Source organism: Pseudomonas sp. LAMO17WK12:I1, from assembly GCF_900177315.1.
Classification (GTDB): Bacteria; Pseudomonadota; Gammaproteobacteria; order Pseudomonadales; family Pseudomonadaceae; genus Aquipseudomonas; species Aquipseudomonas marginalis.
The window spans coordinates 115,343-172,508 of record NZ_FWZV01000015.1 but is presented as its reverse complement, the minus strand read 5'-3'; the positions used below and the strand labels follow the sequence as shown (position 1 = coordinate 172,508).

General features: G+C 57.2%; 54 protein-coding genes (1 of these 54 only partly in view). 34 read left to right on the top strand and 20 right to left on the bottom strand.

All coding sequences use genetic code 11. The features are described 5' to 3' along the window. Together B9N88_RS26255 and B9N88_RS26250 are read right to left on the bottom strand one after the other, a co-directional pair. Positions 1 to 819: the 5' portion of an MFS transporter gene (locus B9N88_RS26255; RefSeq protein WP_043293739.1), read on the bottom strand. Its footprint begins 480 nt before the window's first position; only the first 819 of its 1,299 coding nucleotides appear in the window; the start codon lies at positions 817 to 819; the stop codon falls past the left edge of the window. Positions 820 to 919: 100 nt separating this feature from the next. Then, positions 920 to 1,669: an SDR family NAD(P)-dependent oxidoreductase gene (locus B9N88_RS26250; protein ID WP_027607347.1), complete on the bottom strand. Its 750-nt coding sequence runs from the start codon at positions 1,667 to 1,669 to the stop codon at positions 920 to 922. Between the two features lie 195 nt (positions 1,670 to 1,864). Between B9N88_RS26250 and B9N88_RS26245 the strand changes: the two genes are divergently transcribed. Next, positions 1,865 to 2,782 carry a LysR substrate-binding domain-containing protein gene (locus B9N88_RS26245; protein WP_027607348.1) on the top strand — a complete coding sequence of 306 codons (918 nt, stop codon included), beginning with the start codon at positions 1,865 to 1,867 and terminating at the stop codon, positions 2,780 to 2,782. A 704-nt stretch (positions 2,783 to 3,486) separates the two neighbouring features. On the opposite strand, the gene B9N88_RS26240 is transcribed toward B9N88_RS26245, so the two are convergent. Next, entirely contained in the window at positions 3,487 to 3,828 is a 342-nt protein-coding gene (locus B9N88_RS26240; RefSeq protein WP_027607349.1) for a helix-turn-helix domain-containing protein, read from the bottom strand. Positions 3,829 to 4,036: 208 nt separating this feature from the next. On the opposite strand from B9N88_RS26240, the gene B9N88_RS26235 reads away from it, so the two are divergent. Continuing rightward, complete coding sequence (locus B9N88_RS26235; RefSeq protein ID WP_027607350.1) at positions 4,037 to 4,291, top strand: hypothetical protein; 255 nt, start codon at positions 4,037 to 4,039, stop codon at positions 4,289 to 4,291. A gap of 40 nt (positions 4,292 to 4,331) precedes the next feature. On the opposite strand, the gene B9N88_RS26230 is transcribed toward B9N88_RS26235, so the two are convergent. From B9N88_RS26230 to B9N88_RS26180, 11 genes are all read right to left on the bottom strand, one after another. Next, positions 4,332 to 6,299 carry a DNA topoisomerase III gene (locus tag B9N88_RS26230; protein ID WP_027607351.1) on the bottom strand — a complete coding sequence of 656 codons (1,968 nt, stop codon included), beginning with the start codon at positions 6,297 to 6,299 and terminating at the stop codon, positions 4,332 to 4,334. Positions 6,300 to 6,525: 226 nt separating this feature from the next. Further along, entirely contained in the window at positions 6,526 to 6,981 is a 456-nt protein-coding gene (locus B9N88_RS26225) for a single-stranded DNA-binding protein (RefSeq protein WP_081744479.1), read from the bottom strand. Then, entirely contained in the window at positions 6,981 to 7,496 is a 516-nt protein-coding gene (locus tag B9N88_RS26220; RefSeq protein ID WP_027607353.1) for a DUF3158 family protein, read from the bottom strand. The genes B9N88_RS26225 and B9N88_RS26220 overlap by 1 nt, the downstream gene beginning before the upstream one ends. Beyond that, a complete protein-coding gene (locus B9N88_RS26215) occupies positions 7,493 to 8,248 on the bottom strand; it encodes a PFL_4669 family integrating conjugative element protein (RefSeq protein WP_027607354.1) in 756 nt (251 codons plus the stop codon). The genes B9N88_RS26220 and B9N88_RS26215 overlap by 4 nt, the downstream gene beginning before the upstream one ends. Before the next feature lie 215 nt (positions 8,249 to 8,463). Continuing rightward, positions 8,464 to 9,654, bottom strand: coding sequence for an STY4528 family pathogenicity island replication protein (locus B9N88_RS26210; protein WP_081744471.1), 1,191 nt, complete (start codon positions 9,652 to 9,654; stop codon positions 8,464 to 8,466). After that, positions 9,651 to 10,199, bottom strand: a complete 549-nt coding sequence (locus tag B9N88_RS26205; RefSeq protein WP_027607356.1) for a DUF2857 domain-containing protein — start codon at positions 10,197 to 10,199, stop codon at positions 9,651 to 9,653. The genes B9N88_RS26210 and B9N88_RS26205 overlap by 4 nt, the downstream gene beginning before the upstream one ends. Further along, positions 10,196 to 11,782, bottom strand: coding sequence for a ParB family protein (locus B9N88_RS26200; protein ID WP_027607357.1), 1,587 nt, complete (start codon positions 11,780 to 11,782; stop codon positions 10,196 to 10,198). Before B9N88_RS26200 ends, B9N88_RS26205 begins: the two co-directional genes overlap by 4 nt. Positions 11,783 to 11,796: 14 nt before the next feature. After that, positions 11,797 to 12,006: a hypothetical protein gene (locus B9N88_RS33390; protein WP_027607358.1), complete on the bottom strand. Its 210-nt coding sequence runs from the start codon at positions 12,004 to 12,006 to the stop codon at positions 11,797 to 11,799. 85 nt (positions 12,007 to 12,091) lie between these two features. Further along, positions 12,092 to 12,934 (bottom strand): ParA family protein, encoded by an 843-nt coding sequence (locus B9N88_RS26190; protein WP_027607359.1) that lies wholly within the window; start codon positions 12,932 to 12,934, stop codon positions 12,092 to 12,094. 4 nt (positions 12,935 to 12,938) lie between these two features. Further along, complete coding sequence (locus B9N88_RS26185) at positions 12,939 to 13,169, bottom strand: AlpA family transcriptional regulator (protein WP_027607360.1); 231 nt, start codon at positions 13,167 to 13,169, stop codon at positions 12,939 to 12,941. A 115-nt stretch (positions 13,170 to 13,284) separates the two neighbouring features. Beyond that, the gene (locus B9N88_RS26180) at positions 13,285 to 14,034 is read right to left on the bottom strand and encodes a hypothetical protein (RefSeq protein ID WP_027607361.1); all 750 of its coding nucleotides are present in this window, start codon (positions 14,032 to 14,034) and stop codon (positions 13,285 to 13,287) included. 298 nt (positions 14,035 to 14,332) lie between these two features. On the opposite strand from B9N88_RS26180, the gene B9N88_RS32450 reads away from it, so the two are divergent. Beyond that, the gene (locus B9N88_RS32450; RefSeq protein WP_143491270.1) at positions 14,333 to 14,560 is read left to right on the top strand and encodes a hypothetical protein; all 228 of its coding nucleotides are present in this window, start codon (positions 14,333 to 14,335) and stop codon (positions 14,558 to 14,560) included. 40 nt (positions 14,561 to 14,600) lie between these two features. On the opposite strand, the gene B9N88_RS26175 is transcribed toward B9N88_RS32450, so the two are convergent. Then, positions 14,601 to 15,758: an alpha/beta hydrolase family protein gene (locus B9N88_RS26175; RefSeq protein WP_027607362.1), complete on the bottom strand. Its 1,158-nt coding sequence runs from the start codon at positions 15,756 to 15,758 to the stop codon at positions 14,601 to 14,603. 166 nt (positions 15,759 to 15,924) lie between these two features. Further along, positions 15,925 to 16,836 (bottom strand): LysR family transcriptional regulator, encoded by a 912-nt coding sequence (locus B9N88_RS26170; protein WP_027607363.1) that lies wholly within the window; start codon positions 16,834 to 16,836, stop codon positions 15,925 to 15,927. A 315-nt stretch (positions 16,837 to 17,151) separates the two neighbouring features. Here B9N88_RS26170 and B9N88_RS26165 point away from each other — a divergent pair, with 315 nt between their 5' ends. From B9N88_RS26165 to B9N88_RS26085, 17 genes are all read left to right on the top strand, one after another. Then, positions 17,152 to 18,102: a VOC family protein gene (locus B9N88_RS26165; protein WP_027607364.1), complete on the top strand. Its 951-nt coding sequence runs from the start codon at positions 17,152 to 17,154 to the stop codon at positions 18,100 to 18,102. Further along, entirely contained in the window at positions 18,102 to 18,446 is a 345-nt protein-coding gene (locus B9N88_RS26160) for a Rieske (2Fe-2S) protein (RefSeq protein WP_027607365.1), read from the top strand. The genes B9N88_RS26165 and B9N88_RS26160 overlap by 1 nt, the downstream gene beginning before the upstream one ends. Before the next feature lie 215 nt (positions 18,447 to 18,661). After that, positions 18,662 to 20,332: a DUF1302 domain-containing protein gene (locus tag B9N88_RS26155; RefSeq protein WP_027607366.1), complete on the top strand. Its 1,671-nt coding sequence runs from the start codon at positions 18,662 to 18,664 to the stop codon at positions 20,330 to 20,332. Positions 20,333 to 20,347: 15 nt separating this feature from the next. After that, positions 20,348 to 21,715, top strand: coding sequence for a DUF1329 domain-containing protein (locus B9N88_RS26150; RefSeq protein WP_027607367.1), 1,368 nt, complete (start codon positions 20,348 to 20,350; stop codon positions 21,713 to 21,715). Positions 21,716 to 21,764: 49 nt separating this feature from the next. Continuing rightward, a complete protein-coding gene (locus B9N88_RS26145) occupies positions 21,765 to 22,880 on the top strand; it encodes a WD40/YVTN/BNR-like repeat-containing protein (RefSeq protein WP_051429391.1) in 1,116 nt (371 codons plus the stop codon). Between the two features lie 3 nt (positions 22,881 to 22,883). Next, positions 22,884 to 25,373, top strand: a complete 2,490-nt coding sequence (locus B9N88_RS26140; RefSeq protein ID WP_027607368.1) for an efflux RND transporter permease subunit — start codon at positions 22,884 to 22,886, stop codon at positions 25,371 to 25,373. Beyond that, positions 25,363 to 26,547, top strand: a complete 1,185-nt coding sequence (locus B9N88_RS26135) for an MFS transporter (protein WP_027607369.1) — start codon at positions 25,363 to 25,365, stop codon at positions 26,545 to 26,547. Before B9N88_RS26140 ends, B9N88_RS26135 begins: the two co-directional genes overlap by 11 nt. A gap of 25 nt (positions 26,548 to 26,572) precedes the next feature. Next, positions 26,573 to 27,154, top strand: a complete 582-nt coding sequence (locus B9N88_RS26130; protein WP_027607370.1) for a cupin domain-containing protein — start codon at positions 26,573 to 26,575, stop codon at positions 27,152 to 27,154. Continuing rightward, the gene (locus tag B9N88_RS26125; protein WP_027607371.1) at positions 27,151 to 28,134 is read left to right on the top strand and encodes a fumarylacetoacetate hydrolase family protein; all 984 of its coding nucleotides are present in this window, start codon (positions 27,151 to 27,153) and stop codon (positions 28,132 to 28,134) included. Before B9N88_RS26130 ends, B9N88_RS26125 begins: the two co-directional genes overlap by 4 nt. Positions 28,135 to 28,145: 11 nt before the next feature. Further along, positions 28,146 to 29,156 (top strand): NAD-dependent epimerase/dehydratase family protein, encoded by a 1,011-nt coding sequence (locus tag B9N88_RS26120; RefSeq protein ID WP_027607372.1) that lies wholly within the window; start codon positions 28,146 to 28,148, stop codon positions 29,154 to 29,156. Continuing rightward, a complete protein-coding gene (locus tag B9N88_RS26115; protein WP_027607373.1) occupies positions 29,143 to 29,928 on the top strand; it encodes a cyclase family protein in 786 nt (261 codons plus the stop codon). The genes B9N88_RS26120 and B9N88_RS26115 overlap by 14 nt, the downstream gene beginning before the upstream one ends. Beyond that, a complete protein-coding gene (locus B9N88_RS26110) occupies positions 29,925 to 30,656 on the top strand; it encodes a FadR/GntR family transcriptional regulator (RefSeq protein ID WP_027607374.1) in 732 nt (243 codons plus the stop codon). Before B9N88_RS26115 ends, B9N88_RS26110 begins: the two co-directional genes overlap by 4 nt. Continuing rightward, positions 30,653 to 31,600 (top strand): LysR family transcriptional regulator, encoded by a 948-nt coding sequence (locus tag B9N88_RS26105; protein WP_051429392.1) that lies wholly within the window; start codon positions 30,653 to 30,655, stop codon positions 31,598 to 31,600. The genes B9N88_RS26110 and B9N88_RS26105 overlap by 4 nt, the downstream gene beginning before the upstream one ends. Positions 31,601 to 31,837: 237 nt before the next feature. Next, positions 31,838 to 32,710, top strand: coding sequence for an ornithine cyclodeaminase family protein (locus B9N88_RS26100; RefSeq protein ID WP_256579827.1), 873 nt, complete (start codon positions 31,838 to 31,840; stop codon positions 32,708 to 32,710). 28 nt (positions 32,711 to 32,738) lie between these two features. Further along, entirely contained in the window at positions 32,739 to 33,755 is a 1,017-nt protein-coding gene (locus tag B9N88_RS26095; protein ID WP_027607377.1) for a dihydrodipicolinate synthase family protein, read from the top strand. A gap of 16 nt (positions 33,756 to 33,771) precedes the next feature. Continuing rightward, on the top strand, positions 33,772 to 35,241 hold the full coding sequence (locus tag B9N88_RS26090; RefSeq protein WP_027607378.1) for an NAD-dependent succinate-semialdehyde dehydrogenase: 1,470 nt from the start codon (positions 33,772 to 33,774) through the stop codon (positions 35,239 to 35,241). Positions 35,242 to 35,555: 314 nt separating this feature from the next. Continuing rightward, positions 35,556 to 36,689: an FAD-dependent oxidoreductase gene (locus B9N88_RS26085; protein WP_081744472.1), complete on the top strand. Its 1,134-nt coding sequence runs from the start codon at positions 35,556 to 35,558 to the stop codon at positions 36,687 to 36,689. An 815-nt stretch (positions 36,690 to 37,504) separates the two neighbouring features. Here B9N88_RS26085 and B9N88_RS26080 read toward each other — a convergent pair. Next, a complete protein-coding gene (locus B9N88_RS26080) occupies positions 37,505 to 38,116 on the bottom strand; it encodes a TetR/AcrR family transcriptional regulator (protein ID WP_027607380.1) in 612 nt (203 codons plus the stop codon). Between the two features lie 187 nt (positions 38,117 to 38,303). Between B9N88_RS26080 and B9N88_RS26075 the strand changes: the two genes are divergently transcribed. The 9 genes from B9N88_RS26075 to B9N88_RS26035 all read left to right on the top strand — a co-directional run bounded on the left by B9N88_RS26075 (position 38,304) and on the right by B9N88_RS26035 (position 47,217). Continuing rightward, positions 38,304 to 39,500: an acyl-CoA dehydrogenase family protein gene (locus tag B9N88_RS26075; RefSeq protein ID WP_043293740.1), complete on the top strand. Its 1,197-nt coding sequence runs from the start codon at positions 38,304 to 38,306 to the stop codon at positions 39,498 to 39,500. 12 nt (positions 39,501 to 39,512) lie between these two features. Beyond that, the gene (locus B9N88_RS26070; protein WP_051429393.1) at positions 39,513 to 40,484 is read left to right on the top strand and encodes an NAD(P)H-dependent flavin oxidoreductase; all 972 of its coding nucleotides are present in this window, start codon (positions 39,513 to 39,515) and stop codon (positions 40,482 to 40,484) included. After that, the gene (locus tag B9N88_RS26065; RefSeq protein WP_043293742.1) at positions 40,481 to 41,050 is read left to right on the top strand and encodes an NADPH-dependent FMN reductase; all 570 of its coding nucleotides are present in this window, start codon (positions 40,481 to 40,483) and stop codon (positions 41,048 to 41,050) included. Before B9N88_RS26070 ends, B9N88_RS26065 begins: the two co-directional genes overlap by 4 nt. A gap of 33 nt (positions 41,051 to 41,083) precedes the next feature. Next, a complete protein-coding gene (locus B9N88_RS26060) occupies positions 41,084 to 42,703 on the top strand; it encodes an AMP-binding protein (RefSeq protein WP_027607383.1) in 1,620 nt (539 codons plus the stop codon). 46 nt (positions 42,704 to 42,749) lie between these two features. Then, positions 42,750 to 43,859: an alkene reductase gene (locus tag B9N88_RS26055; protein WP_051429395.1), complete on the top strand. Its 1,110-nt coding sequence runs from the start codon at positions 42,750 to 42,752 to the stop codon at positions 43,857 to 43,859. 241 nt (positions 43,860 to 44,100) lie between these two features. After that, positions 44,101 to 44,295 (top strand): NUDIX domain-containing protein, encoded by a 195-nt coding sequence (locus B9N88_RS26050; RefSeq protein ID WP_043293754.1) that lies wholly within the window; start codon positions 44,101 to 44,103, stop codon positions 44,293 to 44,295. A gap of 683 nt (positions 44,296 to 44,978) precedes the next feature. After that, on the top strand, positions 44,979 to 45,296 hold the full coding sequence (locus B9N88_RS26045) for an IS66-like element accessory protein TnpA (protein ID WP_081744473.1): 318 nt from the start codon (positions 44,979 to 44,981) through the stop codon (positions 45,294 to 45,296). After that, on the top strand, positions 45,293 to 45,628 hold the full coding sequence (gene tnpB / locus B9N88_RS33010; protein ID WP_027607385.1) for an IS66 family insertion sequence element accessory protein TnpB: 336 nt from the start codon (positions 45,293 to 45,295) through the stop codon (positions 45,626 to 45,628). The genes B9N88_RS26045 and tnpB overlap by 4 nt, the downstream gene beginning before the upstream one ends. A 62-nt stretch (positions 45,629 to 45,690) precedes the next feature. Next, positions 45,691 to 47,217: an IS66 family transposase gene (locus tag B9N88_RS26035; RefSeq protein WP_027607386.1), complete on the top strand. Its 1,527-nt coding sequence runs from the start codon at positions 45,691 to 45,693 to the stop codon at positions 47,215 to 47,217. Positions 47,218 to 47,257: 40 nt separating this feature from the next. Here the strand turns inward: B9N88_RS26035 and B9N88_RS26030 are convergent, their stop codons facing one another. Both B9N88_RS26030 and B9N88_RS26025 read right to left on the bottom strand, forming a co-directional pair. Further along, a complete protein-coding gene (locus tag B9N88_RS26030; RefSeq protein ID WP_027607387.1) occupies positions 47,258 to 47,977 on the bottom strand; it encodes an SDR family NAD(P)-dependent oxidoreductase in 720 nt (239 codons plus the stop codon). Between the two features lie 86 nt (positions 47,978 to 48,063). Continuing rightward, a complete protein-coding gene (locus B9N88_RS26025) occupies positions 48,064 to 48,837 on the bottom strand; it encodes an alpha/beta fold hydrolase (RefSeq protein WP_027607388.1) in 774 nt (257 codons plus the stop codon). 286 nt (positions 48,838 to 49,123) lie between these two features. On the opposite strand from B9N88_RS26025, the gene B9N88_RS26020 reads away from it, so the two are divergent. The 5 genes from B9N88_RS26020 (at position 49,124) to B9N88_RS26000 (ending at position 54,211) form a co-directional block, all read left to right on the top strand. Continuing rightward, complete coding sequence (locus B9N88_RS26020) at positions 49,124 to 50,035, top strand: LysR family transcriptional regulator (RefSeq protein ID WP_027607389.1); 912 nt, start codon at positions 49,124 to 49,126, stop codon at positions 50,033 to 50,035. A gap of 110 nt (positions 50,036 to 50,145) precedes the next feature. After that, positions 50,146 to 51,075 (top strand): hydroxymethylglutaryl-CoA lyase, encoded by a 930-nt coding sequence (locus B9N88_RS26015; RefSeq protein ID WP_027607390.1) that lies wholly within the window; start codon positions 50,146 to 50,148, stop codon positions 51,073 to 51,075. Between the two features lie 25 nt (positions 51,076 to 51,100). After that, positions 51,101 to 52,291, top strand: a complete 1,191-nt coding sequence (locus B9N88_RS26010) for a CaiB/BaiF CoA transferase family protein (RefSeq protein WP_027607391.1) — start codon at positions 51,101 to 51,103, stop codon at positions 52,289 to 52,291. 12 nt (positions 52,292 to 52,303) lie between these two features. Then, on the top strand, positions 52,304 to 52,828 hold the full coding sequence (locus tag B9N88_RS26005) for a gamma carbonic anhydrase family protein (protein ID WP_027607392.1): 525 nt from the start codon (positions 52,304 to 52,306) through the stop codon (positions 52,826 to 52,828). Between the two features lie 66 nt (positions 52,829 to 52,894). Further along, positions 52,895 to 54,211, top strand: coding sequence for an MFS transporter (locus tag B9N88_RS26000; protein ID WP_027607393.1), 1,317 nt, complete (start codon positions 52,895 to 52,897; stop codon positions 54,209 to 54,211). Between the two features lie 1,105 nt (positions 54,212 to 55,316). Here B9N88_RS26000 and B9N88_RS25990 read toward each other — a convergent pair. Then, positions 55,317 to 56,771: a tyrosine-type recombinase/integrase gene (locus B9N88_RS25990; RefSeq protein WP_027607394.1), complete on the bottom strand. Its 1,455-nt coding sequence runs from the start codon at positions 56,769 to 56,771 to the stop codon at positions 55,317 to 55,319. Positions 56,772 to 57,166 lie beyond the last annotated feature (395 nt).

The following is a 57,166-nucleotide window of genomic DNA, read 5'->3' as shown; positions in this document are numbered from 1 at the left end:
CAGTGTCGGCAGCCAGAAGGTGATGGCGTACTGACCCATGACCACACAGAAATAGATTCCCGCGAGCAGCCACAGACGGCGGTCACGGATGAACTCGCCTACCGAGGCATGGGTGACTTTTTGCTGGTTGTCCTCGGCCAGTTCACGGCTGACCAGTGCTTTCTCGTCGTCATCCAGCCAAGTGGCCTGATGGACGCCATCCTTGAGATAACTCAACACCAGCAGTCCGATAACGACGGTGGGAATGGCTTCGAGCACGAACATCCACTGCCACCCGGCCCAGCCATGCACGCCGGCGAAGTGGTTCATGATCCAGCCGGAGAGCGGGCCGCCGACCATGCCCGACAGCGGGATGGCAATGAACCAGAGCACCGTCATGCGAGCTCGCCGATAAGACGGGAACCAGTAAGTCAGATAGAGCAGCAGTCCGGGGGCCAGGCCCGCTTCGGCGACGCCGAGCAAAAAGCGCAGGGCGTAGAACTGCCAGGCGGTTTCGACGAAGGCGAACAGGGCGGAAATGATCCCCCAGGTGATCATGATCCGCGCGATCCAAACGCGAGCACCGACCTTGTGCAAGATGATGTTGCTGGGCACCTCGCAGAGGAAGTAGCCGATGAAGAACATGCCGGCGCCCAGCCCGTAGACGGTTTCGCTGAGCGCCAGGTCATTCATCATCTGCAGCTTGGCGAAGCCGACATTGACCCGATCCAGGTAGGCGCACAGATAGCACAGCATCAGGAAAGGCATCAGCCGCCAGGCTGTTTTCCGGTAGGCATTGGAGCGCACGGTCGAAACCGCTTCGAGCGACAAAGTTGTCATGATGGTCCGATCTCTTGTTTTTATTGACCGCCAGGCCCGAAGGCCTGGCTGGCGTCGTCGATCCAGAACCGCACGGGCCGCATTGGCCCGCCCAGGTGCATCAGTGAATCAGCATTCCGCCGTTTACATCCAGGGTGATGCCTGTCAGGTAAGAGGATAAGTCGCTGGCCAGGAAGAGCGCGGCGTTGGCGACATCCTGGGCTTCACCCAGGCGGCCCAACGGGATGCCATCGATGATCGCGTGGCGACGTTCGTCCTGCATCAGGCCGCCGGTGATATCGGTGTGGATCAGGCCCGGGGCAATGGAGTTGACCCGCACGTTGTCCGGGCCCAATTCGCGCGCCATCGCCTTGGCCAGCCCCAAGACGCCGGCCTTGGCCGCGCTGTAATGCGGCCCACCAAAAATGCCGCCACCGCGTTGGGCGGACACCGAAGACATGCAGACAATGCTGCCGCCTTGCTGCTCGCGCATCAGTGGGATTACCGCCTGCGACATCAGCAGGGTGCCGCGCAGGCTGACGTCCAGTACCTTGTCGTAATCGGACGGACGGATATCGAGGGTCTTGAGCGGTTGGGTGATACCGGCGTTGTTGACGAGAATGTCGATGCGGCCGAAATGCTCGATGATTTGAGCGACGGCCCGTTGGACCAGGGCTTGATCAGCGACGTTGGCCGCAAGACCCAGATGACCTTCGCCCAAGGCGTTGGCGGCATCGCGTGCGGCAGATTCATCCAGGTCCAGAATCACCACGCTGGCACCGTGCTGAGCGAATGTCGTCGCGGTGGCGCGGCCAATGCCACGGGCCGATGCGGCGCCAGTGATGATTGCGACTTTGCCTTGAAGAAGCATGGAGGATTCCCTCGAATTGTTTTTATTGGGTCGGTTCGGAAAAAACCGATGACTCAGCTTCTTCTCTGCTCCCTGGCTGAGCAATGGCCTAAAAATCATTCAGTGCTGAAAAAAATTCAGCTCTGGTCGCGTCGTGACTGGAAGCTCGGACGAAAAAGCTCAACAATCACGAGACTTGTTGCGGAGCGACCTGCCATGCGTACCGATGTCGATGCACCTGTGATCCTTCCACCGCTGAAAGCAATTCAGGCTTTCGAGCAAACGGCGCGCTTCAGCAACGTCGCCCGGGCAGCGGAAGTGTTGGACCTGACGCCCTCTGCGGTCAGTCATCAACTGGCGAAGCTTGAAGCCATGATTGGTCGGCAATTGTTCGTGCGTGCCGCACGGGGCGTAACCCTCACACCTGTGGGCGAGCAGTACCTCAAGGAAGTTTCCGGCCTGCTCCATAGCCTGGCCGTCGCCACCGAGCGCGCGGCCAGCGACGTAAGCCTCGATTGCCTGCGGTTGCACTCGGCGCCGAGCTTCGGTTTGTTGTGGTTGATGCCCCGGCTGGAAGCGTTCCGCGCAGCCAATCCGGATATCCAGATCAACCTGTCGTGCTCCTACGAGTCGCTGCATTTCAGCCGCGACAAGATCGACGTGGATATCCGCCACGGCACGGCGAACTGGCCCAGTTACGAAGTCCGCACCGTGCAGAACGAAACCTTCGCTGTGCTCGCTTCGCCGAAGCTGCTCGGGCAATGCCCGATCCGCCGGGCGTCCGATCTGTTGGATTGCGACCTGGTGCTGTCCGAGGCGACGTTGCTCAAATGGCCACAATGGTTCGCCCAGCATGGCCTGGCGCGCCCGGAAAAGCCTTACGCATTGAGCTTCGACCGGTCGTACATGTCGCTGGAAGCCGCCAGTCATGGGCTGGGATTTGCCCTGGAAAGCACCTTGCTGGCCAGGAAGTACCTCGCCTCCGGCAGCCTAGTCGAAGTGGCACCAGAGGCACTTAGCGCGCCCGTGGCCGCCCATCACCTGGTGTTTCCGAAAGCGCACTCCAGCTTCCCACGTGTCCGGCGTTTCCTGGAGTGGATGGAAAGTGAGCTGGGGCAGGGGTTTGCGTATTGAGTGAGGCGCGGCCAGCGTTTCTACCGTCGCATTTATGCACGCGACGCTTGAATTTCCTCAGGCGTCCGATAAGGATTTGCTCTGACTTCCGCCATTGGCCATGCTAGAAATCGAGCCCGACCGTCTGTGCTGCTTATCAGCATGATTTTCGATCGAAAGGGCTGCAGATAGAATACTTAGTCGCGGGCAACCACTTCCATCGTGTGGTGTTATTGCATTGGGATTACAAAGAACAGTAAGCCTGGCGGAATGCCAGGCAAAGAACAGAAAAAGCCACCTTAGGCGGACTTACGCAGCCGATAAGCTCCTCGCAAAACATGATTTAACTGCGCCATGATTCGCCAACCGACCCTTGTCGTGGCCTGGGTCGGAATCTGCTGGCACGCATCCGCGCACAAAGGGCGCCCAGTGTTTCCCCGGCGGGCTCCGGGATTGAATACGACCGCTGAGGCGGATGACCGCTACTGCCTGGCAGAGGCAACAGTGGTCATCCGCCCCCGTGATCAGATCGAGCACATATCAGGAATGAAATTCCACAGAAAAGAAGGCTCCGAACTCAAGGAGTCCGACCGAGCTACCCGGAGCGAATCGGTCTTGGGTCGCCATTGGCGATGATCCTGAGGCACTACAGCAGAGAGGGTGGGACGACGTCAAGCCCGTGAGCGTTCCCTCATAAGACGCTACGTTATCCGCAATGAAGGTGATTACTTACTGCCGAGATGAGCAGCTAACTGTTCAACGGTTGCCAAGATAAAAGCACGGTCGCTTTCTTTCAGTCCATTCAAAATACCCGCGATCATCTGGCCCTGGTCATTGGGACGATTACTCGATGCCGTCAGCAGTTCATCCATCCGGCAATCGAAAATGTCCGCTAATTGCATCAGCTTGACTACGGACAGCTCCACCACACCCCGCTCCAGGCGCGAGATGGCTTCGCTACCAATCCCCAAGCGTTCAGCCACCTCTTCCTGGGTAAGATTACGCTCGGTGCGGTGCTTCGCGATCATGCGCCCGATTTGGGCTTGGGTTGGATGTTTATGTGCCAAGTGATGAGATCTCCAGTTCAACCCGAATGGTTGAGCAAAGACTCGTTGACATGAACATCCTTAAAGGTTGAGTATCAACTTATTAGGTTGTTGTAGTGACTGAAATAGCTGTATATCGCGACGTGATTTCTATTCCACCAGGAATCAGCGTCCAAGGTGGTCGGTGAGAATGTAAGCCTGATAGGGCTAAGCTGAGAGATGATTGAGCATGGAAGACGAAAACAAGGACATGGATCTGATCTGGGATCGAACACTGGAGCTGTTCATCAAAATCCATGATTGTCCTGATAACCCTGAACACTTCGACAGCCTTGTTCATTGGCTCAACGAAAGTCCTGCTCACCTGAAAGCGTTCAACGAACTCGGGCAGATATGGATTTCTACTGGCATCGCCTTGGCCCGAGAAAACGGACAACCTTTGATCGATTTGGAGCGGGATCAGGCGCCGCTGATAATGCATTGAACAGTGCAACACCAACCTCATGACGAATTCAACTACACGGTCATTGACGCTGCGTCTCTTTTCCTATCGGCGTAGTGCCCGTGCAGTTCGGGTACTGCGAGCATGACCAGAACGGACCAGATTTTCCCTTACGCTTGATCATTGATGCATTGCAAATGGGGCAGGTCGGCCCGGATTCGATCGGTATCGACAAGGTGAGCGATCCACAGTGTTCGACCAATTGCGCAATCCAGTTCGCCTGCTTGGCGACGAACGCATCCAAGGTCAGGCGTCCGGCTTCGATCTCGTCCAGAGCTTGTTCCCAAACCGCGGTCATACCTGGATCTGCGACGGCGGCCGGTACTGCCTCGATCAGTGTATGGGCTGTAGCGGAGGCCATTAAGGCACGTTTTTTCTTCAGCAAATAACCGCGATCAATTAACCCCTTGATGATACCGGCTCGCGTGGCTTCGGTACCGATACCGGTGGTGTCCCGAAGTTTCTGTTTCAGTCGTGGGTCGGTGACCAGCTTGGCGACGTTTTTCATGGCCTTGATTAGATCACCCTCGGTGAAAGGTTTGGGAGCGGTGGTACGCATGGGCTTGAGTTCGACGTCGTCCACTGCGCACTTAGTACCTTGTTGTAGAACCGGTAAGACTTGGGACTTGTGACTGGGCTCATCTTCCTCGGTGTTTTCGCAGAGTAAGCCTTTCCAGCCCTGGACCAGGATCTGTTTGCCAACAGCGATCAAACGTTCTTCGCCACATTCCAGCTCGACCTGGGTTCGATCAAACTCATGATGCGGCAGAAATTGCACGAGGTAGTGGCTACGAATCAGTTCGTAGACTTGGCGTTCTTGTTCAGACATCCGCTCCAGGTTTGCCGGCTCGGTGGTGGGAATGATGCCGTGGTGCGCGGTGACCTTGGCATCGCTCCACACGCGGGAGCGCAATGATCGATCGAGGCTCCCGAACGCAGGTCTGAGTGCCGGATCCGTTTCGAGCAGGGCGTCGAGTACTGCGGGAGCCTCGTTGAACATACTCTCTGGCAAATAGCGGCAATCGCTGCGCGGGTAGGTGGTGGCCTTGTGGGTTTCATACAGGGCTTGTGCGATATTCAGGGTTTCCTGCACGCCGAGCCCCAGCTTACGCGAGCAGACTTCCTGCAACGTGCTCAGGTCGAAGGGCAGGGGTGGTGCTTCGCGGGAATGTTCAGTCTGCAACGAGCGCACCGTGGCGGACTTACCATTGGTGATGGTGTGGACCGCGTGATGGGCAAGCGCTTGTTGCAGGCAATGCCCCGCCTCGTCCCGCCCTAAGCGTGGCGGTAACCACGATGCGATGAATCGCTGGCCCATCGACGATAGGAGCACTTCAACGTTCCAGTAAGGTACCGGGACGAAGCCGGCAATCGCACGATCCCGATCAACCACCAGACGTAAGGTGGGTGTCTGGACGCGCCCTACTGACAAAACGCCGTCGTAGCCTGCCCGCCGACCAAGAAGGGTAAACAAACGACTGAGGTTCATGCCGATCAGCCAGTCTGCGCGGCTGCGGGCGAGGGCTGAGTGATAAAGCGGGAAGGTCTCCTGACCGGATTTCAGCGAGGACAAGGCTTTGCGGATCGACGCCTCGTTGAGTGCGGATAACCAGAGGCGCTCGATAGGGCCACGATAGTTGCAGAGCTCCAGTAACTCGCGGGCAATCATTTCACCTTCGCGATCGGCGTCGGTTGCGATGACGACGGTGGTAGCGTCACTGAGCAGGCGTTTGATGACTTTGAATTGTGCTGCGGTCTTGGATTTGACCTCGACCTGCCACTGCGCGGGAATGATCGGTAGATGATCCAACGACCAGGATTTGTACTGATCACCATAAGCTTCGGGTGATGCGGTCTCCAGCAGGTGGCCTATACACCATGTGACGGTTGAGTCGATGCCGATCAGGCAACCGTCACCACGCCGGTTGGCTCCGAGAACTTTGGCGATGTCACGACCCTGGGACGGTTTCTCGCAGAGGAAGAGACGCATAGAACTGCTCCGAATTGAGTTCAGAGCAGCGTTGTTGGAAATAGCAATGGCGAGATACGAGAAACTTGAATGGCAGGTTCCTCATATTTAGTCGGTGAGGGAGGGCTTGTATGATCCGAGGTTGCTGTCTGGTTGTTATCTGGATAACAGGATGAGGCCTCACGAGCAGCCAGTTATACCTGGCCAGCAACTTCACGCAAGAAGCAATTTTTATGCCGGAAGTCTTTCAGTCCGTAAGTGGTTGTCCTCTGCGTTTCTTGGATTTCGAGGCAGGTGAACTGGCTTGCTCTGTATTTTGAGAGGCCGCCGGTTCACTGGAGCGCTCGCGCATGACCACGCCGTGCACCCGGTGAGGCAGGATGCCGACTCGACGGGCCTCGATCTTGAAGGTGACTCGTGCGTTATCTTCGCTGTCCTCCCACTCGTCGCGTACCGTACGGCCCTCGACCAGTACCCGCATGCCTTTCTGGTAAAGCGTGCTCCAATGTTCAGCCTCGCGGTGCCAGAGCTCAACAGGGGCCCAATAGCCGCCTCGATCTTCATAGCTGCCCTCACGTGGCACAGGATTGTCGAAATACACATTTAGCCGTAGTAAGCGCCGTGGTTCGTCATTACCTGAGGCGAACTCCTGGAATTCTGGCGCACTGCCGATATTGCCTTCGCCGACGAAAAAAGTACTCATCATGATATCTCCACTGCGGGTGTGAACTGGCGCAGTAACCGTTCGGCACTGGCCATCTTGATTGCACAGGTCGAGGCCTGGCGGTAGAGCGAATGCACCACGCTCATCTGTAGGTTCAGTGCAATGCGATCGCATTCGAAACGGTGCAATTCCTCGCGTACGGCCTGCGCCAGGGCGTTGTTGCAGATATGGCGTTCCCAGACCGCAACCCCCATGCGGGCAAAATCACGGGTGCGCCAACGCAAAAAGGTGCTGCCCGCGCTGGTGTTCTGCAGCACCAACCGGATATCCAGCAGTGAGTAAGGAGGCTGTCCAGCCTGCTGCACCACAGCCTCCATCAAGCGACATAACTGCGCCTCGATTTCCCTCGCCAGCTGCGCCAAGTGCTCCAACTCCCCCTTACCCTTAAAAGGTTTTAAAAGGCCTTTTAGTGAGGCAGCGTGTTCGAGCTGCCGATAGGCATCGGATGTCAACGCTTCGAGGTTCATCGGTTGAGCCGGGTTCATGGTCTTCATGCGTCGTCCTCCGGCTTATCAACTGTCGCAGAGGGCTTTTTCGGATCCTCTTTCAACGCGTCAGCCTCATCTACTGCCACAGCACCACGACGAACGATTGGGGGCGCGAACTGGGAACGGCGATGGCCCTCAAGGATGTCCAAGGGCGGCATACCCAACTTATCGATGGCCGCCAGAGCGCGAGCGTTGTTCGCCGCCATGTCATCGCGTGTGACACCCGCATGCCGATAGCGCTGCGCCTGGCCGAACAGGCTGCGCAGCAGATGGGCGCCGTCATCGATCCAGGCTTCCATGTCCCTACGACCGATCAAAGCGGTGTGATGAGACAACAGGGTTCGGCGCACTAGAGTGTCGTAATCGGTCAGTAAGTAGACTGCTAGAAAACCCAGCTGGCTGCCGATGTACAGCGGCAAAGTGACAGGGTGGATGTTGAGATTGTCGCTCATATCGATCTGTGTCGGCAGGTCTTGTCTGATTCGATCCAGCTGTTGGGTCAATTCCAGCATCCCAGCTTTGGCCTGCATCAGCTTTTCTTCGAGTTGCACCATGGCCCAGTCGGCATAGGGGTCGTCTTGGGTCGCGGTTTGTTTGATCAGGTTGGTGACGCTTATGTAGCCGGCCATGCCCATGATCGAGTGGACGCCTTCACGTGCGGTCCGACCTTGCCAGATACGGGCGGCGTGGTGGGTGTGCAGGGTCAGGGTGATGCTGCTGCGCAGTGAACCCAGATTGAGTTGATAGTGATCGGCCACGGTGTTGTCCTCGCATTCGCTTGGACGGGAACGTTGCGGCAGATGAGGGGCAAGGGCAGCCAAAAAGCTGAATGCGGTCTGTTCGGTTTGGTTTAAGGGGCTAATTATGAAGACGTCAATGGGCGATGCCCCGGCTGTCCCCTAAGAGTTTCCTAGTTTGGTCCGACGTGTTCATAGAGTGGAACTCCATAGATTTGATGCCACTGGCATCAAATCTACTGACGTCCACCGCGTTTGCCGCGCAGTTGGCGCAGCTCATTCAGGCACGCTTGAGCAAGGGCAGACACGGGTTCGCCATGTTTTCGAATCGAGCGCGAGGGTGGTTGTGCAGGCGATTCTGCAATGGGGGGCGGTTCGGCCTGACCTGCCCAAGGACGAAAGTCGCCTTTCAGTGCACGCTGGATCAGACCCATCAGATACGCCGCTGGCTTGCGTATACCGCCAGCCGCACAGCGTGCCCCTGCTTCGTTAAGCACCGCCTGCTGATCCGCTGGGCTGAGCTTGTTCAGCGCCACGGCGACGGCCTGGCGTTCGCTTGGGTTCAGGTGCAGCGAAGTGGGCCAGTGCAGGTTATCCACCGCTGGGGTCGCGCGCGGTACTGTACATTTACTTTCTTTTAATACAGTACAGGCGGCGTTCGGATTCCGAACGGTACTGGAAACGTTAGCGTTCAAGCCTGATTCGGAATCCGAACGAGGGCCTGTACGATTCCGAACGCGGTGATCTTCCCCCCGTTCGGAATTCTGGAATGCATCATCGGGTGGCTGATCCAAGCCTTGCTGCGCCCACTGTTCGCCCCAGCTGTCGAGCCGCGTCGGTAACCGATTCTGATCAATATTCGTGTCCTGTCGGACCTCCTTCACAATGTGCTGAGCGACAATTCGCACGGCTTTCGTCGCATGACCGAGGGCATGTCCGACCAGTTCTAGATAATCCGGATCCAGCTCCATGGCTTCCGCGGGGGTTAACGGCTCATCGTGCAGAACGTACAAAGAACCTTGTAGCCGCCCGCTGACTTGATCGCGACCGCGGCTCACCAAACTGAGCCAACGAGTCAGCCTTAGCATCGTCAACACGCGAGCAATGGTTTCACGGGAGGCTGACGCACCGTAGGGTACGCTTGACAGGTAAGGCTGCAAATCCTCATAGCGCGGCGTGACCACGCCCTCGCCTTGTAGCATGAGTCGAAACACTTGCCAGGCATTGCGTTCCAACGGCGTCAACCGACAATCCAACAGCAGCCGACGTGGCACGACTTCGTGAGGTTGGCCGCTAAACAGAAAGCCAGCTTGCAGGGCCTGGTTGGAGGGTTGTTCAGTGGTAGGATGTACTGGCCAGCGTTCACTCAGCTGCTGGGTACATTGTTGTAGGACACGCTGCCAGCGACTGGAAGGGGCAGTATTCATATGTTGCTGCTGTACTGGTCAATCTGCTGCCACACGATGGTCAAGCTGATCTGTTGCTCCTCCGCCACCATCATCATGGCGTCGAGCTGATCCCCGGTACTGTCTTGAGCGCGCAGCTGGCACCATCGTTGCCAGAGTGAGTGTTCCTGGGCTTCGCTCAAATGCTGAGGGCGGCCCTTACGGGTTTCTATCTTGAGCAGGCGTCGACGCAGGGCGGTTTCCGAATGCGCCAGGCCGAAGCACTGATACATGATGGTGCTGCTGGCGCCGAGCTTGAGCGCCCGATTGATCAAGCGCTCGTTCTGCTCGTCGCGCTCGGCTTGTTCTATCAATCGATGCAGCACCGGCGAGTCGATCTTGACCTCTACCCAAGGTACGGTGGCATAAGCCAAACGCGACAGCGTGGTGGGTGGTAAAGATTGCAGCAGATAGATGTCGTCTTCACTCAGCCCGAGCGCCTTACAGCGTTGCAGGTTACCCAGGCGCAGCTCATGCAGTACCTGAGTCAGCATGGCCTGGTTGAGCACATTGAAGGACAGGTTCATGGCAGTTCCTTCGGTGAGTCATCTTCAGGGGTAAGTGTTAAGTCGATTAGGCGACGGGCCAGGCGGACCAGGCGATATAGTTTGATTAACAGACTATCGGGTAGTCGTTCGAGGCCTACGTCCATGACAGGACGGTCTGGTAGCGAAAGTTGATAGATCCCCAGCAACAACTGGCCGAATAGCGCTGACGGCAGTTGCTTACGATCTTCCCAGTTGACTTCGTCTTGAGCGCGCAGCAGGGCCAGCAGCAGCAGGTGAACGCCGGCCGCGCGAGGCGTGGCAAGATCAACCCGTTCGATGTCTAGAGCGAAGCCCAAGCCATGCGGCTGGTCAATGATGCTCTCGGGATGTCCGGCATAGACCGCCATTTCCCGCGCCAGTGTGGCAATGGCCGATCGCAGTTGTTCGGGGCTATCCAGTGCTGGTGAGATGGTCCAGATGCCGTCGATCGCATAGGTGTCGACAGAAGATACTGCGTCGGCGGCGGTCTTGCGATCGATCTGTTCACGGATCTGTTGAACGCGTGACGGAGGACTGACCGCTGATACGACTCTTGTTTCTGGCGGTGTGAGCGGCTCTTCTCGAGTTGATTCGGTCTGGGGCCTAGTCTCAGTTGATTTGGGATGGGACTCGGAGGAGGGAGGTCCTGCCGAGGCTTCATCAATGCTCGGCAGATGGATATTCTCCGAGGGCGCAGTGAGGGCAACGCCAGGCGTCGAGATGACCCGTTGGGTATCGCTCAGCTCCAGGGCCAACATACGGTAGGACTGTCCGAGCAAGCGGCTCATGCGTTCGAGCAGTTCATCCTGGATTTGCTCAAGATCGAATGACTCGGGTTCGGCATCAAAGTAACCCAGTGTATCGAGCCAAAAATCAGCGAACGCTATGGGGACGGTTGGATAGCGGTTCCAGGTCCGTTCTGCCTGGCTGCGTAGGCCGATTAAGCGTTCGATCTGGGGCTTACCCAATCCGGCATACAGGGTTTGCGGAATGGCGGGCAATAAGTGTTCGAGGGTGTCCAGCATTCGGCTGATGTGCGACTGCGAAATCGGATAGCCTCCAGCGGCAAGATGTCGTGCCAACTCACGTTGCGAGAGCATCGCACCCTCTGCCTCGAGCATGGTTTTGAGTTTGGCTACCGCCAGAGCCCGTTCGATGAACGTGAGTTGGCCGTGCAGATCGCTTTCAGCCAGATGGCCGAGTAGGGCGGTGATTTCATTGCTCCAAGGTCGGAACAGACAATGAATGCGAAAGAAGCGCTCGTCGCGAGTTTCCTGCCACAGCTCGCCGAGAATTGCCAAGCGCGTATTACCGCCGTTGCGGATGATGAAATAAGTTTCACCAGGGCGGCGGGTAATCGGTGGCGGTTGATCCAGCCCTCGTTCACGGATCGAAGCCTTGATATCGTCGTACAGCGGATTACGGATGAAGCGCGGGTTGTGTTCATAGGGCCGCAACTGCTCCAGAGTGACCAGCATAGGTGTATCAGTAAGTGGATCGGACAGCCGCTCCAGCTCCGGCCCTTGAGGGAAGTGGTCCTGGTACAGCTTGTCGGTGATCTCCTCCTGACTGAGCTTCTTCATTTGAACCGCCTCAGTTAACACCGATTACGCAAATGGTCACCCACTTCGAACTTGACGATCTCGGCAGTCCCCGAACCTTCGAAATGTTTAGAAAGTTCTGCAAGGAACCAACCCATTGCCGAGCGTCCGCCCTGCAGGCGAAAGACCGCGGTGCAGTACTCATCGCAAGGTGAGTGGTGTGGTCGAATGGGTGGCTGAACGATGATGGGAAACTGATCCGACATCAAAAGACTCCTTACCAAACAGAGTTGGCCTCAAGGTCGAACAAAAAAAATGACTTGGCGAGAAATGCGGGCTTATAGATTCGTCTCATCGAACCTCCGCATATCTATTCACCCTAGAAATCGCTTTGCGCCATTCCGGAAACAGCTCGATAGCCAACGCTTGCATAGTTTCCAGCGCTGATGGCGAGTGTTGGTTACGTGACCGGCGCGTCTCGACTCGGTGGACCGGTAGGCCAAGCGAGGCGGCGTTGAGATACGCCACTCGATCAGGAACTACGGTATCTAGAACCGAGATGTTGTTAGTCCCAGCGAGGGTCTCGCGCAGACCACGGATGATCATTCGCGTGTCCACTCGAATGGAATTCGCTTGGTTCAGTAGCAGTCGCAACGGTGGCGGTGTAATGCCCAGGTGGTGGAATGGCTCGAGTTCACACAGTAGCTTCAAGGTGCCGCGCTGCAGTTCGCGGGCGGCGAGCATTTCCGGGGTAATGGGAGATAGGGCAAGATCGGAGGCGAGGATGGCCATCTCCAGCAGCACGCTACGTGCGCCTTGGGTGTCGATCAAAAGCACGTCATAGTAGGGGCGGAATTTGTCGAGCAGATTGCGCAACCGTAATCGCCCGTCAGTAGCGTGCAGCAGCAAGATGCTCAGTTGGCCTTGATCATCGTTCGAGAGAATCAGGTGGAGTCTCGTGATGACAGTTCTGGAAACGATCTGTGCAGGAGCTGTCAGGTTGAGTGCCAGTAGTTCGTACGCACCGGCATTAGCCTGTTCGCTCAAGGCGTAATAGCCGGAGAGGGTGGGTTGGCTATCCAGGTCTAAAAGCAGGACGCGCAGGCCCGCATCTGCGAGAAGGCCGCCGAGGTTGGCGGCCACTGTGGTCTTGCCCACGCCCCCTTTAGTGGAAACCACCGATACCACACGCACGACATCAGCCCTGCTGCGCCAAACGTTCGCTGACCCACTGCTCGATCTCCAGCGAGTCCCAGCCAACTGCGCGCAATCCAATGCGTTTAGCCTGAGGGAATTTACCTTCCTTCATCAAGTTGTAGATGTGCGCACGTTTGAAGCCGGTTTTTCGTTCAACTTCTTCGCGCCGCATGATGTGGCGTTGAACCTGCGGTTGACGTACTTCGGCAAGATGTGTGGTTTGGCTGGACATGCTGGGCACTCCTAAGCGCCGATTGGCGCGTTGTGGGAAGTGACCTGAATTGAATATCACAATTGGGCGGGAGTCATTGCATTGCAATCTCAGGGATTGCAGCGCAATGAATCGATTACTTATGTTTCATGAGATTACGGTTGGCCGCAGCAAATTTTTCGTCCAGCGTTCGTTTGCTGAGACCGGGCACGTCTTTGTAGCGCGCGAGAATAGCGTCGACGATTGCGGCTTGGTTTTTGAAAACGGAAAGCGGATTTCCAGCTGGAGAATGGCCCAAGAGCAGGTTGACTAGAACGCCAATGATATTTTGATAGGTAGTTTCGCTACGCTCACTGATGTGGCGATGCGTTTTGACCAACGCACTGAGCTCGTCCCGCTCTAAACCAATCGCTTGAAGGTCTCTCAAAACGTCTTGATGGTACTGCTGCAGTGTATTGAGCTCTCGCAGGATCATGTCCCGATCGGCTTTAAGCGCAAGGAACGTCCCAAGACGGACTTTTTCACAAGCATCTTTGTTAGGTTCAAACAGAAAACTCGGCTTTTGATCGGGATAGTGAATCTGCATCCAGCGACGCAGGTCAGAGTGGCGTATGGTTAATTGATAGGGCTCCACGTAACTTCCTATAGGAACTGAAACGCCAAGACACCCGTAAGGCAACTCTCCATTACGCACTGCGTCGTGAATTGCTTCAATAGTCGCGCGCAGGCACGGCCATTGTGGGAAAACCTTTCCAAGGTTCTCAGGGCAGTGTTCACCCAACCGGGTTATTTCCGCTTCGTGACGAGTGAGGTTGCACCAACGTATTGCCGCGTCTATAGGTCTATAGAAGATTTTGGTATGAGGGTTAAATATATGATCAGGCATATAGGACGGGCCTCCATTCCTGTGGAGAGGGCCTCCTGCGAAATATCTCTATGTTCTCTGGATTCCCCGCTTGGTTAGGTCGTTCCACCTACTAATGATTCGCTTATTCTTGAAAGAAACTACCGATCAGAATAAAAAATTAATTAACGTAGTGATTTTGTCTTTGTTGACTGTTGATGGGCAGCAAAAAGACGATTGGTAGCGCACCGTTTTTCCGCCTGTTTGTTGTTGTCTGCTAAACTCTGCAGTAGAAAGTGGAAATGCGTAATTTTGTTAGCGACGATGAGTCGCCCTCTGCATGAGTTCGACAAATGCATTAAACGATAACATCTGCCTGGTGGTGTGTCAGTTCAGCAGTTCACAAAGTGCAGGCGCACCGCAAATCAGTCGACAGGTCCTTCATAGCCGTCCTCTTTCGCGGGCAATTAATTTGGTCTATCTGACGCTCTCCGTTATTACCGGGGCGTGGATCGACCTGATGCGCGATCACGACGTCCCCTATCATGACGTGCTTCTGGCTAATTAACCTCAGATGCCAAGCTGATCAATGGTCTGGTATCGCATACTTACCCGGTACGCCCATGCAACGTTTCAGCGATCCAGTCAGCAATGTAATGGCCGGCATTGATGCTGTTATCGAAACTGGAATGTTGGACACCGCCTTCACGCTCCGTGAATATTTTCAGCTCGCGCTTGGGGCTATTGACCAATTGCTCGTAGGTGCGGTGTGCCCACTTGAGTGGGATCTGCGAGTCTTTTTCACCATGGGTGACGAGGAATGGCACCTTGATGCGGTCCAATATGCCGTCCAGGTGGACGTTCTCGGCGATGCGCATAAACTCATCGGTGTCTTTCGCGCCCCATACCCAGGACACATGCGACCAATAATGCGGGACCGGGAAACTGCCTTCCTTTTCCATGCGCCGTTTCTGCACGTCACGCCAGTCATGGTTGGCCCCCCATACCACCCCGCACGCGAAGCGCGGCTCGAAGGCAACCGCACGAGGGCAGTAATAGCCGCCCAGTGATACGCCTTCAAGGCCGATGCGTTTGGCATCGACATCGCTGCGGGTTTCCAGCCAATCCACTACGCGACTGGCCCAATGCTCACTGTCAAAGCGCGCAGTCAGGTTATTCAGGCGCAGGGCTTCGCCGGTGCCGGGCTGGTCGATGATCAACGATGACACACCGCGCTTCGCCAGCCAGGCGGGCAGGCCGACCCGGTATTTCATTTCTTTGGTTGAATCCAGTCCGTTGACCTGTACCAGAATCGGTGCCGGGCCGGTCGTGCCTTCGGCGCGTACCAGCAGGCCGGCAATGTGTTGGCCCTCGTAAGGGATTTGCACCCGCTCGCAATTTTCCCGCGCCAGTTCGATACCGCGTTGGAAGGTGTGCAGAAAACGCTGGTACAGCTGTGTGCGGCCCGGCGCTCCGTGGGCCTGCAGACGTTCGCAGCTCAGGTAATAGGTCGCGGCGCGATTATATTTTTCGCCGGCCGACAACAGGCGACCCTGCGCTTCGTCTTCCTCGGCCAAGCCGCAAAGCTTGTCGGCCATTTTCGCCCATGTCTCGCGAAAGGCCTTGCTGCCGGCGGCATCCGGTTGCTTGGCGGCTTCCTGCAGCGGCGCGCACATCTCTTCTATTTCACCGATACGCGCGCCCATTTCAATGGCGAGGTCGACGGAAAGATTCCATACGTAGTTGGTTGGGAAGTAGCGGAACATGGTTTTTATTATCCTTGTGCAAGCACAGCCAGGCGGCCGAATACAGACCCGCGTGTCGGGGGGGACGGTTTGGCACAGGCTAGGGATTGCCCCATTATTTTGCCAATCGCAAGTCCGGATGGCTGGTATTGAGCCGTGCGATGGGTCGCAGGGCAAACGGCGTTCGCTACTGCTCCAGTTCATTGATGATCTGACTGATTTTCGCCCGCAGCCAACGGTGCATCGAATCGCCATCCATGGTGCGATGCCAGAGCATGAACTCACGCATTACCGGGATTTTTATCGGTGGTTGTACGATGCGCAGCGGCAGATAGTTGGCGTAAAGCCGCGCCATTCGCTGGAGCATGGTCGCGATACGCTGTGTGCCGACGATCAGCTGTGGCAGGGTGTTGAAATCGTGGGTGACCACTTCCATGCGCCGTGTCAGACCGTATTGGCTCATCAGCCATTCTTCCACGCTGAGCTGCCGGTTACGCCCGAAGATGACGGATACATGGCCCATTTCGATGTACTGATCGAGCGTGATGCTGTCACCCACTTGAGTATTACCCTGCCAGACCACGCACACGTGTTCTTCTTCGAAGAGCAACTGTGAAGGGTGGCCTTCGATCAGGTAGTGCTCGGGCACGATCATCAGGTCGGCCTCGCCGCGCATCAGCAGCTCGGTGGAGCTGTCACCTGGACCAAGCAATTCGAAGGTGATGTGCGGGGCTTCCTCGTGGATTCTTTGGATAACCCGCGCAAATAGCACGCTGATCAGGTAGTCCGAGGTGATCAGGCGAAAATGCCGCTTGCTGGTCGCGGGGTCGAATACCGGCTTGGCGGTGATTGATGACTTAATCGTCAGCAGTATTTCGCGCACCGGTCCCGCCAGCTCAAGGGCATAGGGCGTGGGCAGCATCTTGCGCCCAACCTGCGCCAGCAGTTCATCTTCGAAATAGAGGCGTAGCCTGCCCAACACACCGCTGGTGGCGGATTGGGTCATGTGCAGGCGTTCGGCGGCGCGGGTGATGTTCTGCTCTTCCAGCAACACATCCAGCGCCACCAGAAGGTTGAGATCCAGGTGGTTAAAACGCATGGCGGTCTCGATTTTTTTGTATTTATTTTCCAAATACCTTCCGGCGTTCCTATCGCGCCGTCAAGCCCCATGGCGGGGCGGGTGCAAACCGGTTTATTCGATTTTGCGCAGCCATTGGCGCCTTGCAGGCACGTATCGCGTTTGACGATAGGTCGCATTCCGACAAGCGATTAGTCAGTGAGTATTGGCCACTTCAGTATCGGGGCACAGTCGGTCGGCCGTGATGCCTTCTCGACTCCCAAGCCCCCATCAGCAGCGCACGCCAGCGGAGTGCCTGGCGCAGTGCTGAATAATAATTTTAATGGAGTGGTAACCATGAACATAATTGGTCTTGATGCCCTGATTTTTGGCGTCGACGACGTTCAAGCCTGTACCCATTGCCTGTGCGACTACGGCCTGCTTCCTGTAGACGCCGGCAGCGAGGGCGGTCGCTTTGAGGCCCTCGACGGTACGTCGGTGATTATCCGACGTGCTGACGACCCCGGTCTGCCACCTGCCATCGGGCCTGCCCCGTCGATTCGTGAAACCATTTACGGCGTGGCCGGCGCGGCGGACCTTGAGGCCATCGCCGATGAGTTGGGCCGTGATCGCCTGGTGACGCGCGGTGCCAATGGCTCGGTGCACAGCATTGACGATATGGGCTTTGCCATTGGTTTTCAGGTCAGTGTGCGACGCCCGTACAGTGCGCCGGCCGACCTGACCAATGCGCCGGGCCATGCCCCTCAGCGCGCGCTCAACCAACCCGGCATCACCCCCGATATGCAGGCGCTGCCGCGTACCCTTTCCCATGTGGTGTATTTCGTGCCGGATGCGGTCAAGGCCGAAGCCTTTTACAAGCGCCTGGGCTTCATCACGACTGACGCCTTTGTGGGCACTGGCCCGTTCATGCGGCCCGCCGGTTCCGATGACCACCATTGCCTGTTCATGATCCAGACACCGCCGCACATGAAGGGCTGCGAGCACTTCACCTTTCACATGGGCAGTGGCACGGAAGTGCTCTTGGCCGGGCGACGCTTCGAGCAGCAAGGCTGGACCAGTTTCTGGGGGCCTGGCCGTCACCTCTTCGGCTCCAACTGGTTCTGGTACTTCAACAGTCCGTTGGGTTGCCACATCGAATACGACGCGGACATGGATAAGTTCGACGACACCTGGGCCGCGCGCCAAGCGCCGTTGTCGGCTGACAATTCGCAGTTATTTCTGTTCACGTCCCGCGAGAAGTGGGCACCGGTCGGCGGCCCGCCGCCCAAAGCCCCCGTCACCGCGTGATGGACCCTGTTGCGCTGTGTCGCGTGGACACCCTGGTCGAAGGGCAAGCCTATGGTTTCGATCCGTTGCAACAGGGACGTGACCGTGTGTTCGCACTGCGTTATCGGGGCCGCGTGCGGGTTTATCTCAACAGTTGCCCACACCTTCATGTGCCCTTGCAGTACCGCAAGGATCGCTACCTCAGCGCGGACGGTGAGCGGATCGTGTGTTACGCCCACGGCGCGCAGTTTTTGCCCGACAGCGGGGAATGCGTCTATGGGCCGTGCCTTGGGCAAGCGTTGACCTCGCTGGCAGTACGCGAGCAAGACGGCTGGCTGCTGCTGCCGACTGAACAATTGGCCTGACGCGCCCGACGATCGAGGTATCGCGGCAGACGATAGATCGCATCCCGGGACTCGATTGGTCAAATCCCTGGTTTGACGAGAAGCTGTTTTTGAACGGGCCTGCGTGACTCACGCGTACCGGCTTGCATGCATCGCTAACGAGATAAAAGCGCCTTTCCGATCAAGGAAACGGCGTGATGAAACTAAAAAAATAAAAACAACAGCGAGGTTTCACCATGGCACGTATCCCTGCCGCCGTGTTACGCGGCGAGCGTCCTCCCTTTGCCCTGAGTCTGGCGGCGTTGATGCTTGGCATGCTGGGCTCTACCGCTAACGCATTCGAGCTCGATTCCGGCAACCCTGACGTGCGCATACGTTGGGACAACACTCTCAAATACAGCTCTGCCTGGCGGGTCGAGGGGCAATCCGACAAGCTGACCCAGGGCCAGACCTCCCTGAACCTGGACGACGGCGATCGCAATTTCGGCAAAGGGCTGATCTCCAGTCGGCTGGACCTGCTTTCGGAGTTTGATATCTCCTACCAGAACGTCGGTGCCCGCGTCAGCGGTGCCGCTTGGTATGACGATGTCTATAACAAAAAGACCGACAACACCGCGCCGGATCGCATCAACAGCCTGTCGGGTGATCATTTCGACAGCGAGACCCGGGACTTGCACGGGCGCAAGGCCGAGTTGCTGGACGCGTTCATCTTCGGCAAGGGCGAGGTTGCTGACAGAGCGATTTCCGGGCGCGTGGGTCAGTACGCCATGCAGTGGGGTGAAAGCCTGTTCTATGGCGCGAACGGTATTGCCGGCGGCATGGCGCCTATCGATGTGGTCAAGAACCTGTCGGTGCCCAATACGCAGTACAAAGAGTTGATCCGCCCGGTCAAGCAGATGTCCGGGCAGTTGCAGCTGACGCCCGAAGTATCCCTGGGCGCCTACTACCAGTTCGAATGGGAAGCCAACCGTCTGCCGGCATCCGGCAGTTATTTTTCGACCAGCGATAATTTCGGCGACGGTAACCAGCGTTTGTTCGTGGGCGGGCCGGTGATACCCGGTGGTGAGCCGCTGGCGTTTTATCACGGCCAGGACAAGGACGCGAAAAACTCGGGGCAGGGCGGTCTGCAACTGCGCATTCGTGGCGAGACCGTGGACTGGGGCCTGTATGCCATTCGATTCCACGACAAATCCCCGCAGCTCAATGTGCGTCCGGATTTTGCCAATCTCAATCCGCTCACCGGCAATGCCGGTGAGTACTACTGGGTCTATCCCGAAGGGATTGAAGCGGTGGGCGGCAGCTTTTCCCTGACGCGCGGCAACTACAACATCGCCGGTGAAGTTTCCACGCGGTGGCACCAACCTCTCGCATCCACTTCCCAGCGTTCGCTGCTGCCCGGCGAAGGCGTGAACAATGATAACGATCCGCTCTACGCCACCGGGCATACCTTGCACGCCAACCTCTCGTGGCTGGCCAGCCTTGAGCCTTCATTGGTTGCCCAGGAAGCCAGTTTCATGGGCGAGGTTGCCTGGAACCGCACCCTCAGCGTCACCCGCAGCCCGGATGCCGTCGACCCCAACGCCACCCGCGATGCCTGGAGCATGCGCACGGTGTATGAACCGATGTACCGGCAAGCCTTTGCCGGCATGGATATCAGCATTCCCATGGGGGCCAGCTACACCCATGGCAACTCGTTGGCGCTGGGCTCGGGTTTCGGCGTCAACAATGGCGGCGACCTCAACATCGGCATCAAGGGCAACTACCTCAACGCCTGGAACCTGGGCCTGACCTACACCCATTACTACGGGCCTGAGAGCACATTCGTCGACGCCAATAGCAACTACACCTACGGGCAAACCATGAAAGATCGCGATTTCGTGTCTTTTTCCGTCAGCCGTACCTTTTAAGGCAGGGACAATCCCATGAATACACTAAAACGCGTGGCATCCTTGCTGACGCTCGTTGCTTCCTCGCTGCTGCTTGCCCATACCGCCTCTGGCGCGGTTGCGCCCGAGGACGCGGCAAAACTGAAAACCACGCTGACCCCCTTGGGCGCCGAGCGCGCCGGCAACGCAGGCGGCACCATCCCTGCCTGGGACGGTGGCTACACAAAGGCGGATCCGAACTACAAGGATGGCGGTAAACGCGGCGACCCATTCGCCAACGAAAAGCCCCTTTACACGATCACGGCGCAAAACATGGGGCAGTACGCCAACCAATTGTCCGAGGGGGTCAAGGCGATGCTTAAAAAGTATCCGGACACCTACCACCTGGATGTCTACCCGACCCACCGTACAGCCGCCGCGCCGCAAGCGGTGTACGACGCCACGTTCAAAAACGCCACCCAGGCCAAGCTGGTCGACGGCAGCGGCGGGCCTGAGCCGCAGAATGCCGAGGGCGGGATTCCGTTCCCGATCCCCCAGAGCGGCACCGAAGCGATGTGGAACCACTTGGCCCGTTGGCGCGCGGCGTCCTGGCATGCGAGTTTTTTCCAGTACCTGATCACGACGGACGGCAAGCCCGTACTGACCAACGACTCGCGGGCCGACTATCAGATGCCATGGTATTTGCCCAAGGGTACGAACAGCGACAACGTTTACTGGACAACCCGCATGGTCAACGATGGGCCGCCGCTGCGTGCGGGTGAAGGCATCGTCGGGCGTGAAAATATCGATGCCGACAAATCCGTCATATGGACGTACCTGCCCGGCCAGCGTCGCGTTCGCCGCCTGCCCAACGGCTGCTGCGACACCCCGACACCGGCCAGTGCCGGCGTCATGAGCTTCGATGAACTGTATGTGTTCAACGGGCGTACCGACCGGTTTAACTGGAAGCTGGTGGGCAAGAAAGAGCTGTATATCCCCTACAACTCGAACAAGGTCTTCACCGCCCAGGCGCCCACCGATCTGCTGGGCCAACACCACCTCAATCCGGATTCGATCCGTTGGGAACTGCACCGCGTCTGGGTCGTGGAAGCGACGCTGGTCCCCGGCAAACGCCACGTCATGCCTAAAGGCACCTATTACCTGGATGAAGACACCTGGAGCGCGGTTCTGGCCGAGCGCTATGACAGCCAGGGCCAACTGGCAAAAATGCTCTGGACCACGCCCGTGGTGCTGCCTGACCTGCCCGGTGTCGTGACGGTCACGAATGGCTTTTACGACTTGGTTTCCGGCGCCTGGTTTACCGGCGACATCTTCGCCGGCAAGAACGAGCAGTACCGGATCATGCCGGCCTACAAGGACTCGGTGTTCACCGGTGACGCACTGGCCGGTGAAGGCGTTCGCTGATTCCACGACGCGCCCGTACACACGGGCGCTTCAAACGAGGAGAGGATCAATGATCCTTGGTTATCCCAATAAACGCGAGATGGCCTGCGCACTGCTCTGCGCGATGCTTGCGCTGAACGCCGAGGCTGCTGCGCTGCCCGACGTGGTGTTGCAGCCCAGCACCCTGACGCCACAGGCCGCGCGTGCGGTGTTGCTGGACGTTACCCGTGCCGGTTCACGCCTGGTGGCAGTGGGCGAGCGCGGCGTGGTGCTGCTGTCGGACGATAACGGCGCGAGTTGGCGCCAGGTGCAGGTGCCCGTCAGCGGCTCGCTCACGGCGGTGCAATTTGTCGATGGGCAAAACGGCTGGGCCATCGGCCATTCCGGGGTCGTACTGCACTCCTCGGATGGCGGGCAGAGCTGGACGCTGCAGTTGGATGGACGGCGGGCCGCGCAGTTGGAACTGGACGCGGCGCAACAGGCGGCGAACCAGATGCCCGACGACCCGCCGCACCGGCTGAGCGCGGCGCAGCGGCTGGTGGCCGACGGCGCCGATAAACCGTTTCTGGCCTTGAGCTTCAGTGATGCCCGGCACGGCGTCATCGTCGGTGCCTATGGCCTGGCGATGCGCACCGACGACGCCGGTGAGCATTGGTCCTCAATGATGGGCCAAATGCCTAATGATCAGGGCCTGCACCTTTACGCGGTGGCGCGTTCCGGCCAAACGTTGTACATGGCCGGCGAACAGGGTTTGCTGCTGCGCTCGGTAGACGGTGGGGCGCATTTCACGCGCCTGGCCAGCCCCTACGAAGGCAGCTATTTCAGCCTGGCCGTGCAGGCCGATGGCGCGGTGCTCGCAGGCGGGCTGCGTGGCAAGGTTTTTCGCTCGCGCGACCAGGGCGAAACCTTTGTGGCGTTGAGCAATCCCGCGCCGGTGTCCCTGGGTTCGGCGACTCACATCGGCACACAGACGATTTGGGTCAACCAGGCGGGCGAACTGCTGCGTGTGGAGGATGACGGCTCAGTGCTGCAGCCCTTGGTGACGCATGCCGGTCCGCCGTTGAACAAAGTGGTCGATGCGCCGGACGGCACATTGATTGGCGTGGGGTTTGCGGGCGTGTCGCGCTTGCCGTTGCCCGCCCTGGACCGCTCGCCGCTCCCCTCCGCAAACGCCGCACTGGAGTAATGGATGAACGTCAATACGCCTCATCTGGACCAACCACTTGTCAGTCGCCTGGCCGATTTCGATCAGCGTTCCGGCTCGCTGCTGGAACGGGCATTGTTCAACCATCGCCGTGTGGTGCTGCTGGTTTGCCTGGTGATTACCGCACTGTTGGGTTGGCAGACGACCCGTCTGGAACTCAATGCCAGCTTTGAAAAAATGATCCCGGTGGATCATCCCTACATCGTCAATTACCTGGAAAATCGCCAACAGTTGTCCGGCCTGGGCAATGCCGTGCGAATCGCCGTGGAGAACAAAACCGGCACGATCTACGACGCGCACTACATGGCGCAACTGCAAAAGTTCAACGACCAGGTGTACCTGCTGCCAGGCGTCGACAGGGCCTTCATGAAGTCGCTGTGGACACCGGCAACGCGCTGGGTCGGAGTGACCGAGGAGGGGTTGGAGGGCGGGCCGGTGGTGCCCGATGGCTACAACGGCGAAGACGCCAGCCTTGCTGCGCTCAAGCGCAATGTGGAACGTTCCAATGAGCTCGGCCAGCTGGTTGCTTTCGACCAACGCTCGAGCGTGATCTACGTGCCCTTGCTGGCCACCACCGCCGACGGCCAGCCGCTGGACTACACGCGCCTGTCGCAGCAGTTGGAGCAACTGCGCCAACAGTACCAAAGCGACACACTGGGCATTCACATCACCGGCTTCGCCAAGGTGATGGGGGACCTGATCGACGGGCTCAGGCAGATCCTGGTGTTCTTCGCCGCCGCGCTGATCGTTACCACCGCCGTGCTGTACTGGTTTACCCGCTGCCTGCGCAGCACGTCACTGGTGGTGTGCTGTTCGTTGATCGCGGTGGTGTGGCAACTGGGGCTGTTGCCACTGCTCGGTTATAAACTCGACCCGTATTCGGTGCTGGTGCCCTTTCTGGTGTTCGCCATCGGCATGAGCCACGGCGCGCAGAAGATGAACGGGATCATGCAAGACATCGGCCGGGGTGTGCACAGGCAGATCGCGGCGCGTTATACCTTTCGCCGCCTGTTCCTGGCCGGTTTAACGGCATTGTTGTGCGACGCCGTGGGCTTTGCCGTGCTGATGCTGATCAAGATCCAGGTGATCCAGGACCTGGCGATGATCGCCAGCATTGGTGTGGCCGTGCTGATCTTTACCAACCTTATTCTGCTGCCGATCCTGCTGTCGTTCATCGGCGTCAGCCCGGCTGCAGCGTTGCGCAGCCTCAAGAGCGAGCACGTGGCGCAGAGCGGTGGAGAAAAGCACGCGGTATGGCGCTTCCTGGATCTGTTCACACAACGCAAATGGGCCACGGTCGGGATTGCCGTGGCGGCGGTGTTAGCCATCGGCGGCTACAAGGTCAGTGAACACCTTAAAATCGGCGACCTTGATCCCGGTGCCCCCGAGTTGCGTGCCGACTCGCGCTACAACCAGGACAACGCGTTCATGACGGGGCACTACGGCGCCAGCAGCGATGTGTTCGCGATCATGGTCAAGACGCCGGTCGGTGCCTGTTCCGACTACGACACCTTGCGCCGGGTCGACAATCTGGACTGGCAACTGCGCGGGCTTGAAGGTGTCGATTCGACAAACTCGCTGGCCCTGCTGAACCGGCGCGTGCTGGTCGGCCTGAGCGAGGGCAATCCTAAGTGGTATGAGCTGCTGAACAATCAGGCCACGCTGAACATGGTGACGGCGGGGGCACCGCGGGGGTTATACAACGAAGACTGCAGCCAGCTGACCGTGTACGCCTATCTCTCCGATCACAAGGCCGACACCCTGGGCCGGGTGGTCGATACCGTGGAGCGCTTCGCCCGCGACAATGACAGCGACCAAGCGCGCTTCCTGCTCGCGGCGGGCAATGCCGGCATTGAAGCGGCCACCAATATTGTCGTCAAACAGGCGAGTCGCGAGATGCTCTGGTGGGTGTACGGCGCCGTCATCCTCTTGTGCCTGGCCACCTTTCGCTCGTGGCGCGCGGTGCTGTGCGCCGTGTTGCCCCTGATGCTCACCTCGGTCTTGTGCGAGGCCTTGATGGTCGCCCTGGGCATTGGCGTGAAGGTCGCCACATTGCCGGTGATTGCGCTGGGCGTGGGCATTGGCGTGGATTACGCGCTGTACATGATGAGTATCGTCCTGGCCCGTCTGCGCCTCGGTGAAAGCCTGTCTCAGGCGTATTACCACGCGCTGCTGTTCACCGGGAAAGTCGTGATGCTGACCGGGGTCACCCTGGCTATCGGTGTCGGTACCTGGGTGCTGTCGCCCATCAAGTTCCAGGCGGACATGGGCATTCTGCTGGCGTTCATGTTCGTGTTGAACATGGCCGGCGCGCTGATCCTGTTACCGGCGCTGGCTTACTTCCTACTGCCTATCAGGCACCAGGCACAAAGGCAACCGACCGTGCCGTTTTCCGGCGTCGAGGTGACGCTCGACACGTCGACGGTGCACCGCGTGATCTCCAACAACTACAAAGAGGTGGTCAATGAACGCTGAACGCAGCGCAGGTCTTGCGCAAACCTTATTGCTGCTGGCGGGCAGTTGTCTGCCGGTGCTGGGCGCCGTTCTGCTGGCGCCCGTGCTGCCGAGCATGCAGGCGCACTTTACCGATACGCCGGGTGCCGCCGTACTGGTGATCATCGCCCTGACGCTTCCGGCGCTGATGATTGCGCTGCTGGCGCCGGTCGCCGGGATCCTTGCCGATCGCATCGGACGCAGGCCACTGTTGTTGGGTGCGATGGTGCTCTACAGCGTGTGCGGGTTGTTGCCGATCTGGCTGGAATCGCTACCCGCGATCGTCGCCAGTCGGGCCGGCATCGGCTTGGCGGAAGCCGCCATCATGACCTGCTGTACCGCCCTGATGGGCGACTACTACAGCGGTGCGCGGCGTGAACGCCTGTTCGCCTTGCAAATGGTGGCGACGTCACTCTCGGCCACCATTTTCATCGCCCTGGGCGGTGTGCTCGGCGAGCACGGCTGGCGTGCGCCGTTCGGCCTGTACGCCGTCGGGCTGTTGATGCTGCCCTTGATGGCTTACTGGTTATGGGAACCGCAAACAGCGACCGCAGCGCAGGGCACCCCGTCGGTCACCCATGTGTTTCCCTGGGGCAAGCTGGCCCCGGCGTACTTCCTGGCGGCGATGGCAGGCATCAGCCTGTTCGTGGTGCCGGTCCAAAGCACCCATCTGCTCAACCTGCTGCATATCGACTCCCCGCAACAGATCGGCATGACCATGGGCGCCAATCAACTCGGTGTGCTGTTGGGCTCCCTCGCGTTTCCGTTGCTGGCGCGCCGACCCACTCAATACCTGATGGCGCTGGCTTTTATCCTCGCAGGCTTGGGCGGCTGGTTAATGGCGGTTGCCTCCACGCATGTGCAGTTGGTCATTGCCGTGACGATCAACGGCCTGGGCGTGGGCATGATGATCCCGACCCTGCTCACCTGGATCATGAACCAGGTGACGTTCAGCCAACGCGGGCATGCGGCGGGTGGTTTTACCTCGGCGTTTTTCGCCGGTGAATTCGCCAGCCCCCTGGTGGTGCTGGCCGTCGTTGGGGGCGCCAAGGTCGAGCTGACGACAGCGCTGCTGATACTGGCCACCGCGCAGGCCTTGATTGCGCTGGCATGTATCGCGGCGGGCGTCAGAGCGCGGCGAACCCTGGCGAATTGACCTTTGACTGATGGAGTCTAAACCGATGCAAGCACTTCCCGATTTCATACGCGTGGTCACCGGCCACGATAGCGATGGCCTGGCGCAAATAGCCTCCAAAGCAGCGCCGCCGAACAGCTTCCCGCTCAAGGCCGTCCCAGGCACGGTGTTCCATGAAGTGTGGAACAGCACCGACAGCCCGGCGCTGCTGGACAACGGCGATGATCCAACCGCCAAACCGTTGCAACTGAGCCCCTCGGCCCTGGGCAGCCTGATTCGCGTGGTGGATATCCCGCCCGACAGTGTGCAGAACCACGTCAGTGACGAGGCAGCCGCTGCGGCCTTCGCTGAAATCGGCGAGGCGAGGGCGGGCACGGCCAAAGCGGACTCGCGGCATAAATTGATGCACCGCACCGAGACCCTGGACTACGGGATCGTCACCGAGGGTGAAGTCTGGCTGGTGCTGGACACCGAAGAAGTGCGCCTTTGCCGTGGCGATATCGTCGTACAGCGCGGCACCAATCATGCCTGGAGCAACCGCACCGAGCAGATGGCACGCATGGTGTTCATCCTGCTCGATGGCCGCTACAGCGCAGAATTGGCCGCCGTTTCGGGACCTCAATCATGAAGCTGGCCACCCTCAAAAGCGCTGGGCGTGACGGTCGTCTGGTGGTGGTCTCGCGGGATCTGCGCCGCGCTGTCGACGTCGGCCCTGTCGCCGCCACGATGCAGCAGGCCATTGATCGATGGGATGCCGTCGAGCCCATCCTGCAGCGTCTGTATCACGACCTGAACGAGGGCCGGGTTGGCGCCGCGTTCGACTTTGATCCGCTACAGGCCGCCGCGCCCTTGCCGCGCACTTACCAATGGCTGGACGGTTCGTCTTTTCTCAGCCATGGCGAACTGATGCAGAAGGCGTTTCACCTTGACCCGATCGAAAATGTCGAGAGCATTGCGCTGATCTACCAGGGCGCAGGCGATGACTTTCTGGGTTCGCGGGACGACATTGCGCTCCCCAGCGAGCAGCACGGTATCGACTTCGAAGGTGAATTTGCGGTGCTGCTCGACGAAGTGCCCATGGGCTGCCAGTCCGCCGATGCGATGGCGCATATCAAGCTGATCCTGCAAGTCAACGATGTGAGCCTGAGGGCGTTGGCACCGCGCGAGATGCAAACCGGCTTCGGTTTTCTCCAGGCCAAGCCGTCGTCCAGTTTCGCCGCTGTCGCGGTCACGCCGGACGAGCTGGGTGACGCCTGGCATGACGGACGAGTGCACTTGCCGCTGCAGATTGAATGGAACGGTGAATGGTTCGGCAACCCCCACGGCAGCGCGATGCACTTCGGGTTTCACCAACTGATTGCCCATGCCGCGCTGACACGTCGCCTGGGCGCGGGCACGTTGTTGGGCTCCGGCACCGTCTCCAATGCCGACCGCAGCGTGGGCTCGGCGTGCATTTCCGAACGTCGCGCGATTGAAATGATCGAGCACGGCGCAGCGCGCACCGGCTTCATGCGCTTCGGTGACCGCGTGCGCATGGAGGTACTCGACGGTGACGGACAGTCGCTGTTCGGTGGGATCGACCAGTGCGTAGTGCCAGCCACCTGTTGAGGAGCGAGATCATGCGTGTGTTAGTGACAGGAGCCAACGGCTTCATCGGCCGCAGCCTGGTCCTGCGCCTGCTGGAGACAGGCTCGTTGCGCGGCAAGCCGATCAGTTCGATCATCCTCCTGGATAAAGTCTTGAACGACTTTCCCGAGGACCCCAGGCTGCGCTGCAGCAGCGGCAATATTGGTGACGCTGCGCTGCTTCGGCGGGTCATGGCCGACGGTATAGACGTGGTCTTTCATCTGGTCAGCATTGCGGGCGGTGCCGCCGAGGCCCATTACTCACTGGGCTATGACGTCAATCTGCTGGCCAGTCTCGAATTGCTTGACCAGTTGCGACAGCAGCCGGGAGCGCCGGTACTGGTGTACGCCAGCAGTGTGGCGGTCTATGGCGCAAGCGGGGTGAGGCGGATGGATGAGACCGCCGCCGCAACGCCGGAGCTGTCTTATGGCGCACACAAGCTGATGGTCGAGATCGCCCTGAATGACCTTGCGCGGCGTGGCGAGGTCGACGGTCGTGCCGTTCGCCTGCCTGGCATCGTTGCGCGCCCTCCGGCGCCCAATGGGTTGCGTTCGGCTTTCATGAGCGATTTGCTGCATGCCTATGCGGCGGGCGACGCTTATTGTTGCCCTGTGTCACCCCAGGCGCAGTGCTGGTGGATGTCGGCGCGCTGTTGCGTGGACAACCTCATGCACATGGCCGAGCTGCAGGAGGCCGCGCTGGGCGGCCAGCGCATCTGGCAACTGCCGCTGCTGCGCTTGTCCATCAGCCAGGTCATCGATGCCCTCGCAGCGCACTACGGCGAACACGCGCGCGAGCTGATCACCTTTGCGCCGGATGAACAACTGGAAGCGGCGTTTGGTCGCTTTCCCCCCATGAAAACCCCCAAAGCCCGCGCCATCGGCCTGCGTCATGACGGTAACGCGAGCGTGCTGGTACGCAACGCGTTGAACCCATCATCCCGTGGACGACGAGCACGCACGACTGATTCTGTGACTGGAGTACCTGCCCATGAAAACCACTAACAGACGCCTGGTGGATTTGTCCGTCTGCCTGGAAAACAACCCCTACACCGATCCGCCGCCCTTGTTGCCCAGAATCGAATACAGCGACCATCAGCAAGGCTGGCCGGAAATGGCCGCGATGTTTCCCGGCCTGGAAAAGGCCGACTTGCCTGGCGATGAGTCCTGGGCGGCCGAGCGCCTGTACATCACCACCCACAGCGGCACCCACATGGACGCCCCCTGGCATTACGCGTCGACCACCGATGGCGGCAACCCCGCCTATGGCATTGACGAGTTACCGCTGGAGTGGTGCCTGCAACCCGGCGTAAAGCTGGACTTTCGCCATTTGCCTGATGGTCACGTGGTCAGCGCCGCGCAGGTGCGCGCGGAGCTGGCGCGCATCGATCATGTGCTCCAGCCGTTGGACATTGTCCTGGTCAACACCCGTGCCGGCGCGTTGTTCGGCCAGCCGGGCTATCTGGATGCCGGGGTTGGTATCGGCCGCGAGGCGACATTGTTTCTGCTGGAGCAGGGCGTGCGCGTGGTCGGGACCGATGCCTGGAGCTGGGATGCGCCTTTCAAGTACACCCGCGAACGCTTCGCGGCCAGTGGCGATGCCTCGATCATTTGGGAAGGCCACAAGGCCGGACGCGACATTGGCTACGGTCAGATGGAGAAGCTGGCCAATCTTGAGTGCCTGCCCGCACATGGTTTCCAGGTGTCCTGTTTCCCCTACAAAATCAGGCACGCCTCGGCCGGTTTTGTGCGTGCCGTGGCGATTTTCGAGGAATGAGCCTGCCTGCCGATCCTGAGAAAAAGCGCGCCAACCTCTCTCAGGGGCTAGAGGCCCTGCTGTCGGGGCTGATTCTTGAGGGCCGACTGCGTGGTGGTGAACAGTTGCCCACCGAGATGGCCCTCATGCTTGAGCATGGGGTCAGCAGAACGGTTGTGCGCGAAGCGATGTCGCGTCTGCAGGCGGCCGGCATGGTGGAAACACGTCATGGTATCGGGACTTTCGTGCGGGGCAGCGCGCTCTCGGTGGAGGCGTTCATCGACCCGGAGACGCTCGGCATCATCGTCGACTCGCTGGCGATCATGGAGTTTCGCATCGGCCTTGAGGTGGAGGCCGCCGGGCTCGCCGCCCAGCGACGCAGCGCGGATCAGCTGGGTGAATTGCGCGCGCTGCTTGATCAGCTCGGGCAGCCAGCCGTCAGCGCCAATGAGCGGGCCGCGTTGGATTTTCAGTTTCATTTGAACATTGCGCGGGCGACAGGTAACCACTACATCGCCAATACTTTGCTCAACCTGGGGGTGGTCATCATTCCGCGCAGCCGACTCGATTCTGCACGTCTGTTTCACGATGAACCGTTGCACTACGAGCAGCGCATGCAAAGCGAGCACGAGCAGATTTACCAGGCGATCTTTAATCAGGACACTGAATGCGCGCGGGCAGCGATGCGCCTGCATCTTCAGGACAGCCGCGAGTACCTGCATCAGGCCCGCCAGGAACTGATGACATGACCCATAACAGTGCCCATGTGTCTGACCCGGCCACGCCGCATCCTGCTGCGGCGCTGACGATCATCGATCCTCGATGGGCCTTGTTCGCACGTGTCGTGGCGGCTGGAAGTCTCAGCAAAGCGGCAGTCCTGCTGGACATGCCACAGTCCATGGTCAGTCGAAACATTGCCCTGCTCGAGTCGCAATGTGGTGAGCGCCTGTTTCATCGAACCGGCCGCGGGGTGGTCCTGACCGAGTTTGGCGAGCAGTTATTGCCGGGCATATCAGGCCTTCTCGCGGACGCCGAAGGCCTTGCCGATGACATACGAAACCTGCGTGGCAAACCAGTGGGCGAAGTGGTTGTCGGCATGCTGCCTTCCGCAGTGCGTCGGTTTGCCGGCACGCTTTTTTCTGCGGTGCGCGAGCAGATGCCGGGCGTGCGATTGCATCTGATCGAAGGTGCGAGCGCTCAACTCGAAGAGCAGCTGCACGATGGTCGCCTGGATATGGCGCTGGTGCTGCGCGAGAGTGAAGCCAGTATCGCAGACGCCTATCTGCTGGCCAGGCTACCCCTGCATCTGGTGGGGCCTGCGGTCGATCGGCTGCTCGCCCATCGAGAGATCGCCTTGAAGCAATTAGCGGGGCTGCCATTGGTCGTACCTGGCCGCCCCCATCTGTTGAGAGCCCGGCTCGATCATCTGGCCGCCGAGCATGGCGTGGAACTGTGCGTGGCGGTGGAAGCCGACTCCGTCCAGCTCCAGTACGAAGTTGTCGCAGCGGGCGGCGGTTATGCGATTGCCTCGGTGCTGCCGGGGTCGCTGGACCAACGCCTGGTGTCATCGCGTATTGTCGATCCGGTGCTTGAGCGCTTCGTGGTGTTGGTCGAGTCGCCGCGTCGCCCAGTGACGCGTGCGTCCCGTGAAGTGCGACGGTTGATCTGCAGTTTGGCCATGCCATCGATTTGAGCGATAGCTGCTTTCGACCCCCAGCAGTATTCGCTGTGGGGTGGGCCTCGTAGGGTGTCAGTCAACCCATGGCTGATACCCGATTGCGAGGTTAGCGATATGCATGATTCCCCAGTTCCCCCAGTCCCTGCGCCGACGCTTTTTCTCAGCGACGCCGATGTCGCCACGCTTGCAGACTGGAGCGTAGCCGTAGCCGCACTCGCCCAAGCGTATGCCTGCCCCACCTCGGATGCCAGGGTGCCGCCTCGCTCCATGGCGCGAGGCGACGGCATCTGGCTGCGCAGTTTGACTGCCGTACCCCCGGCGGGCGGCCATATGGGGTGCAAGTTGATCGCGGCCTCGACGCGCGCGCGCTGCGCCAGCTACCTGATCGCGTTGTTCAACCAGCAGACCATGGCACTCAGTGCGCTGATTGACGGCAATCGGGTAACGGGTCTGCGCACGGCTGCCACCGCTGCCCTGGCGGTCGATTTACTGGCGCCGCAACGCGCGCTGCGGGTTGGCGTGATTGGTGCGGGGTTTGAGGCTCGGGGCGCGCTCGACTGCCTCAAAGCTGTGCGCAATGTCGCCCAGGTCAAGGTGTTCAGCCCAACCCCTGCGAGCCGTGAGCGGTTTGCCGAAAGCTTCCGGCCTGGGCTGGATATCCACGCGGTGAACACCGCGCAAGAGGCAGTCCGGGATTGCGATGTAGTGATCTGCGCCGCCCGTAGTCGTGACGAATCTCCGGTACTGCAAGGTGCATGGCTTTCCGCGGGCACTACGGTGGTGTCGTTGGGTTCCACCTTGCCTGAGCAAAGGGAGGTCGACCCCGCCACGATGGAGCGAGCGGTCTGCATCGTCGCGGATATGCCGCAAGAGGTGCTTCACGACACCGGCGACGCCATTGCTGCGATCAGTGCCGGTGTGTATGTCGCCGATAAATTGGTTGCGCTCTCGGACCTGGTGGCGGGGCGTGTCACCCCGCGCCAAAGCGAAAGCGACATCGTTCTCTACAAATCGGTGGGCTCGGCCTTGCAAGACGTCGTTATTGCGCAAGCGCTGTACGAGCGCGCCAGGCAACAAGGCCTCGGTATCGAACTGCCTGCCAGCATTGTCCCTGTGTCGAAATAAACCCTCCATTGTCCGAAGGAAAATCATCATGGCCACTTACAACAAAGCTGATGCCCGTGCCTGGGCGCGGGAACACCTGGTGGGCTGCTCGGCAGTCACCATCCCAAGCTTCAGTGCTGATCTCAAGCACCTCAATGAGCGTGGCATACGCCACGACATCGAGCATACGGTCGGGCTGGGTTACAGCAGCACCTTGCTGTGCAGTGAACTGGCGATCTCGCCCCAGGAAAACGCTCAATTCACTGCCTGGGCCCGTGAGTCCGGGAAGAACCTGATCCTGTTCTTCCACGCGGCGTTTGGCACGCTGGCGGAGAATATCGAGGCGGTCAAGCTCGCCGAGAAGGCCGGTGCAGACATTGTTTTGCTTTCCTATCCTCCGCAGTTCTGGCCGACCAACGAGCAGCAAATCTACGACTACACCAAGTCATTCTGCGACGCGACCGACCTTGCCGTCATGTTGTTCCCGATTCCGCTCTGGGGCTTTGAGCGCGTGCATCCGGCGGGTATGTCGCTGGAATTGGTACGTCGGCTGTTGGCCGATTGCCCGAACATCGCGGCGATCAAATCGGAGCAGGGGTTTCCATTGCCGGCGGGCATTTGCGAGATGTACTACCACTTCCGTGACCAGGTGGTGATCAGTTGCCCGATCGAAGGTGACGCGATCCCCTTGATGAGCCTGATGAAGCTGCAGTTTTCCGGCACCAGCAACACCGCGTGGATGAGTGACTACTACCCCAAGGCGTTCGAACTGGCGCGCACCGGCCGTTTCGAAGAGGCGATGGAACTGTATTGGAAAGTCAATCCGGCGCGCAGTGCCAATGGCGCGGCCGCGCAAACCTATGCCGGCGGTACCGGGGTGCTCAACCGCACGATGTGGAAATACCAGGACTGGCTTGCCGGCTTCAACGGCGGCCCACTGCGTGCCCCCGCGATGCGTGTACCGGATCGCCTGATGAAATCCCTGCGTCAGGGCTTGGTTGCCGCCGGCCTGCCGGTGACGTCGGATCCTGACAGCGCCTTCATGATCGGGCGCCACCCTTGCTAATGACGAGGATTTCACTGTGAAGCAATTACTTGAAGATCCCACGTTATGGCGCACCGGCGCCTACATCGCCGGCGAGTGGCTGAACGAGACGCCGCACGGTCAATACACGCTGCGCAACCCGCTGGATCAAACGGTGCTCGCCGAGCTGCCGCGCTGCTGCACCCCTGAAGTGCGCCGCGCAATCGACGCGGCGCATGCGGCTTTTGGCCCATGGCGACGCTTGACCGCGAAAAGTCGTGGCGAGGTGTTGCGTCGTTGGTATGAACTGATGGTTGAGCATCGCGAGGACATCGCCACGCTGATTACCCTGGAGGAAGGCAAACCACTGGATGAGGCGCGCGGCGAAGTCGATTACGCGGCTTCCTTCGTACGATGGTTTTCGGAAGAGGCGACGCGGGTACGCGGTGATCTGATTGCCGGGGTGAAGGACACCCAGCGAATCGTCGCATTGCGCGAACCCATTGGCGTCTGCGCGGCAATAACGCCGTGGAATTTCCCGGCCGCGATGATTACCCGCAAGGCGGCCCCGGCGCTCGCGGCGGGCTGCACGATGGTGGTGAAACCGGCAAGCCAGACACCGCTGACCGCGCTCGCGCTCGCCGAGCTTGCCCAGCGCGCCGGAATTCCGGCCGGCGTCTTCAGTGTGATTACCGGGAATGACACCCAGGACATCGCGGCAGAACTCACCGCCAACCCGTTGGTGCGCAAGCTGACGTTCACCGGGTCGACCGAAGTGGGTCGATTGCTGTTGGCGCAAGCGGCGCAAACCGTCAAGAAATGCTCGATGGAGTTAGGCGGAAATGCGCCCTTCATCGTCTTTGACGACGCTGACCTTGATGCGGCGGCTGACGGGGTGATGCTGGCCAAGTTTCGCAACAGCGGCCAGTCCTGTATCGGCGCGAATCGAGTCCTGGTGCAGTCCGGGGTGTATGACGCACTGGCCGAGCGAATCGTCGAACGTGTGTCACGGCTGAACGTAGGCAACGGGCTGGAGCCCGGCGTACAGGTGGGTCCACTGATAAACCAAGCCGCTGTACAGAAGTCCCAGGCGCTGGTTGACGATGCCTTGGCGCACGGCGCTCGACTGTTGGCCGGAGGTGAACCACATGCCCTGGGCGGGGGATTCTTCCAGCCCACGGTGCTGGCGGATGTGACGCATACGATGAGGGTCGTGCGAGAGGAAATTTTTGGCCCAATCATGCCTCTGGTGCGCTTCGAAACGGATGATGAGGCGATCGCCATGGCCAACGACAGCGAGTACGGCCTTGCCGCCTATCTGTTCAGCCGCGACGCGGCCAGGATCTGGCGGAACGCGACACGCATTGAGTCAGGCATGGTGGGGATCAACTGCGGGTTGATATCCAATGAGGTCGCCCCCTTCGGCGGTATAAAGCAAAGCGGTCTCGGCCGAGAGGGATCCCACCTTGGGATCGACGAATTCCTTGAAGTGAAATACCTCTGCTGGGATGGCCTGGAAAACGTCTGAAAGGCAGCACTCAAAGGCCCCGGGAGTACGGTTCACATGAGCCGTACTGCTTGGGTTGAATCGGGTTCTGCCGCAACGGCAGGCGCCCGTGCACTCGAGCAGCATGACCTGTCGCCAGCCATCATCTGCGGCGATACCTGTGAGCGTGGAAAGCGATTTCAGCACGCATATCCAATTCGATAGTCTCGTCGTTGATCCGATATTTTCAGTCGGAATCTCATGAATCTGCGGCATTGGGACCATGGCGCCGCAGAGCTCGTCGGTGCGCAATGCAATGTCAGCCCGATCGAAATAAAAATAATTAGGAGAGCGTGATGATTGCAGCAGTCAATAAGGTCCTGGTGATCGGAGGTGGATTTTCCGGTATGACCGCGGCGATCCAGCTGGCTCGCCAGGGTGTCGAAGTGGAGCTGGTTGAAATCGACCCCTTGTGGTGCCCGCTCGGCGCTGGCATTACGCTCAGTGGGCCGACATTGAGAGCACTGGATGCCGTTGGCATCCTTGATAGGGTGGCCAGCGAAGGCTATCTGTCGACCAATTTTGATGTGTTTTCACCGGCCGGCGAGCTGATCGTGCAGTTGGCACTTAAACCGCCGGTCAGCGATAAGCCGATTCCCTGTGGCGGCGGTATTCTGCGCCCGGTGCTGGCTCGGATTTTTGCTGATCAGACGCGAGCAGTAGGCACCCTTGTGCGTCTGGGTATTACGTACGACAGTATTACCGAGCACGGCGACGGCGTTGACGTATCGTTCACCGATGGAACTTCTGGGCGCTATGACCTAGTCATTGCTGCCGATGGTGTGCATTCGCGGATACGGAAGGACCTATTTCCCGAGGCACCATCGCCCACGCCTATTCACCAGAGCGTCTGGCGCGCGGTGCTGAAGCGGCCGCAGGAAATTGTGCGGCCCAGTCATTGGATGGGACGGACCAAGGTCGGCGTCAATCCGATTTCCAACACCCATATGTATATGTTCCTCATGGAAAACCGTGAGTTTTCTGAGTGGATTGACCCGTCTACATGGGCTGGCGAAATGGCGCGCCTTCTAGGTGAGTTCCCAGCGCCGATTCTGCAAGCGCTCGTGCCGCAACTGTACGAGCCGGGAGCGAGTATCGACTATCGCCCGCTGGCCAATCTGTTGGTGCCATTGCCTTGGCATAAAGGGCGCATCGTCATGATCGGGGATACGGTCCATGCCACCACCCCCCATCTGGCTTCCGGGGCTGGCATCGGCATTGAAAGCGCCATCGTACTGGCTGAGGAACTGCTTGCGCACAACGATCTGCAGGCTGCCCTGAACCGATTCGAAATGCGGCGTTGGGAGCGTTGTGAGCTGGTGGTATTGAACTCTGCGCGCTTGTGCGAAATAGAAAAGAGTGGCGTGGCAAAGGAAGAGCATGCTCAGATTATGCGTGAGTCCACTGCAACCTTGGCGGAGCCTATCTGAGCTTAGATCGCGGGAGGATTGCCATACCACAGGAATAATATTCAGCTTTAAGTACTTGAGTATTCTTTCCTGTGGTCTAGCGCCGCAGTTGAGTCAGCGCCCCGCACAAAGCTTATCGAGGTCATACCTTCCAGGACGCTGACTATCGGCCCACATACAGGCTGGTGTATATGAAGGAATTTCCAACGCATCGCCCTTAAAGATCAATCGTCTTGAAAATATCATTGCTCAGTACCAGCACTTTTTCGCAGGTAGTAACAGTCCCACTAGGTTGATAACTGCCCGCGGAATAAAGAAGTAAGTAGAGAAGGAAATTGATGAAGTCAATTGGATGATGGTGCGGTAGCAATCAGTCTGATGCTACAGCATGAGCAGGCCACGCACCCACTGTATTACCTTGAGCCGGACAAAAGGTAGCTGTACAAGAAAACCTTTGCTCGGCGTATAAACGCGGAGACATAAACACCATCACGGCAGTAGCGACCACTTTGTAGACGAAAGAAACAATTCATAACCATGCAACACAATCACAAAAAAAACGCGTTGATCAGTTAGATGGTAGCGACGCTCGCAGCGGGGCTGACGGATGCGAGCAGGATTCTTGCTAAAAACCGAGGTGGATCAGTGTGATAAAGTATTTTAGGTTTCCGGATTTTTAAGAAAATGATGAAGCTATTCGTAAAATCATATTGGTTTTGGGGGCTGAAAAGGGGCGGAAAATAGAAAAGGACATGTCGATTGTTTGGTGTTTTTTTGTTTTCCGAATGGATCAGGGGTTGGGTGAAGCTGCAGTTATTTAAAAGTTAAGGCACAAGCTATGGGTGGTCTGAGATAGACAAAACAAGTCTTTTAATCGCAGGAAGAAAAACTTTGCTCTCAAATTCATGCCTAGGAAGGGACAGTTGGGCAACAATCAAACCGCCGATCGTGTGGAGCAAAAAGGCATAATCCTCTGCAGGATTTTTTGATCCTAGTCTAAGGAATGCTTCATGACAAATATCTGAGTGGATCTTCCCCCACTTGTATAAAGAAGGTCTAAGGTCGGGGTTGTGAGCCCCCGCCAGATTGAGTTCGTAAACAGCGATGCCTAGCTCACGATCATCAATAAGCATCCGAATATTATACTGGGCGATGATCGTCGCAAAGCTCAATGGATCGCTTGCGCTGTCTTCTAGTTGGGGGCGAATTTCTCTCAGCGATTCGGCAATACGTGCGCATGCCTGATCGATTGCAGCACACATCAATGCGGTCCGTGATCCAAAGTAGTACGCCACAGCGCCGTGGCTGCTTCCCGCTTCCTTGGCAACGGTACGCAGGCTAAGGTTGTGGTGCCCCTCTCGCAGAATGACGCGCAACGCGGCGTCAATCAGCGCACCACGCTTTAGTTCGCCCTTCGTTGATAATTTCTCTGTGTTCTTAATTTGCATAGTAACTCATGCACGCAAGTCATTAATTTCCTTGAACATAGCGGGTAGCGAAAGGCCTGTCAATTTGCCTGCAAAATCTTCGATTATCAGCACGCTCAGGAGAAGGTTGACAAAATACTCCAGTCGGATAACTATATTTTTGCTCCGAGTGGAGCATTAATTTTTCAGACACCTGGAGCCAACCACAATGACAAGAATTTCGACCAGCCAGGACGCACTACGAACGGAGCTGCTTGCCGCAACGAAAAGCCTCGCCGCGGGCATAGCACCGAGACGGGTTGAAATTGAAGCGCTGCGTTATCTTCCTCAAGACATTGCGGATGCCTTAGCCGGCGCGGGGCTCTATAGGATGCTGACGCCGGCTGATTACGGAGGCTTGGAATGCCATGTTGGCACTTTTGTAGAAGTGATTGAACTGTTGGCACAGACGGATGCATCTGCAGCGTGGTGCACATTCATTTCTTGTACATCCTGTGTAGTGGCTGCGTACTACTCACCGGTGGTTGCCCGGGATCTTTTTGGCGATATAAATTTAAAAGCCGCAGGCGTAAGCGCACCGCGTGGACATGCCGTTAGAGAAGTAAAAGATGGCATTAGCGGTTACCGCGTTAGTGGTCGCTGGTCGTGGGGATCAGCTACAAAAAATGCTGACCTGATCCATGGCGGATGTCTGATTTATGGGGCTGGTGAAAAACCGGAAATGTTGGCAAGCGGAAGGCCCCGAATTCAACTGATGTCGTTCAAAAAAGAGCAGGTTTCAATTCTGGATAATTGGAGCGCGTTCGGGTTGTGCGGGTCAGGAAGCGGAGAATATGAGGTTGATAACGTCTTTGTGCCTGAGGCACACAGCGTCTGTTTAACAGAGGATGATGCGTTAGACAGGGCATTATATAAATTTCCGATCTTTGGCTTGCTAGGGATCGGTATAGGTGCTGTTGCGCTAGGTATTGCACGTTCTGCAATAGACGCTCTGACTGGTTTGGCAAATGAGAAAGCCCCACAGTTAAGTGGCAGGACCCTCGCAATGCGTCCAACGACTCAGTTGGAGGTTGCGATTTCCGAAGCAAAACTGCGCTCGGCTCGCGCATTTCTATTTGAAACTGTTCATGCTGCCTGGAATGCTGCAGAAGAGAGTGGATACATCACGACAGAACAAAAACGTGATATTCGGTTGGCGACGACTCATGCTGTAAACTCTGCTAAAGAAGTTGTGGGCACTATGTTCAAGCTCGGAGGCGGTAGTTCCGTTTTCGAACAGTCGCCGTTGCAGAAATGCTTCCGGGATATAAATGTTGCGGCGCAACATATGATGGTAAGCGACTCGATATATGAACTCACCGGAAGAATATTCTTGGGTCTGGAAACAGACGTGTCCATGCTTTAATTGGAGGTTGAAATGAGTATCCCTGACCAGTGGCGTAATCTCTCCGTTCCTTTGATTGCTGCCCCGATGTTCCTAATCTCCGGGCCCAAAATGGTGATTGAATGTTGCAGGAATGGAGTAATCGGAAGCTTTCCAACGCCGAACGCGCGTACGTCGGAAATACTTGAGGAATGGTTAAAAGAAATAGTCTCCAGCCTTACCGATAGCGATGCACCTTGGGCGGTAAATTTGGTTGTCCACAAAACAAATAATCGACTTTATTCTGATCTGGAATTGGTAAAGAAATATAAACCGCCAATAGTAATAACCGCACTGGGCAGCCCCAAACCTGTTATTGACGCCGTGCATGAGTATGGCGGTCGGGTACTCGCGGATGTCAACTCATTGCAGCATGCAAGGAAAGCGGCAAAAGCGGGTGTTGACGGTTTAGTGCTTGTGGGTGCGGGCGCTGGAGGTCACACCGGTTACATGACAGGGTTTGCTTTTGTTCCAGCGATACGAGAGTTTTTTGATGGGGTCGTGGTCCTTGGGGGCGGGCTGATGACAGGGGCAGCAATACGATCTGCTGAGCTACTCGGTGCAGACATGGCCCTGATGGGAACTCGTTTTATTCCCTGTCAAGAAAGCTTGGCAAGTGATGACTATCGAAAGATGTTAATTGACGTCAATTTCGAAGACCTTGTTCTTACAAACAAAATTACTGGGGTTCCAGCTTATTGGATTAAGCAAAGTCTTGCCATGTCTGGGATTTCGCTCGAAGCGATACAGTCCGACGTTTCAATTGACTTTACTGATCCCAAGGGCGATGCGAGACGGTGGACTAAAGTCTGGTCGGCGGGTCACGGCGTTGGCGCAATCAGAAAGATAGAGTCCGTGGGTAACTTGATTGAAACGTTGGCAGAAAACTATTGGGAAGCTGTGAATACCCCGCCCTTCAGAGTGCTGCCGTTGAGTTTGGGAGTTGCGCGGGAGTGTACAGCATGACGTCTAAAAAGCCTTATATATTGGGACTGGGAGGGACTACCACGCCAGGATCATTGACCGAGAAAATGGTTCGGTGTGGTTTAGCGGTTGCGAAGGAAATGGGTGCAGACACAGGATTTCTAGGCGGGGAGGCCCTGCGGTTGCCCTTATATAGCTATGGCCTCGAGAGAAATGCTCTGGCTGAGAGTCTTGGCGAAGAGATTCGTCGCGCGGACGGTTTGATAATAGCGTCGCCTGGCTATCATGGCGCCGTTTCAGGAATGATGAAAAATGCGTTGGACTACTTAGAGGAAAACCGAAGCGACGCCAGGCCCTATCTTACCCATAGAGCCGTTGGATGTATTGGTCTTGCTGCTGGATGGCAGGCTGGCAGCGCGACCTTGACCGGCCTGCGCAGCATTGTTCATGCACTTCGAGGCTGGCCTACCCCGCTAGGGGTCGTGGTGAACTCTTCCGAAATCGCTGTTGACGCAACAGGGTGCATATCTGACCTGAAAATCAGAGAGCAGCTCATAATAATGGTCGGGCAAATCATGCAGCTATGTCAGGTGAGCGTTCAAAAATAAATAGTCTGATTTTATACTAATAGGGGAACAATAATGACAACCCTGACGACAGATCCAAGGGTGCCCAGCGCTGCTGTGTGCATGTTTTTGGATGTGCTTGAATATAGAGCATCTACAACGCCGCAGAGTCAATTTGCTCTATTCGAAGGCGGCGATGAATGGACTTTCGAGGAAACTCTTCGAGAGGTAAAAAGCACCGCCAAGGCATTAAAAGTGTTAGGCGTGAGAAAGGGTGATTGCATAGGGGTCTGGTTACCCAATAGTGCTGACCTGATACGTGTTTGGTTTGCTATCAACTATCTTGGCGCCATTTTTGTTCCGTTAAATACGGCCTACCGTGGAACAATCCTTGAGCACTGCATTAAAACTGCCAATATAAAATTTCTATTTTTGCATCCGGATTTGGTACCTCGTCTAGCCGAAGTTAATGACTTGGGGCTATCCGATCTTCTCGTGTTGGGTGGCATGCCAGCAGTCGAAATTGACGGAGTGAAAATACACCCCGAAGCAGCTTCGCGCGCTGAATTCTACGATGATATTGTGCGAGCCGATACCGCGCCGTGGGACACGCAGATGATTATTTATACATCTGGGACGACGGGGCCATCTAAGGCGGTACTGGTCTCCTATCTGCAGCTTTTTACAGGCAGTGAAGCTTCCTTCAAACACACTTCATCTACTGACAGATTTCTTGCCAATTTGCCCTTGTTTCACGTAACCGGCGTGGCGATGATTATGCGAGCTATTTTGTCGGGCGCGTCCTTTGCGATGATTAACAGTTTCAAGACGAGGGAATTTTGGGAGGTTGTCAAGAAAACCCGCAGCACGAGCGCCATTCTAATGGGGGTTATGGCGACCTTCCTTATAAAATGTGAGCCTGCTGCAGTCGAAAAAACGCATGGATTGAAGTCCGTGATGATTGTGCCATTGAGCGAAAATTCAACTGCCTTTTCAAAACGCTTTAATTGCGATGTATATACCGCTTTTGCGATGAGCGAAATCTCCACGCCCTTATTGTCAGGTGTTAATCCCCAACCGCTTGGTACCTGTGGAACACCTCGGGATGGCGTCGAAGTAAGGCTGGTAGACGAGCATGACTGCGAAGTGCCAAGAGGGGAAGTCGGTGAGCTGATTGTTCGGGCTGACAGACCGTGGTCGTTTAGCCATGGCTATTTGGGTAACGCTGAAGCGACTGCAAGCGCTTGGCGTAACGGGTGGTTCCATACGGGTGACGGGTTTCGGCAAGACATTGAAGGTAACTTTATTTTTGTGGATCGAATTAAGGATTCAATCCGGCGTCGAGGTGAAAATATATCGTCTTTTGAGGTGGAGGCGGAAATTTGCACGCATGCGGCGATTAAGGAGGCGGCTGTAGTTGCTGTGCCCAGTGAATTAGGTGAGGACGAAATCTTAGCGGTAATTTCGTTAGTGCCCGACCATGAGCTTAGCCCTAGGGATCTGATCTATTACCTGGTTGACCGATTGCCGTATTTCATGGTTCCGCGCTACGTAAGGATACTTCAGGAGCTGCCCAAGACACATACGCTTAAAGTTCAGAAAAATTTACTTAGACGTGATGGTCTGGTCCCTGATGTATTTGATCGTGAGGCAGAAGGGATTCGCCTCAAGCGAGAGGATTTAAAGATAGGTTGAAAGTGGGATTTCCTAAAAAATTCAATTGAAATAAAGGGTGAAAATCATGACGTCAGAAAATTATGGCAACGATGGGGTTTTGCTCAGTTCTATTTCTCTCGGGAGAGTAAAACTTAAAAACCGAATAGTGATGGCGCCGATGACAAGAAATCGAGCGAACGGAGAAAATATTCCTGTTGATCTAACCGTTGAATATTACGCCCAGCGCGCGTCGGTAGGGTTGATTGTTACCGAAGCCACACAGATCTCAGCGTCTTCACAAGGTTATGCAAACACACCGGGGTTACATACTCCTGAGCAAATTCAAGGGTGGAGCGAAGTTACCAAAGAGGTACACAAGAGAGGAGGGACAATATTCGTACAGCTTTGGCATACCGGCCGTATATCCCATGTCAATTTTCAGCCAGATAAGAATGCTCCCGTTGCCCCCTCAGCCATTGCAGCTAAAGCCAAGACATTTATTCCAGGGCAGGGTTTTGTGAATACCTCTCTTCCGCGCGCGCTAACGATTGAGGAGATCGCGAGCATCGTGAATGATTTCAGGCAGGCTTCGGCCAATGCTATCAAAGCGGGGTTTGATGGCGTAGAGATTCATGCGGGCCATGGTTATCTGATTGATGCCTTTCTGCGCGACGGATCTAACCAGAGAAATGATCAATATGGCGGTAGTATCAGTAATCGCTCCAGGTTCCTAGTTGAAGTGATGGAGTCAGTCATCGCTGAGATAGGAAAAGAGCGTGTCGGCGTACGTATATCTCCGGTATCGCCAGTAAACGATTCCTCTGATAGTAATCCACGCGACTTATTCACCTACGTTGTTCAAGCGCTGGAAAAATTGTCCCCGGTTTATATCCATGTGGTTGAGGGGATGACCGGTGGCCCCAGAGACAACGTACCGTTTGACTACGATGCGCTGCGTCGTCTCTACTCTGGTGTTTGGATTTTAAATAATGGATACACCAAGCAAATGGCTGAAGTGGCGTTATCCGACGGGGTTGCGGATATGATTTCCTTTGGTCGTCCGCTGATCTTTAATCCGGATCTGCCGCGCAGATTCAGGGATGATCTACCGCTCAATGAGCCGTTTGAAGACGCTCCGGTTTACGGTGGTAATGGTCCGCATGGCTATGTTGACTACCCGTTTGTTGAAGAGTAGCTGTTTGGTATCTCATAAGCGCTCCATAAAAAAAATGCCAGCCGGCGGCGCGGCGTACCGGGTGAAGAACTGGTCAACTGGAGCGATCCGGCCTAAGTACCCGCGCCGTGCGAGAGTTCATCCGCATGGCCTACATGCATCGACATGGCGGCGCATGGATCGACGCGGACAGCATCCTACTGCACGACCTGACCTCGCTTGGGCGTCATTGGTTGGTTGTCATCCACGGAGCGGGGAAAATATGCCGCGAAAGCGTTTTGCCGCTCGTTTATTGGTGGTCAGCCCAAGAAATCAACTGCTGCTTTTTAAGATTCAGTATCAGGGTGGTGTTTTGGCGGGCATGAGCTATTGGGCGACGCCCGGCGGAAAGCTCAAGGATGAAGAGTCATTTGAAGCGGCGGTGGTACGTGAACTTTACGAGGAGACTGGCATTTAGGTGCCCTTCGTAGGTCGATGTATTGCACATATAGAGATTCTGTAGCATATGCCTGATGGAGAGCGTGTGCGCTCGAAAATTACTTTACGGTTCACATAGGTACCGGGCAGTGCTCCTGCGCCCAATGGAGTGACCGGGGAGCGCGAAGCGGCATGTGAGGTTAGGTGGTGGTCGTCAGGAGAGCTTGCGGCTTGCCATGAAGAGGTTTTTCCGCCGGATCTGAACAACCTGTTTGGCAGGGCCTTGGTCATAGCGCCGGGTGAGTTCTAGCAGACAGGTGCCCGATGAGCTTTATCGTGAGGCAGATGTTGTCAACCCATAAGCGTCCGGCAAAGTTACATTCTCAATTCTAGACGTAACATTGATGGTATCCATGCAAATTGGCGAACACCACCGCCCTTAATGCTGGAGCACGATAGGTGTGTTCGCCATCCGCTTATCGAGAGTTGCCCATATACGTTTAAGATACGATCCGTTTTTGACTGTGAAAAGCACTGAACCGCCCCTGGCTTCGTAGAGGCCTCTGATGGCTGCGATGGGTCGAACGCGGTCAGTTTTAACAGGCAATTATCGGGCCGGAAGCGTAAGCGTTCCGGGAACACACCTTCCGAACTCCAGCATTAAGGACGATGGTGTCCGCGTATTTTTAAGCGGACGCTATCGCCCTTAACGTCAGGAATTCCATGCGCCAACGAAGCTCTTATCCCAAATCGTTCAAAGCCCAGGTTGTTCAGGAATGCCTGCAACCAGGTGCGACCATCTCCGGCGTCGCCATCAGCCATGGCATCAACGCTAACGTAATTCGAAAGTGGATGCCGCTGTACCGAGATCAACCGCCAGCGATGCTACCTGCTTTTATTCCAGTGAAATCTACGCCCAAACGGCCGACTGAAACGTCAGCGGTCATCGATCTACCGTTTGGCGATCAATCGATCACAGTGAAATGGCCAACTTCTGATCCTGAAGGATGCGCCCGCTTTGTCCGTGGGCTCACGCAATGATTCGCATCGATGCCATCTGGCTCGCCACCGAACCCATGGACATGCGTGCCGGCACTGAAACAGCGCTGGCCAGGGTGATTGCGGTGTTCGGTGCGGCGAAGCCGCACTGCGCTTATCTGTTTGCCAATCGTCGCGCTACCCGCATGAAAGTTCTGGTGCATGACGGGATTGGCGTCTGGCTGGCTGCACGGCGGTTGAACCAAGGCAAGTTTCATTGGCCTGGCATTCGACAAGGCTGTGAAATCGAGCTGGATGCCGAGCAACTTCATGCCTTGGTGCTCGGCCTACCTTGGCAACGGGTTGGGGCTGGCGGTGCAATCACACTGCTTTAAAAGGCTGTAATTCGCGCCTTGACCTACTGCCGCAAGCGAACTGCTTTGGTAAAATCCACGGCATGACTTCCTCGCCCAATCTCGATCATATGACCCCCGATCAACTGCGTGCCTTCGCTGCGCGGTTGCTGTCGCAGGTCGACACGATGGGCAAGAAGATCCAGCGGATCGAAACGGTCAACGAACAGCTCACCCACGAAATTGCACTGCTCAAACGGCACAAGTTCGCCAAGCGCAGCGAGCAACTTAGCCCTGATCAGGGCAGCCTGCTCGACGACCTGCTTGATACTGATATCGCAGTAATCGAGGCTGAGTTAAAGGCGGTCAATCCGCCTGCCTCACCAGCCGAACCGCGTCAGCAGCCCAAGCGTGCGCCGTTGCCGCCGCAGTTTCCACGAACTGTGATCCGTCACGAACCAGAGAACACCCAGTGCGTATGCGGCTGCCAGCTTCAGCGCGTCGGCGAAGACGTCAGCGAGAAGCTGGATTACACGCCGGGCGTGTTCATGGTCGAGCAACACGTACGTGGAAAATGGGCCTGCCGCGGGTGTGAAACGCTTATCCAGGCACCGGTACCGGCGCAAGTGATCGACAAAGGCATCCCGACCGCAGGCCTGTTGGCTCATGTGATGGTGGCCAAGTTCGCTGACCATTTGCCGCTGTATCGGCAAGAGAAAATCTTTGGCCGTGCCGGCCTGGCAATTGCTCGCTCGACTCTGGCGCAATGGGTCGGCCAAATCGGCGTGCAGCTCCAGCCGCTTGTCGATGCGTTACGCGAAATGGTACTTGCCCAAGGCGTGATCCACGCTGACGAAACGCCGGTGCAGATGCTCGCGCCGGGCCAGAAGAAGACCCATCGTGCCTACGTTTGGGCTTACTGCACTACGCCGTTTTCGCCGCTCAAGGCAGTGGTTTATGACTTCAGCCCGAGCCGTGCGGGCGAACATGCGCGCAACTTCCTTGGCCAGTGGAATGGCAAGTTGGTGTGCGACGACTTCGCCGGCTACAAAGCAAGCTTCCAGCAAGGCATCACTGAAATCGGCTGCATGGCGCATGCCCGCCGCAAATTCTTCGATCTGCATGCGACCAACAAAAGCCAGCTGGCCGAACAGGCGCTTCACTCGATTGGCGGGTTGTACGAAATCGAACGGCAAGCGCGAGATATGACTGACGAAGATCGCTGGAGAATACGTCAGGAAAAAGCGGCGCCAATACTCAATGCACTGCATGCCTGGATGCTGGCCCAACGCGATCTTGTGCCCGAAGGATCGGCTATCGCCAAAGCACTGGATTACAGCCTAAAGCGCTGGGGCGCACTGGCTCGATATATCCAGGACGGGGCAGTGCCCATAGATAATAACGCGGTCGAAAACCAGATACGGCCGTGGGCTCTTGGACGCTCGAATTGGTTGTTCGCCGGATCACTACGCAGCGGTAAGCGGGCGGCGGCAATCATGAGTTTGATCCAGTCGGCGCGCATGAATGGGCATGATCCGTATGCCTATCTAAAAGATGTGCTAACCCGGTTGCCGGCACAGCGGGCGAGTGAGATCGGCCAGTTGCTGCCGCATCAGTGGGTGCCTGCCTAACTTACGCAAGGTGTGTTGGGCAGAAGCTTACGGCCGATCATCAGAAGCGCTCATTGAATATCGCGGGCAAGGTGAGCTCCTTGACGAAGCTTGCTGAAGATAGGCTCAAGGTCATGCGAACTACCTGTACGACGTCATGTACAGGAATCAAGTAGCCTTCGCCACGTTGCTCGGCAAGCCCCCTCGGAGTACTCATTGGGTCTTCGGTATTTAGATCGCCTAAGTTCAAACAGGTCACGCCCAGGCGTTGCTGTCTGTAACCTTCGCGCAATGCATCGGCGATACCACGCAATGCAAACTTCGAGGCTCCAAAAGTGACTTCTGGTCTACCACTTTGCGGCAAGCCAGAAGTTGAACCAGTCAATATGATCCTTGGGTTAGCGCTTCTGAGCAGAACTGGGAGCAGCCGCTTTATCAGCATAATGGTCGAAGTGATATTGCAACTGACAATAGCTTCCACTTGGTCGTCGTTGTCTGCCAGGAAGTTGTATGCGGGATTAAAGGCAAACTCTTCCCATATTCCTAAGTTGTAGATCAGCGTATCAAGCCCGTCATCCACCACGGCCTGCTCGATTATTTGAGTAGCCTTTACGGGTTCACCAAGGTCTGCTTCTACCCAACGCACAACGACACCGGCGTTATGTGTAAGGTTTGTGGGGCGGGTGCGAGAGACACCTATCAAGGTGTCCCCATGCTCGCCCAATCCGTCAATTAGAGCTCTGCCCAACCCCTTGCTCGCCCCGACTACCATAGTTTTCATTATTGCCTCCTTGACCTATCAAAATCCGCATGTCGTTCCCTATTTTGGTTTGGCGGACGCTTACCGCTAAAAGATGAACGTACCGATCAATCCGCCAGAAATGCCTCCAGAACAGGTGTCAGCCATTCTGGTCGATCTTCTTGGGGCGAGTGATTCGCGAATGGAATATTCAAGAGCCTAGCGTTTAGCACCCGATCAGCGAGTTCAATTGCATTCGTGCGCGAGACAAGCATGTCTTCGTCGCCCCTGACCACCAGCAAATCGGCGGTGATGTTGCGCACAGCTTCGTTCGGGTAGCCATCCGCGCCTGAATCGAGCCAGAGAGCCCGCAGCGCCACTGCCAATCGCTCGAAATCTGGTGCGGGATTCATGACCTGATAACTATCGTAGCTGTGCGGGAACATCTCGCGCCAGCTCTCGGCTGTTACCTCTGTATACATGCCGCGCGTTGGGTCGTCTGCCTTCAATGCCCAGTGCGCGCCAATCGTTACCAGCTTGTCTATAGGGAGAGTGTTGGCGGCGGCAATCCGCAGTGCAGCTATGCCACCATCGCTATGGCCGATGATGCTGAAATGCTCAAGCCCCAGGTGCCTGACCACTGCTTCCACATCCTGCTGGATGCGCTTATAGGTCAGTCGTGATGGACCAAGTGTGGATCTTCCTTGGCCCCGGCTGTCGATGCCGATCAACCTGTAGTTCCGGCCCAAACGGGGCGTGATGGAATTAAAAGTCTCGATGTCACCAAAACCGCCGTGGAGGAATACCAAGACAGGGCCTTCCTTGTTCCCTTGCTGTTCAAAGTAGAGGCTCGCGTGGTCTATCTCAATATGCTGGCCGTCCTGGTGATTGAACGTCGTCATGTGCTTTTCCCTTTGTTGGATTGCTGTGTCGCGTGCAGGCTTCAGTCTACTGCTCTACATTATCGCATTTGCTATGACAAATGGGCGTGACGGTTCACTAAGCGTTAGGATCAGAAAGGCGTATTGACCAGACGCTTACCCGGAAGCAGCCCTCCGATGCGTCTGGAAAACTCCAAGCCATTCAAGCGGCGATTGCGTATATCCAGAATATTTGCGAAAACCTCAGTAGATTGAACGCTGCGAGTATGTATCTTCGCGCCACATTGAGATTTGATGGACGGACGTAATGCAGCACCTGGATCACTTATCCTTGCACTTGTTCATTCTGGTCTGTGAAGAGGGCACGATTGCAAGCGCCAGTGAGCGAGCATTTATGGCGCCCTCGGCGGTCAGCAAACGTATTTCCGACATTGAGGCGCGATTTGGTACGCGGCTACTAAAGCGCAGCAAACGCGGGGTTGAACCGACCCCGGCGGGGTTGGCGCTGCTTCGGCACGCTCGGTCTCTGACGCGGGCGATGGAGCGGCTCGATAGCGAGCTTGGCGAATACGCTAAAGGCGCCCGAGGGCATGTACGGGTGTTGGCAAACATCTCGTCAATTATGGAGTTTCTACCCGAAGAGCTGTCTGACTTCATGCTCAAACACCCTGGAATCCAGGTCGATATCGAAGAGCGTTTCAGCCCCGATGTGGTTCGCGGCGTAGCTGAAGGAAATGCCGATCTGGGCATTTTCCGGCGGTCGATGGCCGTGGGCGATCTTGAGTTCCTGCCGTATCGCCAAGACCACCTGGCCGTGGTGGTCAGCGCCAGTCATCCCTTGGCCGACCGCACCCGTATTGCCTTTGAAGACACACTGGCCTTTGATCATCTGGGCCTGTCCGCCTTCGCCACACTGAATACCTTCATGCGCGAAGACGCGGAAAAACATGGCAAGGAGCTGCGCTTCCGCTCCTATGTGTCGTCATTCGATGCCGCGTTCCGCCTGGTTCAGTTCGGTCTGGGGCTGGCAGTGTTTCCGCTGGAAGCAGTGGCGCGATATGCGCAACTGTTTGACCTGCGGATCATCCCGCTGACCGACGATTGGGCCTTGGGTGAGTTTGTGATTTGTGTGCGGGATCGTGATGCGCTGCCGCTTTCTGCGCGCCGGCTGTTGGATCACCTGCTGCTGCGTGCACCACCACGACAATCCGTTATCTGACCGGTGTCGATCCATCGTGGTTGACGATGGATCAGGGCGTGAATAACGTCTTTTCGGTCTGAGTGTGTCCCTCTAGTCTGAACCTGTGCTTCAGCCTGTGAGAGAACTTCATGACAACAATAACGATCAACGAAGTGGGCATGCGCGACGGCTTGCAGAGTCTTCAAGTCATCATGCCGACCACCGCCAAACGCCAATGGATCGATGCCGCCTATGCGGCTGGCGTACGCCATATGGAAGTCGCGTCTTTCGTGCCCGCCAAACTGCTGCCGCAAATGGCCGATGCCAAAGAAGTCGTGGCCCACGCCTTGAGTTACCCGGATCTGATCGTCTCGGTGCTGGCGCCGAACCTGCTTGGATGTCGCGATGCACTTGAATCCGGCGCCCACCGCATCATTGCGCCGGTTTCCGTAAGTGCGGCCCACAGCCTGGCTAATGTGCGTCGCACGCCGCTGGAAATGGTCGAAGAGCTGGCGCGCATGTGCCAACTGCGGATCGAAATGGGTTTGCACAACGTTCAACTCATCGCCGGGATGTCCGTTGCATTTGGCTGTACTCGTCAAGGCGAGGTGCCTTTGAGTGATCTCTGCGAATTGACGCGTCATGTGCTGGAAGCCGGCTGTGATCTGGTTTCCCTCGGCGACACCACCGGCTACGCGAATCCCGGGCAGGTGGCGACCACTTTGCAGGCGGTGCGCGCCATTGCCGGTGACAAGCTCAGGGCTGCGCACTTTCACGACACTCGCGGGCTGGCGCTCGCCAACAGCCTGGTGGCCGTGCAGCAAGGCGTAACCGAACTCGATTCCTCCCTGGCCGGGCTGGGCGGTTGCCCGTTCGCTCCAGGAGCGTCCGGCAACACGGTGACCGAAGACCTGGTGTTCATGCTCCAAAGCATGGGCTACGAGACAGGCATTGACCTGGTCGCGCTGATCGCCTCCCGCGACGTGCTTCGCGACGCATTGCCGCACGAAACCCTTTACGGCTGCATTGCCCGCGCCGGCCTTCCACTCAATTACGTGCCGGTTGCCGGTCTCACCTGAACCTGTCCGATCGAGGAGAACAATAATGTCCAGGCTTCCATTGGACGGCATTCGTATCGTTGAAATTTCTCACATGGTGATGGGCCCGACCTGCGGAATGATCCTGGGTGACCTCGGTGCCGAGGTGATCAAGATTGAACCGATCCGCGGAGACGGCACACGCCGTCTGCTGGGCGCCGGTGCCGGTTTTTTCCGCACGTTCAACCGCAACAAACAGTGCATCGCCATCGACGTCAATACTCAACAAGGACGAGAGGCGGTACTGGAGCTGATCGATACCGCTGACGTATTCATCGAGAATTTCAAGCCCGGCCGCATGAGCGAGCTCGGCTTCGGTTACGAAGCGATTCGTGAGCGTAACCCGCGCATCATCTATGCCTCGCACAAAGGCTTTCTCAACGGCCCCTATGACAATCGCCTGGCCTTGGATGAAGTGGTGCAGATGATGGCAGGCCTGGCCTACATGACCGGCCCGGTAGGCAGACCGCTGCGTGCCGGCAGTTCGGTGAACGACATCATGGGCGGGATGTTCGGTGCCATTGGCGTGCTCGCCGCGCTCAACGAACGCAACGTCACCGGCGTCGGTCGCGAAGTGCAGAGTGCGCTCTACGAAAACTGCGTATTGCTCTCTGCCCAACATATGCAGCAATACGTCGTGACCGGGCAGGCGGCCGCACCGATGCCGAACCGCATCAGTGCCTGGGCGATCTATGACGTGTTCGAGTTCGCTGGCGGTGAGCAGATGTTCGTTGCCGCCACCGGTGAAGGTCAATGGAACGCCTTATGCCAGTTGCTGGGCCAGACCGCGCTGCTCGACGACCAGACCCTCGCCACCAACAACGATCGGGTGCTGCAACGCCCGCGGTTGCTGGCTCACTTGGCTGAAGTCTTCGCGACCATGGATGCGCAGGCATTGGCTCTGCAGCTCGAAGCCCACAGCATTCCATTCGCGCCGATTCGTCGCCCGGAAGAGTTGTTCGAAGATCCTCACCTGCTGCAAAGCGGTGGGCTGGCAAATCTTGAACTCGAAGACGGATCGTTCACCGCCATGCCATTGCTGCCGTTGTCCCTGGATGGCAAGCGTCTGCAACCCCGTCGATCAATTCCACGCATCGGTGAGCATACCCACAAAGTCATGCGTGAACTGGGCTACAGCGACGAACACATTGCCGAGCTGTGTGCTGCCGGTGTTCTGAAAACTGATGCGCAGGCCTGAGGAGGAGCTGACATGGCTATCTATCAATATGACACGCTTATCCCCGCCATCCACGCCGAAACCTTCGTCGCGCAAGACGCTACCGTCATCGGCAATGTCACGCTGGAGCAGGGCGTCAGTATCTGGCCCCAGGCTGTTCTGCGGGGTGACAACGAGCCGATTCTCATCGGTCAGCACAGTAATGTGCAGGAAGGTGCGGTGCTGCATGCCGATCCGGGATTTGCGCTGACGGTGGGCAGGGGCGTCACCATCGGCCACCAGGCCATGTTGCATGGCTGCACCATCGGCGATGGTGCGCTTATCGGGATTCAGGCGGTAGTCCTCAATGGTGCGGTCATCGGCAAGAACTGCCTGGTGGGCGCCGGTGCCGTCGTCACCGAAGGCAAGGTGTTCCCGGACAACTCCCTGATCCTGGGTGCACCAGCCAAAGTCGTGCGCGAGTTGACACCTGAAGCGATCGCCGGCATGCACCGAAACGCCGAGGACTATGTCGTCAAAGGGCAGGTGTACAAGGACAAACTGATCCTGATCAGTTAACCCCGTTGAGCAAAGTTCCTGAAGGAACTTGCCTCTCTCCAATAATTACAAGAATGGAGAAACATCATGGTTGCCATGACTGGCGAAGTCGCACTTGCGCGCAGCGAAGAAACGATCAACGAACTGCTGCTCTATCGGCGCGTGGCCTGGCGCATCATGCCGCTGGCCATTATCTGCTTTCTGTTTTCTTATTTTGACCGGATCAACATTAGCTTCGCCAAGACCCAGATGCAGCAAGAATTGGGTTTGTCCGATGCGGCATATGGCCTGGCCGCGAGCATGTTTTTCTTCGGTTACGTGCTATTCGAAGTCCCCAGCAGCCTGGGACTCAAGCGCTATGGCGCGCCTGCCTGGATCTGTCGGATTATGATCTCCTGGGGGCTGGCGACGGCGGCGTTAATGTTTGCCTACACGCAATACACCCTGTACTTCCTGCGTTTTTTGATCGGCGTCATGGAAGCCGGCTTTGGCCCGGCGATTCTGTTCTACTTGGCGTGCTGGTTTCCCAAGAAGCACCTGGCGAAGATGAATGGCCTCTGGTTCCTGGCGGTACCTCTGGCAGGCGCCGTCGGCGGGCCGGCGGCAGGGATCCTGTTGGGCACGATGGACGGCGTGTTCGGTCTGGCGGGTTGGCACTGGCTGTTCCTGATGTCTGGACTGCCCTGCGTTGTACTCGGCCTGCTGGTGCTGTGGAAACTGGACCGAGACATCGAATCGGCCAAATGGCTAAGCCGTAGCGAGAAGGACCTCCTGGCGGCCAACCTGGCGCAGGACAACGTTAACCAGAAGCCTGTGCTTGGGTCATTGTGGCGTGTGTTACTGACCCGCGAAGTGGCGATCATGGCGTTCATCTACTTTGTGATCAAGACCGCCTCCTATGGTCTCAACTTCTGGATGCCACACCTGATCAAATCCTCCGGCGTGCAGAGCCTGTTCTGGATCGGGACGCTTTCGGCGCTGCCGTATATAGTGGCTTGCATCGGCATGGTGTGGCTGACGCGGCGTTCCGACCGTACGGGTGAGCGTAAGATTTACCTTGTTCTGTGCCTGATGACAGCGGCAGTAGGCTACTTGTTGGCCTGTCTGTTCTCCGACTCGTCATGGGCCATGATGGCAGCCCTCGTACTTGCTACCGCAGGCACTTTTATTGCGATCCCGATTTTCTGGACCATCCCGCAGTCGACCTTCTCCGGCCTGGCAATCGCTACCGGGACAGCAGCAATCAACTCCATCGGCCAATTGAGCGGCATCGTTGCACCTGTGATGGTGGGCAAAATCAACGATCTGTCCGGCTCTACCTACATGGGCATGCTCTCCATTGCACCGCTGATTCTAATCGCTTGTTTCGTCGTTATGCGCTGCGTCAAGAATCCTAAGTCCTGACGAAATTCTCACGAATGACCGGACTTATACCTCCTTGTCTTCTCCGTCTACACGCATGAACGGGCTTGCTGATTTTTGAGGGGTTGAATCGCGCAAGCGCTCTTGAACCGCCTTCACCCGTTAATGCCGTGGGTATCCAAGGGGGAGGGTTCATCTAAAGGCGGGTGCGTCCACTCCTATACAGCCCGTACGAGACGTGATGCTGCGTTAGGAATCTGCCTTTCTATTACCCAGATACGAGCGAAGCTGCTTGGTCCAAAAAACCGATGAGCGCATCACTTACGATGGCGGGAGTTATGTCGTCATTTTTGCAGCTATAAAATCAAGGTGCGAGTGTCAACCACTACGCGCCCAAGCTGATCGGATACTGCCCAGCGAGCATCTTCAGAGTGGAGCAAATTTACCTCGAGGCCAGGCAGTCCCACGAGTGGAGAGACGGGGCAGGAAATGTCGCTACCAAATAATGGCTACGAAACCTCGCAAGCTGTCCACGAAAACCGTGTACAAACGCGCCGATGTAGACTGTGGTCCAATCGTTTTGGGTAGTTCCAGACGATAGGCTCGCGAACTGGAGCGCCGAACTACGTCTGGTTTGTTCACATTCAATACACGCTTGCCTGCGTAATCGAGGTAGCCGTCCTTGACCTTCGACGTTTTTGCGGTCTTTAGCCATTGACTCACTAGCGCGTGAGACTCGGATAATTGATAGGGGGCTTCAATCTTCCGCCGGACTATAGGTGAGTTCAAATCAGTGCCAGTCGTGACGAGCGAGTTGTCACGGTCGAGCACTTGGAATCGGACATTGCCTTCGACCTGAGGAGGTTTGGGTTTGCGTTGTCGCTGCTTTTCCGATTTGGCCCAGTGGCCACGCCCAGGGAGAGGGATGCCGGCTTTGCGACAAGCCTTGGCGACGGCGACGTCGGAAACACCAAATTTCGTGGGCCAGTTTGACCATGGGTGTTTGCCATACTTTTTCGAACAGTTCCGCGACGGTGAAGCTCACGAATGTGTACATGCAGTCTGTCACCTTTGCTCGTCGCGGATTTAAGGCCATAACACGGGGTGTCGCGGATGTTAAATTCCGGGATGCTATGGGCGCAACCGCCTATGACGGTGCTCGCGTCTCTGGCGCCGCGTACACTGGAAAAGACAACATCGACTCGTTTGGCGTGTGCTCGTAGTTCGAGGACAACACCGCACTGAGCCGATCGCCCAACAGGTTCCAGGCGTTTTTCTTCTCTTCGGCATAGTCGTGATGCAAGTAATGACGTCTCACCCGAGAGCCAGCCAGGACATGATTTTGGCAGCGATCGATGACATCCAGACTAACGCCTAAGGCTTGCATCATGGTCGCCCCGGTACGGCGCAGGTCATGTGGCGTCCAGTCGCCGTTCTGGCCGTCGGCGAGCACCAGGGTATCGTCGTGACGCCGTCGTGAGAGGGCCTTGCGGTTTTTAAATCGGGCCTGGCGATCGCCTACCTGTTTGCTCACCACTTTCACGTCCACATGCCCATCATCCTGCTTGTTGGGGAAGCACCACTGGGAATGCCCCGTCAGGGTCTTGAGTTCCTGAAAGAAATGCAGGGCAAAGGGCGAGAGGAAGACATGGTGGTCCTGCTTCTTGCCCCGGGTGCCTTTGACGTTTTCACTGGGGAGGAACCAGGTCTGCCGGTCCAGATCGACATTTTTCCATTCGGCCTGCAGCAACTCGCCAATCCGGCACAGCGTGCCCAGGCTAATCCAGAGCGCAAGTTGGGTTTCCTTCTTCAGCGGTCGAATGCCGTCATATTTTTGACCGGCGGGGAGGGCGTCGTAATCGGCGGTCATTTGCTGGAAACGGTTGTGCAGTTCCAACAGCTCAGCCGGTGAAAGGATGCGGCTTCTTTCGGCTTCGTAGTCGGCCGGGATCAAGGGGGAGATGTCGACCAGCTCAGTTGGATCACCCTCGATCAATAAGGCCCGCCAAGGTTGGCGCTTTCTCGCCCAACCGAACATCTGAGTGAGGTCGGCGAAGAAACTGATGGCTTGCCGGTGAGCACCGCGGCTGACCACGGTGCGGATCAGCGCCCGAACATCGTGTTCGGAAACATTGTTCACCCCGGTCTTGCCGAGTGCCGGAAAAAGGTCCTTGTTAAAGCGTCGTTGCAATTCAGTATTGCCATCTTTGCGCGCCACGCCATCCAACAGCCACGCCTTGGCCAGATCCTGGACGGTCAGCGTTTTCACCTTTGTCGTTTTTACTTGTTCAGCCTCTACGTTAGCAGTGGCGTATGCCTGTGCCTTGGCGGTTTTCTTGTGCTCGTTGGGATTGATTTGCTCATCAATGAGCGCCCGGGCCTGATTGCGGGCCTTGCGGATGTCCGTCAGGGATTTGCGTGGCCAGGACCCGCAGGCGTATTCTTTGTTCTGGTCGCCCCACCGATAGCGATAGAAAAAGCTGACCGACACGCCGTCCTTACGCAGGGAAATTCGACCCGCGAGATTGCCATCTTCCCGGAGGATTCGGCCGGCATCGTTGGCGGTCAGCGACTCGAGTTCTTTGATGGTGATTTTGGCCATAAAATGGGTTCCCCCTACTTTTACCCCCACAAAAACGTCAGCTCTTGATGGACGTTACTGGACTCTCGTAGAGCAGAACATCGCTGGAGCTCAAGTAAATACTAGCTTAGAAAAATCCAGAGTAAAATGTTGGAGTCTTTCAAGAAGTATGAAAAAGGAGATGGGGTGCTAGGGGTCGAGTGTTCGAATCACTCCGTCCCGACCATATTTTTCAGTGACTTAGCCGAACTCCAGCCAGTTCGGCTTTTTTACGCATAGGGACTTTTGCGGGGGATCATCCCAACTTCCTCCTCAAGATCGTCACCGCCCCACGCTTGGATCCAGCCAATGCACTGAAAGCTTCCGGCCATCAAGGTCCTGGATGAGTTACGTCTGCTGATTCTGAAAATTCTTTT

Excerpts from the sequence above, each read along its gene's own strand:
- B9N88_RS26250 (WP_027607347.1), bottom strand. The coding sequence starts at position 1,669 with ATGCTTCTTCAAGGCAAAGTCGCAATCATCACTGGCGCCGCATCGGCC.
- B9N88_RS26245 (WP_027607348.1), top strand. The coding sequence starts at position 1,865 with ATGCGTACCGATGTCGATGCACCTGTGATCCTTCCACCGCTGAAAGCA.
- B9N88_RS26235 (WP_027607350.1), top strand. The coding sequence starts at position 4,037 with ATGGAAGACGAAAACAAGGACATGGATCTGATCTGGGATCGAACACTG.
- B9N88_RS26230 (WP_027607351.1), bottom strand. The coding sequence starts at position 6,299 with ATGCGTCTCTTCCTCTGCGAGAAACCGTCCCAGGGTCGTGACATCGCC.
- B9N88_RS26225 (WP_081744479.1), bottom strand. The coding sequence starts at position 6,981 with ATGAGTACTTTTTTCGTCGGCGAAGGCAATATCGGCAGTGCGCCAGAA.
- B9N88_RS26220 (WP_027607353.1), bottom strand. The coding sequence starts at position 7,496 with ATGAAGACCATGAACCCGGCTCAACCGATGAACCTCGAAGCGTTGACA.
- B9N88_RS26210 (WP_081744471.1), bottom strand. The coding sequence starts at position 9,654 with ATGAATACTGCCCCTTCCAGTCGCTGGCAGCGTGTCCTACAACAATGT.
- B9N88_RS26205 (WP_027607356.1), bottom strand. The coding sequence starts at position 10,199 with ATGAACCTGTCCTTCAATGTGCTCAACCAGGCCATGCTGACTCAGGTA.
- B9N88_RS26200 (WP_027607357.1), bottom strand. The coding sequence starts at position 11,782 with ATGAAGAAGCTCAGTCAGGAGGAGATCACCGACAAGCTGTACCAGGAC.
- B9N88_RS33390 (WP_027607358.1), bottom strand. The coding sequence starts at position 12,006 with ATGTCGGATCAGTTTCCCATCATCGTTCAGCCACCCATTCGACCACAC.
- B9N88_RS26185 (WP_027607360.1), bottom strand. The coding sequence starts at position 13,169 with ATGTCCAGCCAAACCACACATCTTGCCGAAGTACGTCAACCGCAGGTT.
- B9N88_RS26180 (WP_027607361.1), bottom strand. The coding sequence starts at position 14,034 with ATGCCTGATCATATATTTAACCCTCATACCAAAATCTTCTATAGACCT.
- B9N88_RS32450 (WP_143491270.1), top strand. The coding sequence starts at position 14,333 with ATGAGTTCGACAAATGCATTAAACGATAACATCTGCCTGGTGGTGTGT.
- B9N88_RS26175 (WP_027607362.1), bottom strand. The coding sequence starts at position 15,758 with ATGTTCCGCTACTTCCCAACCAACTACGTATGGAATCTTTCCGTCGAC.
- B9N88_RS26170 (WP_027607363.1), bottom strand. The coding sequence starts at position 16,836 with ATGCGTTTTAACCACCTGGATCTCAACCTTCTGGTGGCGCTGGATGTG.
- B9N88_RS26165 (WP_027607364.1), top strand. The coding sequence starts at position 17,152 with ATGAACATAATTGGTCTTGATGCCCTGATTTTTGGCGTCGACGACGTT.
- B9N88_RS26160 (WP_027607365.1), top strand. The coding sequence starts at position 18,102 with ATGGACCCTGTTGCGCTGTGTCGCGTGGACACCCTGGTCGAAGGGCAA.
- B9N88_RS26155 (WP_027607366.1), top strand. The coding sequence starts at position 18,662 with ATGGCACGTATCCCTGCCGCCGTGTTACGCGGCGAGCGTCCTCCCTTT.
- B9N88_RS26150 (WP_027607367.1), top strand. The coding sequence starts at position 20,348 with ATGAATACACTAAAACGCGTGGCATCCTTGCTGACGCTCGTTGCTTCC.
- B9N88_RS26145 (WP_051429391.1), top strand. The coding sequence starts at position 21,765 with ATGATCCTTGGTTATCCCAATAAACGCGAGATGGCCTGCGCACTGCTC.
- B9N88_RS26140 (WP_027607368.1), top strand. The coding sequence starts at position 22,884 with ATGAACGTCAATACGCCTCATCTGGACCAACCACTTGTCAGTCGCCTG.
- B9N88_RS26135 (WP_027607369.1), top strand. The coding sequence starts at position 25,363 with ATGAACGCTGAACGCAGCGCAGGTCTTGCGCAAACCTTATTGCTGCTG.
- B9N88_RS26130 (WP_027607370.1), top strand. The coding sequence starts at position 26,573 with ATGCAAGCACTTCCCGATTTCATACGCGTGGTCACCGGCCACGATAGC.
- B9N88_RS26125 (WP_027607371.1), top strand. The coding sequence starts at position 27,151 with ATGAAGCTGGCCACCCTCAAAAGCGCTGGGCGTGACGGTCGTCTGGTG.
- B9N88_RS26120 (WP_027607372.1), top strand. The coding sequence starts at position 28,146 with ATGCGTGTGTTAGTGACAGGAGCCAACGGCTTCATCGGCCGCAGCCTG.
- B9N88_RS26115 (WP_027607373.1), top strand. The coding sequence starts at position 29,143 with ATGAAAACCACTAACAGACGCCTGGTGGATTTGTCCGTCTGCCTGGAA.
- B9N88_RS26110 (WP_027607374.1), top strand. The coding sequence starts at position 29,925 with ATGAGCCTGCCTGCCGATCCTGAGAAAAAGCGCGCCAACCTCTCTCAG.
- B9N88_RS26105 (WP_051429392.1), top strand. The coding sequence starts at position 30,653 with ATGACCCATAACAGTGCCCATGTGTCTGACCCGGCCACGCCGCATCCT.
- B9N88_RS26095 (WP_027607377.1), top strand. The coding sequence starts at position 32,739 with ATGGCCACTTACAACAAAGCTGATGCCCGTGCCTGGGCGCGGGAACAC.
- B9N88_RS26085 (WP_081744472.1), top strand. The coding sequence starts at position 35,556 with ATGATTGCAGCAGTCAATAAGGTCCTGGTGATCGGAGGTGGATTTTCC.
- B9N88_RS26080 (WP_027607380.1), bottom strand. The coding sequence starts at position 38,116 with ATGCAAATTAAGAACACAGAGAAATTATCAACGAAGGGCGAACTAAAG.
- B9N88_RS26075 (WP_043293740.1), top strand. The coding sequence starts at position 38,304 with ATGACAAGAATTTCGACCAGCCAGGACGCACTACGAACGGAGCTGCTT.
- B9N88_RS26070 (WP_051429393.1), top strand. The coding sequence starts at position 39,513 with ATGAGTATCCCTGACCAGTGGCGTAATCTCTCCGTTCCTTTGATTGCT.
- B9N88_RS26065 (WP_043293742.1), top strand. The coding sequence starts at position 40,481 with ATGACGTCTAAAAAGCCTTATATATTGGGACTGGGAGGGACTACCACG.
- B9N88_RS26060 (WP_027607383.1), top strand. The coding sequence starts at position 41,084 with ATGACAACCCTGACGACAGATCCAAGGGTGCCCAGCGCTGCTGTGTGC.
- B9N88_RS26055 (WP_051429395.1), top strand. The coding sequence starts at position 42,750 with ATGACGTCAGAAAATTATGGCAACGATGGGGTTTTGCTCAGTTCTATT.
- B9N88_RS26050 (WP_043293754.1), top strand. The coding sequence starts at position 44,101 with ATGCCGCGAAAGCGTTTTGCCGCTCGTTTATTGGTGGTCAGCCCAAGA.
- B9N88_RS26045 (WP_081744473.1), top strand. The coding sequence starts at position 44,979 with ATGCGCCAACGAAGCTCTTATCCCAAATCGTTCAAAGCCCAGGTTGTT.
- tnpB (WP_027607385.1), top strand. The coding sequence starts at position 45,293 with ATGATTCGCATCGATGCCATCTGGCTCGCCACCGAACCCATGGACATG.
- B9N88_RS26035 (WP_027607386.1), top strand. The coding sequence starts at position 45,691 with ATGACTTCCTCGCCCAATCTCGATCATATGACCCCCGATCAACTGCGT.
- B9N88_RS26030 (WP_027607387.1), bottom strand. The coding sequence starts at position 47,977 with ATGAAAACTATGGTAGTCGGGGCGAGCAAGGGGTTGGGCAGAGCTCTA.
- B9N88_RS26025 (WP_027607388.1), bottom strand. The coding sequence starts at position 48,837 with ATGACGACGTTCAATCACCAGGACGGCCAGCATATTGAGATAGACCAC.
- B9N88_RS26020 (WP_027607389.1), top strand. The coding sequence starts at position 49,124 with ATGCAGCACCTGGATCACTTATCCTTGCACTTGTTCATTCTGGTCTGT.
- B9N88_RS26015 (WP_027607390.1), top strand. The coding sequence starts at position 50,146 with ATGACAACAATAACGATCAACGAAGTGGGCATGCGCGACGGCTTGCAG.
- B9N88_RS26010 (WP_027607391.1), top strand. The coding sequence starts at position 51,101 with ATGTCCAGGCTTCCATTGGACGGCATTCGTATCGTTGAAATTTCTCAC.
- B9N88_RS26005 (WP_027607392.1), top strand. The coding sequence starts at position 52,304 with ATGGCTATCTATCAATATGACACGCTTATCCCCGCCATCCACGCCGAA.
- B9N88_RS26000 (WP_027607393.1), top strand. The coding sequence starts at position 52,895 with ATGGTTGCCATGACTGGCGAAGTCGCACTTGCGCGCAGCGAAGAAACG.
- B9N88_RS25990 (WP_027607394.1), bottom strand. The coding sequence starts at position 56,771 with ATGGCCAAAATCACCATCAAAGAACTCGAGTCGCTGACCGCCAACGAT.